At 49.2% G+C, this 57671-nt stretch carries 54 protein-coding genes, 1 tRNA gene, 1 pseudogene and 2 CRISPR repeat arrays (1 of these 58 running past the window's edge); of the genes and pseudogenes, 21 read left to right on the top strand and 35 right to left on the bottom strand.

What is annotated here, in order from left to right; all coding sequences use genetic code 11:
• Positions 1 to 159: 159 nt before the first annotated feature.
• Together BGX16_RS14910 and BGX16_RS14915 are read right to left on the bottom strand one after the other, a co-directional pair.
• Positions 160 to 807, bottom strand: coding sequence for an ATP-binding protein (locus tag BGX16_RS14910; protein ID WP_241899369.1), 648 nt, complete (start codon positions 805 to 807; stop codon positions 160 to 162).
• A gap of 28 nt (positions 808 to 835) precedes the next feature.
• Complete coding sequence (locus BGX16_RS14915) at positions 836 to 1174, bottom strand: hypothetical protein (RefSeq protein ID WP_241899370.1); 339 nt, start codon at positions 1172 to 1174, stop codon at positions 836 to 838.
• A gap of 436 nt (positions 1175 to 1610) precedes the next feature.
• Here BGX16_RS14915 and cas6 point away from each other — a divergent pair, with 436 nt between their 5' ends.
• The 5 genes from cas6 to BGX16_RS00030 all read left to right on the top strand — a co-directional run bounded on the left by cas6 (position 1611) and on the right by BGX16_RS00030 (position 9853).
• Positions 1611 to 2465, top strand: a complete 855-nt coding sequence (gene cas6, locus BGX16_RS00010) for a CRISPR system precrRNA processing endoribonuclease RAMP protein Cas6 (protein ID WP_100424224.1) — start codon at positions 1611 to 1613, stop codon at positions 2463 to 2465.
• Positions 2466 to 2719: 254 nt separating this feature from the next.
• Positions 2720 to 3411: a CRISPR direct-repeat array (repeat unit 37 nt; unit sequence CTCCGAAAGCACTCCACGATATACAGTGGATTAAGAC).
• 628 nt (positions 3412 to 4039) lie between these two features.
• A complete protein-coding gene (gene cas1, locus BGX16_RS00015; RefSeq protein WP_100424225.1) occupies positions 4040 to 5059 on the top strand; it encodes a CRISPR-associated endonuclease Cas1 in 1020 nt (339 codons plus the stop codon).
• Positions 5056 to 5331 (top strand): CRISPR-associated endonuclease Cas2, encoded by a 276-nt coding sequence (gene cas2 / locus BGX16_RS00020; protein WP_100424226.1) that lies wholly within the window; start codon positions 5056 to 5058, stop codon positions 5329 to 5331. Before cas1 ends, cas2 begins: the two co-directional genes overlap by 4 nt.
• A gap of 418 nt (positions 5332 to 5749) precedes the next feature.
• Positions 5750 to 6814 (top strand): AAA family ATPase, encoded by a 1065-nt coding sequence (locus BGX16_RS00025; RefSeq protein ID WP_198514819.1) that lies wholly within the window; start codon positions 5750 to 5752, stop codon positions 6812 to 6814.
• A 694-nt stretch (positions 6815 to 7508) separates the two neighbouring features.
• Positions 7509 to 7905: a CRISPR direct-repeat array (repeat unit 37 nt; unit sequence CTCCGAAAGCACTCCACGATATACAGTGGATTAAGAC).
• A 595-nt stretch (positions 7906 to 8500) separates the two neighbouring features.
• Positions 8501 to 9853: an IS5 family transposase gene (locus tag BGX16_RS00030; RefSeq protein WP_198514820.1), complete on the top strand. Its 1353-nt coding sequence runs from the start codon at positions 8501 to 8503 to the stop codon at positions 9851 to 9853.
• 113 nt (positions 9854 to 9966) lie between these two features.
• Here the strand turns inward: BGX16_RS00030 and csx20 are convergent, their stop codons facing one another.
• The 9 genes from csx20 to BGX16_RS00075 form a co-directional block, all read right to left on the bottom strand.
• The gene (gene csx20, locus BGX16_RS00035; RefSeq protein ID WP_100424227.1) at positions 9967 to 10353 is read right to left on the bottom strand and encodes a CRISPR-associated protein Csx20; all 387 of its coding nucleotides are present in this window, start codon (positions 10351 to 10353) and stop codon (positions 9967 to 9969) included.
• Entirely contained in the window at positions 10353 to 11456 is a 1104-nt protein-coding gene (locus tag BGX16_RS00040) for a sigma-54-dependent transcriptional regulator (RefSeq protein WP_157797785.1), read from the bottom strand. The genes csx20 and BGX16_RS00040 overlap by 1 nt, the downstream gene beginning before the upstream one ends.
• Positions 11457 to 11468: 12 nt before the next feature.
• Positions 11469 to 12038 (bottom strand): NUDIX domain-containing protein, encoded by a 570-nt coding sequence (locus tag BGX16_RS00045; RefSeq protein WP_100424229.1) that lies wholly within the window; start codon positions 12036 to 12038, stop codon positions 11469 to 11471.
• Complete coding sequence (locus BGX16_RS00050) at positions 12028 to 14298, bottom strand: CRISPR-associated ring nuclease (protein ID WP_100424230.1); 2271 nt, start codon at positions 14296 to 14298, stop codon at positions 12028 to 12030. The genes BGX16_RS00045 and BGX16_RS00050 overlap by 11 nt, the downstream gene beginning before the upstream one ends.
• Positions 14299 to 14315: 17 nt before the next feature.
• Positions 14316 to 15413 carry a putative CRISPR-associated protein gene (locus BGX16_RS00055; protein WP_100424231.1) on the bottom strand — a complete coding sequence of 366 codons (1098 nt, stop codon included), beginning with the start codon at positions 15411 to 15413 and terminating at the stop codon, positions 14316 to 14318.
• 75 nt (positions 15414 to 15488) lie between these two features.
• The gene (locus tag BGX16_RS00060) at positions 15489 to 17750 is read right to left on the bottom strand and encodes a hypothetical protein (protein WP_100424232.1); all 2262 of its coding nucleotides are present in this window, start codon (positions 17748 to 17750) and stop codon (positions 15489 to 15491) included.
• Positions 17751 to 17752: 2 nt separating this feature from the next.
• Positions 17753 to 19015 (bottom strand): RAMP superfamily CRISPR-associated protein, encoded by a 1263-nt coding sequence (locus BGX16_RS00065; protein WP_100424233.1) that lies wholly within the window; start codon positions 19013 to 19015, stop codon positions 17753 to 17755.
• 3 nt (positions 19016 to 19018) lie between these two features.
• Positions 19019 to 21016 carry an RAMP superfamily CRISPR-associated protein gene (locus BGX16_RS00070; protein ID WP_100424234.1) on the bottom strand — a complete coding sequence of 666 codons (1998 nt, stop codon included), beginning with the start codon at positions 21014 to 21016 and terminating at the stop codon, positions 19019 to 19021.
• Entirely contained in the window at positions 21016 to 22566 is a 1551-nt protein-coding gene (locus BGX16_RS00075) for a Cas10/Cmr2 second palm domain-containing protein (protein WP_100424235.1), read from the bottom strand. The genes BGX16_RS00070 and BGX16_RS00075 overlap by 1 nt, the downstream gene beginning before the upstream one ends.
• A gap of 688 nt (positions 22567 to 23254) precedes the next feature.
• On the opposite strand from BGX16_RS00075, the gene BGX16_RS00085 reads away from it, so the two are divergent.
• Genes BGX16_RS00085 through BGX16_RS00095 form a run of 3 tightly spaced genes read left to right on the top strand, consistent with a single transcriptional unit; the run spans position 23255 to position 24603 of the window.
• Positions 23255 to 23782, top strand: coding sequence for a helix-turn-helix domain-containing protein (locus BGX16_RS00085; protein ID WP_100424741.1), 528 nt, complete (start codon positions 23255 to 23257; stop codon positions 23780 to 23782).
• Between the two features lie 26 nt (positions 23783 to 23808).
• Complete coding sequence (locus BGX16_RS00090; protein WP_241899569.1) at positions 23809 to 24321, top strand: IS3 family transposase; 513 nt, start codon at positions 23809 to 23811, stop codon at positions 24319 to 24321.
• A gap of 54 nt (positions 24322 to 24375) precedes the next feature.
• Complete coding sequence (locus tag BGX16_RS00095; protein WP_277352377.1) at positions 24376 to 24603, top strand: IS3 family transposase; 228 nt, start codon at positions 24376 to 24378, stop codon at positions 24601 to 24603.
• 66 nt (positions 24604 to 24669) lie between these two features.
• On the opposite strand, the gene BGX16_RS00100 is transcribed toward BGX16_RS00095, so the two are convergent.
• Positions 24670 to 24948 (bottom strand): hypothetical protein, encoded by a 279-nt coding sequence (locus tag BGX16_RS00100; RefSeq protein ID WP_100424240.1) that lies wholly within the window; start codon positions 24946 to 24948, stop codon positions 24670 to 24672.
• Between the two features lie 207 nt (positions 24949 to 25155).
• On the opposite strand from BGX16_RS00100, the gene BGX16_RS00105 reads away from it, so the two are divergent.
• Together BGX16_RS00105 and BGX16_RS00110 are read left to right on the top strand one after the other, a co-directional pair.
• The gene (locus BGX16_RS00105; RefSeq protein ID WP_198514821.1) at positions 25156 to 27156 is read left to right on the top strand and encodes an OmpA family protein; all 2001 of its coding nucleotides are present in this window, start codon (positions 25156 to 25158) and stop codon (positions 27154 to 27156) included.
• A gap of 87 nt (positions 27157 to 27243) precedes the next feature.
• Complete coding sequence (locus BGX16_RS00110) at positions 27244 to 27795, top strand: deoxycytidylate deaminase (protein ID WP_100424242.1); 552 nt, start codon at positions 27244 to 27246, stop codon at positions 27793 to 27795.
• A gap of 158 nt (positions 27796 to 27953) precedes the next feature.
• Here BGX16_RS00110 and BGX16_RS00115 read toward each other — a convergent pair.
• The 9 genes from BGX16_RS00115 to BGX16_RS00155 all read right to left on the bottom strand — a co-directional run bounded on the left by BGX16_RS00115 (position 27954) and on the right by BGX16_RS00155 (position 34728).
• A tRNA-Pro gene (locus tag BGX16_RS00115) sits at positions 27954 to 28027 on the bottom strand.
• A 151-nt stretch (positions 28028 to 28178) separates the two neighbouring features.
• Complete coding sequence (pgk, locus tag BGX16_RS00120; protein WP_100424243.1) at positions 28179 to 29435, bottom strand: phosphoglycerate kinase; 1257 nt, start codon at positions 29433 to 29435, stop codon at positions 28179 to 28181.
• Positions 29436 to 29537: 102 nt separating this feature from the next.
• Positions 29538 to 30311, bottom strand: a complete 774-nt coding sequence (locus BGX16_RS00125; protein ID WP_100424244.1) for an SDR family NAD(P)-dependent oxidoreductase — start codon at positions 30309 to 30311, stop codon at positions 29538 to 29540.
• 124 nt (positions 30312 to 30435) lie between these two features.
• Entirely contained in the window at positions 30436 to 30867 is a 432-nt protein-coding gene (locus tag BGX16_RS00130; protein WP_100424245.1) for an acyl-CoA thioesterase, read from the bottom strand.
• 17 nt (positions 30868 to 30884) lie between these two features.
• Complete coding sequence (locus tag BGX16_RS00135; RefSeq protein ID WP_100424246.1) at positions 30885 to 31673, bottom strand: amino acid ABC transporter ATP-binding protein; 789 nt, start codon at positions 31671 to 31673, stop codon at positions 30885 to 30887.
• A 4-nt stretch (positions 31674 to 31677) separates the two neighbouring features.
• The gene (locus tag BGX16_RS00140) at positions 31678 to 32340 is read right to left on the bottom strand and encodes an amino acid ABC transporter permease (RefSeq protein WP_241899371.1); all 663 of its coding nucleotides are present in this window, start codon (positions 32338 to 32340) and stop codon (positions 31678 to 31680) included.
• A complete protein-coding gene (locus tag BGX16_RS00145) occupies positions 32337 to 33113 on the bottom strand; it encodes an amino acid ABC transporter substrate-binding protein (protein WP_100424247.1) in 777 nt (258 codons plus the stop codon). Before BGX16_RS00145 ends, BGX16_RS00140 begins: the two co-directional genes overlap by 4 nt.
• 131 nt (positions 33114 to 33244) lie before the next feature.
• On the bottom strand, positions 33245 to 33892 hold the full coding sequence (locus BGX16_RS00150) for an ABC transporter permease (RefSeq protein ID WP_100424248.1): 648 nt from the start codon (positions 33890 to 33892) through the stop codon (positions 33245 to 33247).
• Positions 33889 to 34728, bottom strand: a complete 840-nt coding sequence (locus BGX16_RS00155; RefSeq protein WP_100424249.1) for an ABC transporter ATP-binding protein — start codon at positions 34726 to 34728, stop codon at positions 33889 to 33891. The genes BGX16_RS00150 and BGX16_RS00155 overlap by 4 nt, the downstream gene beginning before the upstream one ends.
• Positions 34729 to 34765: 37 nt before the next feature.
• On the opposite strand from BGX16_RS00155, the gene greA reads away from it, so the two are divergent.
• The 4 genes from greA (at position 34766) to leuB (ending at position 39891) form a co-directional block, all read left to right on the top strand.
• Positions 34766 to 35236, top strand: a complete 471-nt coding sequence (greA, locus tag BGX16_RS00160; protein WP_100424250.1) for a transcription elongation factor GreA — start codon at positions 34766 to 34768, stop codon at positions 35234 to 35236.
• A complete protein-coding gene (locus BGX16_RS00165) occupies positions 35233 to 36009 on the top strand; it encodes a TatD family hydrolase (protein ID WP_100424251.1) in 777 nt (258 codons plus the stop codon). The genes greA and BGX16_RS00165 overlap by 4 nt, the downstream gene beginning before the upstream one ends.
• 238 nt (positions 36010 to 36247) lie before the next feature.
• Positions 36248 to 38713, top strand: coding sequence for a pectate lyase family protein (locus tag BGX16_RS00170; protein ID WP_100424252.1), 2466 nt, complete (start codon positions 36248 to 36250; stop codon positions 38711 to 38713).
• Positions 38714 to 38802: 89 nt separating this feature from the next.
• On the top strand, positions 38803 to 39891 hold the full coding sequence (leuB, locus tag BGX16_RS00175) for a 3-isopropylmalate dehydrogenase (RefSeq protein ID WP_100424253.1): 1089 nt from the start codon (positions 38803 to 38805) through the stop codon (positions 39889 to 39891).
• Positions 39892 to 39990: 99 nt separating this feature from the next.
• Here leuB and BGX16_RS00180 read toward each other — a convergent pair whose 3' ends face one another.
• From BGX16_RS00180 to BGX16_RS00215, 8 genes are all read right to left on the bottom strand, one after another.
• Positions 39991 to 41067, bottom strand: coding sequence for a hypothetical protein (locus BGX16_RS00180; RefSeq protein ID WP_100424254.1), 1077 nt, complete (start codon positions 41065 to 41067; stop codon positions 39991 to 39993).
• Positions 41068 to 42045, bottom strand: coding sequence for a tetratricopeptide repeat protein (locus BGX16_RS00185; RefSeq protein WP_100424255.1), 978 nt, complete (start codon positions 42043 to 42045; stop codon positions 41068 to 41070).
• Positions 42046 to 42061: 16 nt separating this feature from the next.
• A complete protein-coding gene (locus BGX16_RS00190; protein WP_241899372.1) occupies positions 42062 to 42721 on the bottom strand; it encodes an energy transducer TonB in 660 nt (219 codons plus the stop codon).
• Positions 42722 to 42724: 3 nt separating this feature from the next.
• Positions 42725 to 43126: an ExbD/TolR family protein gene (locus BGX16_RS00195; RefSeq protein ID WP_100424256.1), complete on the bottom strand. Its 402-nt coding sequence runs from the start codon at positions 43124 to 43126 to the stop codon at positions 42725 to 42727.
• Complete coding sequence (locus BGX16_RS00200; protein ID WP_100424257.1) at positions 43123 to 43686, bottom strand: MotA/TolQ/ExbB proton channel family protein; 564 nt, start codon at positions 43684 to 43686, stop codon at positions 43123 to 43125. Before BGX16_RS00200 ends, BGX16_RS00195 begins: the two co-directional genes overlap by 4 nt.
• 1 nt (position 43687) lies before the next feature.
• Positions 43688 to 45166, bottom strand: coding sequence for a MotA/TolQ/ExbB proton channel family protein (locus BGX16_RS00205; RefSeq protein WP_198514822.1), 1479 nt, complete (start codon positions 45164 to 45166; stop codon positions 43688 to 43690).
• Positions 45166 to 46014: a DUF3450 family protein gene (locus BGX16_RS00210; protein ID WP_241899373.1), complete on the bottom strand. Its 849-nt coding sequence runs from the start codon at positions 46012 to 46014 to the stop codon at positions 45166 to 45168. The genes BGX16_RS00205 and BGX16_RS00210 overlap by 1 nt, the downstream gene beginning before the upstream one ends.
• A gap of 64 nt (positions 46015 to 46078) precedes the next feature.
• A complete protein-coding gene (locus tag BGX16_RS00215; protein WP_100424258.1) occupies positions 46079 to 46816 on the bottom strand; it encodes an ankyrin repeat domain-containing protein in 738 nt (245 codons plus the stop codon).
• Positions 46817 to 46956: 140 nt separating this feature from the next.
• Here BGX16_RS00215 and BGX16_RS00220 point away from each other — a divergent pair, with 140 nt between their 5' ends.
• Genes BGX16_RS00220 through BGX16_RS00240 form a run of 5 tightly spaced genes read left to right on the top strand, consistent with a single transcriptional unit; the run spans position 46957 to position 51390 of the window.
• Positions 46957 to 47676 (top strand): hypothetical protein, encoded by a 720-nt coding sequence (locus BGX16_RS00220; RefSeq protein ID WP_100424259.1) that lies wholly within the window; start codon positions 46957 to 46959, stop codon positions 47674 to 47676.
• A gap of 2 nt (positions 47677 to 47678) precedes the next feature.
• On the top strand, positions 47679 to 48644 hold the full coding sequence (locus BGX16_RS00225) for an NAD-dependent epimerase/dehydratase family protein (RefSeq protein WP_100424260.1): 966 nt from the start codon (positions 47679 to 47681) through the stop codon (positions 48642 to 48644).
• Positions 48645 to 48669: 25 nt separating this feature from the next.
• Positions 48670 to 49557, top strand: coding sequence for an Hsp33 family molecular chaperone HslO (gene hslO, locus BGX16_RS00230; RefSeq protein WP_100424261.1), 888 nt, complete (start codon positions 48670 to 48672; stop codon positions 49555 to 49557).
• A 7-nt stretch (positions 49558 to 49564) separates the two neighbouring features.
• A complete protein-coding gene (thrH, locus tag BGX16_RS00235) occupies positions 49565 to 50182 on the top strand; it encodes a bifunctional phosphoserine phosphatase/homoserine phosphotransferase ThrH (protein ID WP_100424262.1) in 618 nt (205 codons plus the stop codon).
• Positions 50182 to 51390 (top strand): class I SAM-dependent rRNA methyltransferase, encoded by a 1209-nt coding sequence (locus BGX16_RS00240; protein ID WP_100424263.1) that lies wholly within the window; start codon positions 50182 to 50184, stop codon positions 51388 to 51390. Before thrH ends, BGX16_RS00240 begins: the two co-directional genes overlap by 1 nt.
• Before the next feature lie 24 nt (positions 51391 to 51414).
• Here BGX16_RS00240 and BGX16_RS00245 read toward each other — a convergent pair whose 3' ends face one another.
• Positions 51415 to 52650 carry a tetratricopeptide repeat protein gene (locus BGX16_RS00245; RefSeq protein ID WP_100424264.1) on the bottom strand — a complete coding sequence of 412 codons (1236 nt, stop codon included), beginning with the start codon at positions 52648 to 52650 and terminating at the stop codon, positions 51415 to 51417.
• A 45-nt stretch (positions 52651 to 52695) separates the two neighbouring features.
• On the opposite strand from BGX16_RS00245, the gene BGX16_RS00250 reads away from it, so the two are divergent.
• Positions 52696 to 53538 carry an undecaprenyl-diphosphate phosphatase gene (locus BGX16_RS00250; protein ID WP_100424265.1) on the top strand — a complete coding sequence of 281 codons (843 nt, stop codon included), beginning with the start codon at positions 52696 to 52698 and terminating at the stop codon, positions 53536 to 53538.
• On the opposite strand, the gene BGX16_RS15150 is transcribed toward BGX16_RS00250, so the two are convergent.
• The 4 genes and pseudogenes from BGX16_RS15150 to BGX16_RS00270 all read right to left on the bottom strand — a co-directional run bounded on the left by BGX16_RS15150 (position 53535) and on the right by BGX16_RS00270 (position 55918).
• Positions 53535 to 53744 (bottom strand): hypothetical protein, encoded by a 210-nt coding sequence (locus BGX16_RS15150; protein WP_420866597.1) that lies wholly within the window; start codon positions 53742 to 53744, stop codon positions 53535 to 53537. The two genes, BGX16_RS00250 and BGX16_RS15150, sit on opposite strands and share 4 nt — an antisense overlap.
• A 112-nt stretch (positions 53745 to 53856) precedes the next feature.
• Positions 53857 to 54227 (bottom strand): annotated as a pseudogene (locus BGX16_RS15155) (hypothetical protein); the annotation flags it as partial.
• 177 nt (positions 54228 to 54404) lie between these two features.
• Positions 54405 to 55448, bottom strand: a complete 1044-nt coding sequence (locus BGX16_RS00265) for an IS3 family transposase (protein ID WP_157798085.1) — start codon at positions 55446 to 55448, stop codon at positions 54405 to 54407.
• Complete coding sequence (locus BGX16_RS00270; RefSeq protein ID WP_095879140.1) at positions 55430 to 55918, bottom strand: terminase gpP N-terminus-related DNA-binding protein; 489 nt, start codon at positions 55916 to 55918, stop codon at positions 55430 to 55432. Before BGX16_RS00270 ends, BGX16_RS00265 begins: the two co-directional genes overlap by 19 nt.
• Positions 55919 to 56240: 322 nt before the next feature.
• Between BGX16_RS00270 and BGX16_RS00275 the strand changes: the two genes are divergently transcribed.
• Complete coding sequence (locus BGX16_RS00275) at positions 56241 to 56987, top strand: SAP domain-containing protein (protein ID WP_100424269.1); 747 nt, start codon at positions 56241 to 56243, stop codon at positions 56985 to 56987.
• Here the strand turns inward: BGX16_RS00275 and BGX16_RS00280 are convergent.
• Positions 56971 to 57671, bottom strand: partial view of an ISL3 family transposase gene (locus BGX16_RS00280; protein WP_100425318.1) — the 3' portion only. 616 nt of this gene lie beyond the right edge of the window; the window shows 701 of its 1317 coding nt (coding positions 617–1317); its start codon lies beyond the right edge, outside the window — the gene reads right to left on this strand; it ends in the stop codon at positions 56971 to 56973. The two genes, BGX16_RS00275 and BGX16_RS00280, sit on opposite strands and share 17 nt — an antisense overlap.

The following is a 57671-nucleotide window of genomic DNA, read 5'->3' on the forward strand; positions in this document are numbered from 1 at the left end:
GTGACGTCTACAACCACGGGAAATAGGAAGCCTAACACTCCTCGCTAGTACGCTGGAGCGCAGCCCGCTAGAACAGCATGAAAAAGCCCCTTCGAGAGTGTAGAACGGAATTTAACATCTTGTATACTATAAAATGTTAAACAGATTCAAGCCAGCGACTCAAGAAAACATTATAAACGCAGTAGTTTTTGCCTTTAGCGAGAGAGTTTCAAGCAAAAGTTCCTTTTCCACAAGCGACGTGACAATCCGCTTGACGGCTGCAGCGGTTCCCAGTTTATATTTATTCAAGAAACTACCCGCCGTGGGTTGTGCAACGGAGCCTTCCTTGGCAACCGCTTTCAAGAACTGCCACTGTTTATCCGTCAGCAAGTTACGACGTTCCAAGAAGCCATTCATTCCCTCGCGCAAGATTTCGGCGCAAGACAGACGCACATCGGACAAAGTAATTTTCTTGCCAGCATCACGGAACAAGCGGTGGCAAAGATACTGCATATAAAACGTATGGCAACGGGTCCACTCCAAGATAAACTCAAGAGCATCGTCATCAATGCGGCGACTCCCCATGCCAAACAGTTTCTTGATAAACGCGCCATAGATATCCGGCTGGATTTTGTCGAGATAAACAACATGCGTACTTTCGTAGAACGGGCTTTTTTCGTTCACAAACATATCCGTCATGATATGCTTTTGGCTTCCACAAAACACGAAGCGTACATTTTTTAGCGGCTGGATATAGGTGCGCAACAGCGCCTCCATATTCACTCCCTTAAAATTGCGGATAATTTGGAATTCATCAAATGCAATCACAAACGTCTTTTTTTGGGAACCCAGAAAATCAAAAAATACTTTTGAGCGTAGAAAGCTTCTGCCCATCGTTCTGGTACGCAATGCTCACCTGTGGCGAACCCGAAACAGGGTCGTACGACACCAATGGACGAATCCCAGGAAAAAATGAGAAGAACTTCTTCAAAGTAGGCTCGGCCTTCACAGCTGAGACAATGGATTCCGAAAGGAGCTTGACAAAATCCTCCAGATTGTCTGCCGAGTAAATGTCGCAATAGCAGAGCGTCATGGAGCGGCGTTTTTTGGCAAGTTCATCAAAAACGTGGTAGACCAATCCCGTTTTGCCATAACGACGCGGAGAAATCAGCGTCACATGGATGCCGTTTTGCAATCGTCTATAATATCCCGTGTTTCTTTTTCGCGATCGCAAAAAAAGTTTCAGCGCTTTCGTAAGGGCGTAAAACAAAAGGATTTTCCATAGATACCTCCATTTAACATTTTGTAATATACAAAATGTTAAACAAAAAAAAATCAACAGGAAATATGAGCTTAACAAAAACAAGGTGACCCATAGTCCTGGAGCCCCATCTTCTAACCACAACACAATTGAATGTTTAGAGAGTATGCCTTATTCCGCATCCTTGATCAGACGGACAGAAGCGTATTCTGGATAATCTTCGTCGTCAATTTCATCAACACCATCTTCGAAACGCACACACGTGTAGAATTTTTCGCGACTAATCGCATGGCTTATCGGGTCAACCGTTTTTTCGACACACCAAAATCGTCAAAATTGTTTATCTTTTCATCACCCAAAACAGAGACCTATGTTCGCAATTCCGCACCTCCAAATTACACGTATCTATTACAGGCTTGTTATCGAAAACTACAAGCGTTTTTTCAGGTTTCCAGAAGCGGGCATACGCGGAGCACTTGGTTATTACCTGTACGATGAAATCACCAAGGATTTTGCAAGCCCCGCCCACCGTGAAAACTGCACGCACCTTTACAGCGCACTCCTTGACCCCTTGCCGGGCACACCCGCACCGCCCGAAGGTCCGCAACCCCGTTCCATAAACCTGCGATTTTTCGCCTTGCCGCAGGAACACGACAAGGCCGGACTCGAAGTCACCTTCTTTGGACTGTCCAGCACACTTTCCGATACACTCGAAAAATGCCTGACCGCTCTTGGCGAAGAAGGTATCGGACACGATGCGACACGTTTCTACATTGACGGGATGCGCCCACCAACCGTCACAGACATTGCAGATGTTCAGGTCTCCAATAGCGATTCGCTCAAGCTCGTTTTTTTTACGCCGACAACCTTTAGACACTACCGCAAGGAGTCCACAGACTGGAACCTTGAAATGTTCTCGTGGAACCTTCTGCAAAGAATAGAGCTGCTTTGCAAGGCCTACGGCAGTATAGACGGCGCAGACTGGAACTTCGACGAACTCTTGCACGATTTACTCGCCATGGAATCCCAGGCAGCAACCACCAAGACAACAAGGTCTCGACTGAGTTCTCGCCAGAACAAGCGCATCTACTACTCCGGTTTTACGGGCACGGTAATCCTAAAGAACATTTCCGAAACAGCGAGAGTGCTCCTTTCGATAGGGGAAATGGTCGGAGTCGGCAAGAACACCACCTTTGGCGGCGGGCGATACGCGATTACCGTATAGAAAAAAGTTTACAGCTGATTTTTTGCGTTTTTTCGCGAAAAATGATGTATATTTAGGGTATTGGGGCCCAGACCCGCGAGTTTGAGCAGTATATTCTAAGCACCGGCAAAAACGCAATCAGGCTACTTCGTTGAATATCAACGAGTTAGAGAAAAATCCTTCGGAAAAAGTCGATTCGAAGGTAGTGCTCAAAAAGTCTGGCAGAAAAACGCCCTCTGGAACCCTTGATTTATAAGGCCTCGGCGATGCCACCCCTCCGAAAGCACTCCACGATATACAGTGGATTAAGACCCATAATCGTCTGTAAGTGCGAAGCAGTCAATGGCACTCCGAAAGCACTCCACGATATACAGTGGATTAAGACTGCGATTACCCGACGCAAAAACATAAGACGCTTGTTCCTCCGAAAGCACTCCACGATATACAGTGGATTAAGACTCCACGCGGTGTGGGTACGTGAAGAGCGTTGCGTGGCTCCGAAAGCACTCCACGATATACAGTGGATTAAGACAACTTGGACAAGTCGCGAGCCTTCTTGACCATATAGGCTCCAAAAGCACTCCACGACATACAGTGGATTAAGACTGCACAACCACGGAACCATCGTCGCAAGTCTTGGCTCCAAAAGCACTCCACGATATACAGTGGATTAAGACCCCTCTTAAGGGCTTCTGTCAGCTTCCGTTCGATCTCCGAAAGCACTCCACGATATACAGTGGATTAAGACTTGAGTCTTGAAAGGATAGCCTCCGTGATTTGCTCTCCGAAAGCACTCCACGATATACAGTGGATTAAGACTCCCGAACCCACGCACTGAACGGCGTCATCGCTCGGTGCTCCGAAAGCACTCCACGATATACAGTGGATTAAGACGCAAGTCTACGATTACTTCTGTAGTGACAACACTGACTCCGAAAGCACTCCACGATATACAGTGGATTAAGACTTTTAATTCTTCTCTATTGTTTATTGTTTTGAGCTCCAAAAGCACTCCACGATAAACCACGAACCCCATTTGCGTTTTTGCTGACAAATTTTAGGCTCCGCTTCGGCGGGGCCTTTTGTGTTTTGTACTACATATAAAAACGTATTTCTGTATACGATTTTGTATATACATCCATCAACGCATATAGTCCTAATTCTCCACCCTGCGATTTTTGCCTGAAAATCGCATTTTCCTTTTGGCACGGGTTTTGCAAATAGCTGTATGTCCGGGAAACTCCCGGACAAAACAACAACCCTCAACAAAGGAGAACAACCATGATTCCAATACTCCCCATCCTCGCCGGAATCGCATCCGCAACAACCATCATCAAAAACATCCGCGACATATAAAAAAGGAGGCCATCTATGGCAATCGCCTTCCTCGCCACAATCATCGGATTCCTCGTCATCGCCCACCAATCCTAACCCATCCCCTAACCCAAAGGAGGCTCGCCATGTCCTTCATCCCCGAATATAACGACACCGTCTTCAGCGAAATCTAATCGCCCAACCTCCATCAACCATACATAAAATCTTTCGCGGTAGCCCCGCCCGCAAAAGATTTTCTTTACCATAAGGGACTTTCAACTATGAACCTCTACATCACAGAACAAGGAACAAGCATCCGCAAACAAGGCAACCACCTCCGCCTCACAAAAGCAGACAAACTCGTCGGAGACTACCTGATTTCAGAAATATCCTCGGTAAACATCATGGGCGCAGCATCCATCAGCAGCGACGCAATGGCATCGCTCAACGACGCCGGAGCAAGCGTAGCCTTCCTTGACCGCGGCGGACGATTCAAAGGCAAATACACCTCGCAATCCGCCAAGAACGTTTATCTAAGACTCGCCCAATACGACGCTTTCCGTAATCGTCACGAATCCTTCGAAATTGCAAGGGGCTTCGTCGTATCAAAAATAGAAAGCGGAATCGCGCTGCTGAACGCCTGCGACAAGAATCCGCACAACCCCTTCCGCTTTGACGCACGCCCCGCAATGCAAAAGTCGCTCCAGTCTGCAATGGACTGCTCCGGCACCGACAAAAATACGCTCCGCGGAATCGAAGGCAACGCCGCCAAAATCTATTTTTCAAGTTACGCACAATGCCTTATGAATGGCATCCGCTTCCCCGGACGAAAATTTCACCCCTGCACCGATCCCGTAAACGCACTGTTATCACTCGGCTACGCATTTACCGCAAAACGCATCGAAGCCTTGCTCGAGACCTATGGATTCGACCCCGCCATCGGATTCCTGCATGAACCCGAATACGGCAGGGCATCTCTTGCCTGCGACATGCTCGAAGAGTTCCGCCACCCGCTTGTCGATAGACTCGTCCTTAAAATACTCAATAGAAAATTCATTGGCACAACAGACTTTGTACGCAAGGGCGACTCGGACGACAGCCCGCTACAACTGACCCGCGAGGGAATGGCCGCGTTCATCCGCCACTACGAGGAATTCTGCGATTCGCCGAACCGCGTGGTACCAGACAACGAAGGCGCATCCTGGAACAGCCTAATGCGTTTGCGCGTAGAAGCTTTGCGCCGCCGCCTACTCAAGAAAAAACAAAACACAGTGGGCATCACAACTCAGGAGGCCGCATGAAATACGTGGTGGCATTTGACATTTCTAACGGCAAGAAACGGAAAGCCGCTGCCAAAGCCTGTGCAAAATGGGGATTCCGCGTGCAAAGATCAGTCTTTGAAATCTTTATGGATTCTTCAAAAGTGGAGGATTTTTCAGAGCAGCTTCTCGGGATAATCAACCCTGATCATGACACGGTTCGTTTGTATCCTCTCGACAGTGACAACGACCAAAACATCGTGATTATCGGCACGGGCAAGCCGGTTCGGAAACTTTCTTACGCAATTATATAGATCAAGCCGTTTTTGGTGGTTTTTCGCGGAAAATGATGTATATTTGGGGTATTGGGCCCAAACCCGCGAGTTTGAGCAGTATATTTGAGACACCGGCATCATCGGCTACTCCATCATCCAAAAAAATCCGCGACATCTAACCCTTACCCAAAGGAGGCTTGCCATGTCCATCATCCCCGAATACTCCGACACCGCTATCATCGACTAAACGCCATCCCGCCAACCCACAGCCTTCATTTTTACCTCCTGAACACAAATCCCCGGTGCAACGCGCGTCGGGGATTTTTTCGTTGTTTTGGGTGGGACGGCGCGACTTTTTACTTATTCGCGAATCCATATTGCAAAAAAGGGGCAATTATACTATATTGATTTAGAATGCGAAATTTTTCGCATTGATTTTTTTCGCACAGGGAGCATCATGAACCCGTTCAAATTCGGAACCATCGTAGAAGACGAATATTTCACGGATCGCGTGAACGAACTTGCGCAGATTAAGGAATTACTGAACAGCGAGAACCATCTCGTGCTAATATCCCCGCGCAGATTCGGCAAGAGCAGCCTGGTAGCAAGGGCGCTTCGGCAGATTGGCCGTCCGTCCATAACTATTGACTTCATGAAAGTCCTGAATGTGGAAGATTTGGCTTCCCAAATTTTACGCCAGGTGTTCCAGATACACAAATTCGAAAAGATCAAGCACCTTATGAAGCTTTTCCGCGTCGTGCCCACGCTCTCCTTCAATCCGGTGACCGAAGGTATGGATGTGAGCTTCGTTCCCTCGGTAGGAAAACCGTCCGCCATGTTGGAAGATTCCCTGGACTTATTGGAAAAGGTGTCTTCTGCAAAGAACCGACTTATCGTGGTGTTCGATGAATTCCAGGAAGTGAATTCCATAGACAAAACCCTGGCGAAGCAGCTGCGGGCCATCATGCAACGGCAGAAGGGATTGAATTACGTGTTTATGGGTAGCCAGGAATCCATGATGGAGGAAATATTCGAAAAGAAAAAGTCCCCATTTTTCCATTTTGGCGAACGCATGAACCTGAAGAAAATTCCTTACGAGGATTTCTATTCCTATATAGAAAGCCGCCTGCCAAATATGCCAGCAGAGCGAAAGGCTGCCATCACAGAAGAAATTTTGAAATTCACAGATGTGCACCCTTATTACACGCAACAGCTTTCGGCCGCAGTCTATAACGCAATCGAGTACAGCAAGGTCAAGGAGAATCCTGTGGCCCACGCCATAAAGAGGCAGGTGGAAGAGCATTCCCTAGATTACGAGCGACTCTGGGCGAACATGAACCGCACCGACCGCAAGGTGATGCTCGCGCTAGCCAATAGGCGCAACCCCATGACCGATAGATCGATGGCCCCCAGTACTTTGTTCAGCGCCATCAAACGTCTGCTGAAACAGGGGTACGTCATCAAGACCACCGGTTATGAGCTCGAAGACCCATTCTTTGGTGAATGGATTTTAGGGAACTAAAAAATGGGGGCTCCGCTTCGGCGGGGCCTTTTGTGTTTTGTACGGCATATAAAAATGTATTTCTGTATACATTTTCGTATACGCATTCATCAACATTTTCAGCCCTGTTTTTCCACCCTGCGATTTTTGCTTAAAAAACAGCATTTTCCTTTTGGCACGGGTTTTGCATATAGCTGTATGTTCGAGAAAATCTCGGACAACAAACCCTTAACCAAGGAGAATCACTATGCTCCCACTACAACTCCTCATCACCAGCGTCACCACCATCTACAACATCGTCGAATACATCAACAGCAACAAATAACCCACCACACCCTAACCAAAAGAAACCTCGCTATATGCGAAACCGAACTCGAATTCCTCGCCAAATACTGCTAAACCCACAGCTTTCATATTTACCTCCTGAAAACAAATCCCCGGCGCCACGCGTATCGGGGATTTTTCGTTGTTTCGGGTGAAATTATGTGATTTTTCGCGAAAAATGATGTATATTTGGGGTATTAGGGCCCAGACCCGCGAGTTTGAGCAGTATATTCTAAGCACCGGCAAAAAGGCAATCAGGCTACTTCGTTGAATATCAACGAGTTATAAGAAAATCCTCCGAAAAAAAGTCGATTCGAAGGTAGTGCTCAAAAAGTCTGGCAGAAAAACGCCCTCTGGAACCCTTGATTTATAAGGCCCCGGCGATGCCACCCTCCGAAAGCACTCCACGATATACAGTGGATTAAGACTTCTGAAAGTTGTTTAAGTAGTCTTAACCTGTATCTCCGAAAGCACTCCACGATATACAGTGGATTAAGACCATACTTCACAGCAAAAGTATTGTACTTGTCTTTGCTCCGAAAGCACTCCACGATATACAGTGGATTAAGACCCAAAAGCCTATAGTATGCCTTGTCCGTATTTCGTACCTCCGAAAGCACTCCACGATATACAGTGGATTAAGACTTTTTTGCTCATATGAGAAAGGATTTTGAGAGTCTCTCCGAAAGCACTCCACGATATACAGTGGATTAAGACATCTCTGCGAAGATCTCTGATAACGGAGTTTCTCCTCCGAAAGCACTCCACGATATACAGTGGATTAAGACGGAACTAAACGTTCCTTAGCATCCCTCTTCGCCTCCGAAAGCATTCCACGATAAACCACGAACCCCATTTGCGTTTTTGCTGACAAATTTTAGGCTCCGCTTCGGCGGGGCCTTTTGTGTTTTTGTACTACATATAAAAATGTATTTCTGTATACGATTTTGTATATACATCCATCAACGCATATAGTCCTACTTCTCTACCCTGCGATTTTCGCTTAAAAAGCACATTTTCCTTTTGGCACGGGTTTTGCATATAGCTGTATGTCCGGGAAACTCCCTGGCAAAACAACAACCCTCAATAAAGGAGACTCACTATGATCCCATTACCACTCATCATCAGCGGCGTCACCACCATCTACAACATCGTCGAATACATCAACAGCAACAAATAACCCTCCATCCCTAACCCAAAGGAGGCCCGCCATGCCCATCATCCCCGAATACTCCGACACCGCCGTCATCGACTAACTGCCATCTAGCTAGTCGTCCCTTAAAATCCCGCCCAGCCCGCATAACTATTGGGAAAAACTGATTTCTACCCTGTGAAAATATTGCAAGGTTTTCTAAAATATGATTGAAAACCTTGCAATTTTTTATGTACAGACCGCCAAAATCCCACGCACAGACAAGCCTTTTCTGTTCCCTTGAGGAGCAGTTGAACCACAAGCATTCCCTCTACGTTCTCGCGAACAAGATTGACTGGAACAAGTTCGAGACCGAGTTTTCGAAACGGTTTGACGACAAAATGGGTGCGCCGAACAAGCCGATCCGTCTCATGACCGGGCTCATCATCCTGAAGCACATCCGCAACGTATCGGACGAGTCCGTCGTGGAGCAGTTTCAGGAAAACGCCTATTACCAGTATTTTTGCGGAGAACGGTTCTTCTCGACGGAGCAACCCTGCGACCCGAGCGAACTTGTTCACTTCCGGCACATGATTGGCGAAGCGGGCATGGACATGATCCTCAAGGAAAGTATCCTCGTCAACGATGACCACGATAAACAAGGACCGACAGGATGCGGCACGGTCTTTCTTGACACGACCGTGCAGGAAAAGAACATCACGTTCCCTACAGACGCCAAACTTGCGAACAAGATAATAGAACAGGTACAGAGGATCGTGGAAGAGCATGATCTTCCGCAAAGACAGTCCTACAAGAGAACCTTGAAGAAGGTCCATCGTGACCAGCGTTTCCGCAATCACCCGAAGAACGGCAAGAAGGCTCACAAGGCAGATCGCAGGCTGAAGACAATCGCGGGACGGCTCGTCCGTGAATTAGAGCGAAATCTCGCCAGCAAGAACTTGTTGAACACGTACAAAGAAAAAATCGAGCTTTTCAAAAAAGTTCTGGCACAGAAGAAATGCGACAAGGACAAGGTCTATTCGCTTCACGAACCCGAAGTAAAATGCATCGGCAAGGGCAAGGAACACAAGAAATACGAGTTCGGCAACAAGGTGTCAATCGCCCGGAGCTACAGCGGCATCATTGTCGGCGCGGTCTCGTTCCGGGACGAGTATGACGGACATACGATAGACGATACGCTTGACCATGTTGAACAAATGCTTGGATTCAGGCCGAGCCAGGCCGCATGCGACCGAGGCTACCGCGGACAAAAGGAATCCGGAACGACAAAGATCGTGATACCGGACGTCCCGAAGAAAAACGCGACTTACTACCAGAAGGAAAAGGCTCACAAGCTTTTTTGCAAGAGGGCAGGCATCGAGCCTATCAACGGCCACCTGAAAAGCGACCACCGTATGGGTAGAAATTTCTACAAGGGAATCTTTGGCGACATGCTCAATGCAAAGCTTGCAGCAGCGGCGTTCAACTTCAAGAGGGCCATGAGGCGCTTTTTTGTCCTGTTGGAATGGCTATACTGTTGCTTCCTTTGCCGGGAAGGGGTGAATAAAAACGGCGAACCTCCTTATCCTGCGCTCGCGAAGTGACTTTTTAAGGGTCAACTAGCTAGCCCCACAGCCTTCATATATACCTCCTGAACACAAATCCCCGGTGCAACGCGCATCGGGGATTTTTCGCAGATTCCACAAGGGTGTGTATTTTACGGAAAATCACGGAACCTTACATGCCTAAACTGGTGCGTCATCGCAACGCTTCCGTCTACAGCATGTCTTTCCGTTGCAATACGCTCCGTTGTGCTGTAAACGCACCGGACGCCATGGGCGCGGCACCACTGGAGTACGCCCACCGTTGCGCCCCATTCTCCTTGCGCCCAGACAACATCGTCCTTTGAAGCGACTTGCCCAAGCCAGTCCAAAACGGGTTGAACAAACGCTACCACAGAATCCGTTTCAGGAGGAACCTCGCCCCATCTTTTTTTTAGGGATTCCGGCAAATCGACACACTCTACAACGCCGAGCATCCGCTTGGCATCGTTTATCTGCATTTCGGTAGCAGTATGATTTGTCACATTGAAAATTTTTGCCATTACGCCTTGCTCCGGCGACGGTCCATTTTTTGGTAGTTGCTGTAACCGAGCAGCTTTGCCGCCTTGGTCTTTTCTCCGTTACATTGCGCAATTGCTTTGTCTATAAAGTTTGCGCGAATTTCGTCCAGTTTCGCCTCCAAATCAAAAGGCAGCAAAACAGGGCCTTTGGGTAAATCAAAATCTTGCGTTTCCGTATTTACGCGGTCGGGGCTATCGATAAAGCTCTCATCAAACAAGTCCGAAAACTTGATGCACGTTCCTCCGCAAGTAATTTTTGTAACTGCAGCGCGGTATATGCGGTTTTCGAGTTCACGGAAGTTGCCAGGCCAGCTATAACCGCTTTTGGCATTGTCGTTGTAAAAATTACTATCGATTTTCATTTTAGTAAGTTGTTCCGCAACGACTTCGCTGGAGTCCGCCTGCATTTCCTTAAACTTGTCCAAAAAATTGTTCGCATTTTGCAAGCAATCCTTTGGGCGGATTCTTAAAGGCGGAACATGTACATGAAACTTGTTGATTCGGTTGAACAAGTCTTCACGGAATCGACCTTCGTTAATTTCTTTGCGCAAGTCCTTGTTGGTCGCACAAATGACCTTAGGCGGATCCTGCAGCTTAATTGGTTCATCGGTTCCTAACGGTTGAATTTCGTTGTCCTGAAAGAAACGGAGCAGCAAGGCTTGAGCCGATAACGGGAGGTCCCCGATTTCATCCAAGAACAGGCAGCCCTTCTCGCCGGCAGCTTTAATTTTCCCTTCTCGGTTTGATTCCGCTCCAGAAAAAGCACCTCTTTTGTGTCCAAACAGTTCACTAGCTATCAGGTTTTCTGAAAATGCAGAGCAGTTCACGTTGAGCATTTCCTTGGAGCGATTTCTTTTGGTCCTGATTGAATTCACGCCCCACATCAACTGGGCATATCCGGTCTTGCCACAACCATTGTCTCCCGTAATCAGAACTGGCTGGCTTCCGCTCATCTTTGCAATGACATAAGCCTCCCTGAAACATTTCAATGAAGGTTCATCCAAGCAATCAAGCTTATTGTATTGCTGCGCCAACTCTTGGCAGCTCTCTTGCGATGCTATCGCAGGAAACAAATCGTATTTCACAGCACTAACCTCTTATAAAAGTTTCAGGGCCAAATAAGACCAAAGTTCTGCCGAAGTTTTGTCCAATGTATTTGGGTCGATCCATTGCGGCGAACCGATTTCGGAATCAAAAACTAGCACCGAATCGTCAACCAGCAGCGAGAACACGACTCCCGTATGCACATGGCCCACTTCGGTCTGTTCTTCGTTGATAAGCCCAAGCAGTTTCAGGGATTCAGGATCGATGTCGGCACCAATTTCTTCCTTGATTTCGCGACAAACCCCAGCAATTAACGTGTCGAACAAGGTATCTTTCCTGTCGCCGTCATTCACGTGGCCTCCGATGCCCAGCGAAAGTTTCTGAGCCAGACGCTTCTCGGAACCGCATCGGCGGTAACTCAACAATTTGCCTTCTGCATTTTGCACAAGCACATACGGAATCAGTTGCTTTTTCGTGGAGTCGTTTTCAGCTTCTGCACGGGGCACAAAATGGTATGGAAATTTGTTCAGCGTTGCAACCGACAACGGAAAAAATTCTTTGGTCAAGTCAAAGAAATTTTCCAAATCCGAACGACAGACATATACAATATTCTCATTCTTCATAAATGCACCCTTTTTCAATTTTCACGATGTTGTCGTCAAGCCAGTCTTTCACTTTCAGGTTCATTTCGTTCAGCAGCTTCATTTTTTCTCTATACGGCAAGAAAGCCATTTCGAACGAATTATATAAAAGCGAAAGAATGTCCCAAAGAGAAAGCCCTCCACGGGTCAGTCGCGCAGCCTTCAAAAGCTCATTGGTTATGTTGGTCCGCGACATACCGGGATCGTCCGTATTGACGGTCACTCGGATTTTTTCATCCATGTATTTGCGCAACGGGTAGTCGGGTAGATTCTGGTCTGGATAATAGTTGTCCTTAAAGCCTACAATCTGGTAGTTGCTCGATGGACACATTTCGACACCTATTCGACGGTCCCTGAATTTGGGCAACAAGTCACCGTCGCGTTCTACAAGCGTAAGCCCGTGTCCAATACGTTCCGCATTCAGGCAATAGACCGCTTCCCAGATATTTTCGGCAGGCATCGTTTCGCCGGCATGGACCGTTACATTTTTGCAGTCCATTAAAATCCGTTGGAATTTACCGCGTAATTTTTCAGGTCTTCTTTTGCTCTCGTTACCTGCAACGTCGAACCCACGGAAATATCTCTTGAATGCTTCGCCACAATCTATGTCTTGTTCCAGGTTTCGGTACAATTCTATCGCGGCATCTATATCTTTTAGCTTGCCATGCCTTGACGCAATAAAAATCATCGAAGACCTTATGCCCATTTTGATTTCGGCACGCGTCATCTCATCAAGAATGGTTCGTACAACATCTCTAGGAGCAAATATATCGGTCTTGTAATTGATGGGCGAACAGCGGATTTCTAGATATTTTAGGTTATTATCTTGCACATTCCTATAAAGAATCTGAAGGACTTTGCGTAAAGTCTTTTCGTGTTTCAGCAAGCCCGAACCCTGCAGGTCGCCCAAAGATTCATACGGCGTCAAATCCAAAACTGTTTCGCCATTTTTCACAGTTTGCGCAATTCCAACGAATTGCTGTTCAACGCGCAAATCCTTACCACCATTGCGTTCTTGACCGTAGATAATTTCGTCCAACTTTTCAGGAGCATTTTTGGACTGCAACACATAGGCGGCAACGACAGACAATTCTGACACGTTCAATTTTTTAGCAAGTCGGCGTCGCCAATTCTTCCAACTTTCGCCGGGGCCAGGGCCTTTCAAGTCCCAATTCTTGAATTTCGGATTTTGCCTTCGTTCGTCGCGAAGTTCATCTTCAATTGCACCTGCAACCTCGATGATTTCCTTTGGCGAAAGTACGCCGCCCAAGTGGCAATGCAAATCTGCCTTTGGCAAAGTCTTTAGCAGTTTAAGTTCCTTGCTTCGCAGGTCTTGATGAACGCCAATTTTAAAATCCTTGAGGCTTTGCTGCGCATTCGAGGACAGCGTATATACAATCGGGAAGTTGTCGTAAGAATATTGGTTACTGCTCCAGTAAGACGAATAGAAATGCCTGGCCGCTTCGCGCTTTTCTTCGACCTTTTTTAGGAACGGTTCGACGCCCTCCGGGTTTTCGAACAGGAATGTCGTTTCGTCCAGGGCTTCGCAACATCGATTCCCTGCAAACATGTCATATTGCTTTGCAGCTTCGCCACCATACCAATCGTTGAACAGGTCACTCGCCGGGAAAGGTTTCAATTCTACAGGGAAAATGGATTTCTTTTCAGCTTCGTTTAAACAAATCTTTGAACCATCTAAAGTAATCTTCGGATTAGCAGATGCCGTCACATGCATCATCATGTCACAGCCAAAACAGTAGGCCGCATCTTGGATATCGGCGCTCATCGTCTTGCGGCCGCAGGCAAGCGATACGACGCGCTTGCCGCCGTTCGCATATAGCTTAGAGGTAAAAAGCACCTGCAAGGCAAGATTGTGGAACTTATCTACTGATTCCTTGCTGTCGATGTCATTGACGCCTTTCAGCACAAATATGCGAATAGCCAGCTTGCTTGCAGGAGCGTATGAATTACACCATTCAGCAATACGCTCTCGCATTTCTGAAAGAGACATCGATCTAGGATCCTTAGGGTCTTTTTCCTGGTCTGTAGAAATTAGCCACAGTTCGTCTATCGTCTGGCCTTGCAGCACCTTTTTAGCACTTTCGCGAAAACCCTGCACCGATTCTTCTGGAACATTTCCATAAAAGTCCATGCCACCTTCTTCATAGAAGAAGGCTCCCACCGTTTCTGGAATAATTTCCCAACTTAAACCAAGCGTGCTAATGAGGATATTTTTGGGCATAATTTATCTTAATTCATTTAATGCAACGCATTTCCAAGACATTCAACAACTACGCCATTTCCTTTTTCATTACAGAACAGACGCATGGCGCTGCCGTCGGCCCAGGCATCGCATTCATTACTCCAAGGATGGTTACCCTTCACAAGCTTGTAATCAAGCCGGCGAATATTCTTTACCTTTCCGCTCAAAAAGAACGCACACAAATCATCAATACGTTCATTGACGATTTTTTTTCGGAATGCATCCAGCCCTTCTACTGACTTGCGAAACTTTTCACCCTCTCGGACTAAATCGCATACAAATGTATGAACTTTCTCCCCGTACAGTTCTTGCTTTGCGCTTTCCCAGGCGATTTGCCCCCACGGGGTAAACTGGCCGTTTCGCACCCACAAGGAATTGAGCCGTTCCGGATTCTTTGGCGGAATTCCCAGAGAAACGCGACGATAGTCATTGAAGTTCTGGCGGATCGTTTCGATTTCTTCCCAGCGCACGGGGAGGTGCGGCATCGAGAGGATTTCGCTGTGACCTTCGAACAGGTAAATCGTTTCGTCGGCAAGGAACTGTCCAAGAATTTGCATAAAACCGGAGACCGACTTGAATCCGCCCGCCACATTGAATACATACTTTTCGTTGGAACTTCTCTGTTCAGGAGAAGGAATGTTGGCAAACGCCCATTCCGCAAGCGAGGCAAGCCCCTTTTCGAAATTTTCGAGCGAAGATGTTGAAAGAGAATCGATCTTCTGAAGTTGCACACTCATGTAGCCGTGGTGCGTGAGCCATTCTTCGACAAGCGAAGCGGCATTTGCTCCAAGAACAGTGTCTGTGTGCAACAAGAAGCACAAGCATTCCGATGCGGGGATCTTGTTCTTTTCTTGCCAGCTGAGCAGGCTGTTCAGTTCTGCCGATTTCGCGCGGGCATCGGCAATAGAGTAATTCTGCCATTCTTCTATCAACGAATCGTAATGCGCATCGATTTTTTCTTTTGCTCCCGGCAAAAGTTCATCTTCGTTGCGGGCATTGCTATTCTTGATAATCAAGTCATTCAGTTCCGGATCCTTACGGGCAGGATTCGTAAACGTACTCGTACCACAGGTAGTATAGATAAAGTATTGCATAGTTGTCAGCAGCACTCCTTAACGACTCGCTCTGTTCAATACAGAAAAATTAAAACTAGGATGCGGGACATGGTGTTAATAACTGTATTTATCCTTACGAAGTTCTTTTGCTCGTTTTAGACTTTCAGCATTTGAACTGGTATTGGGGCCATGATTGTCAAAAACACGCCCTGTCAAATCAGACGGATGTGGAGGATCTTCATCCCCATCACTTTCTAAATCGTAGCAATACAACAGCTGATTATCTGCAGTAATATCAGGCAATTTCTGATACCATCGTCCTGCTTGCGTATGATTCATAAACCATTGAAGTCCACTACGCTGAACAGAATTTCTGCTACTGACCTTTATTGCACGAGGATACCGCATCATCGTCACAGGTTCCTGTGACTTTTTATACCATTCAACACGTCCTGTAATCGTTTCTATCGGAGCGATAGCATTCAAATCAATTGAATCACCATTTTCATCGAAGGCATCCATCTGAGTCACCTTGCAGTGTCCTAAACCAAGCGGTTTTCCACCGCCCAATTTCCAATCAACCTTGCATGCAGTCACTAGCAACGACAATTCTTTTTCAGACAAAGCACGGAAACTTATTTTCAATCGTCCCTTTTGTCCAGACTTCAGCAAATCAACAGTCTTGACAATAGACTGTTCACCAAATGGTTTCATACGTTTGCATTGTTCGTCAAAAACGCCCTGAATATCGTAGAGCCAAGGTTGTTCTCCATCAGCAGCATTTCGATAAACTTTGTAACCATTCAGCCCTTTTTCCGTTCTATAAAACGCAATGCATCCAGGATGAGGCTGTGCTAACGGAGCCAGTTGAATAGCTTCATCGAGGCCACCCACAGCAGCCCCTTCAAATACAAGATTATGGCAACGCACCCGTGACGCAAACGAAATGCCATCCTTATTTTCACTAACCATGCCGAACACGTCCGTAACCATATCAACTTTATTGTCAGAGTTCATTGAATCCGGCCACAAATACTTCGGTAAAATAGAATCCATTCTATGACTTGAATCACCACCTCGACCCCAACGAGCCCACTGAAGTGATTTCGCCGAAGCATCGTCACCTAGCTCAAGCCACACCAAGTCACCACCAAACAGATTTGGGTGAACCCCATTGCGATTCTGCCCTAGATAATCCCCCCACTTTTTAGCAACAACAGTTTCGGGATCGGAATCGTTTTTGAGGAACATGGCTTCCATTCCTCTTGTTTTCAAATCAAAACGATTTTTGTACCAATTACATTCAACATAATATCGAGAATGCTTTCTATCACACTGCTTACTGACAGAAGTGATATTCATCGGCGAATCAATCCAAATTTCTCTATTATTCCTATCATTCAAGTTAATACCAGCTTGCATCGCCAATTTTCGCAAAGCGTCACCATTCACCTTGGGAAATAAAGGTTCGCCCTCAGCATTTTTCACCTTTGTCAAGTTCGCCGCAACACGTGGACCACTTAATTTCAATTTCCACGGAGTTTCCGAAGACCTTTTCTGCGCCAATTTGGTCAAATCTTCATTAACATACAAATACTTGACCTCTTTATCTTTTTGAGGTCTGAAATCATCTATTTCCAAATTGTTATCCCGAAACAACTCACTCAGAGCCCCCAGTGAAACCATTTTCGTTATTCCACGCTGGATTTTTCCATCGTGAGAAGAATCTCCCGATTCCACCACTTCAGCAAGTTCCGTTTTCTTGGCGCCATTTTTGCCCAAAACATTCATCGACAAGTCTCGTCTCTGGCATAGCCACATATCCTTGTCCATATAGCCAAGCGTTCCACCACTCAGAATGGTCATCAACGTCCGCAGACTACCGCGAACAGAAGTTGCAGGGACAACGACATCATTACCTATCTTTAACGCCTTATACTTAAAGTGTTTTCCTTCTTCTTTCTTGTTTTCGGAATCCATTGAAAGAAGTGGCGAAGCAGTTTCAACAGTCAGGTTCAAAACACCCGTATAACGCTTTTCGGTCGTGTTTTCATCCACCGTCAAAAACGAAGGATTATGGCGCTCTGGAGATTTATCCGGGAATGGGATAAATGTGTATGGATTATAAAACTCACTACCATAAGTCCTTACAGACTCATCTGTTTGCTTAAATTTTTCCTCTCGAGGGCGACGTTCTTGCGGGCGAGCATTCCAGCCCGAACCACGTTGGTCATTATTCCGAAAACCTCCTAAGCGATCATACTGAGAACGACGTTCATTTCTATCTCTAGGCGGATTATTAGCTTTAGATGTTTCGGCATTTTTTCCAGCACGATTCATTATCTTGTTCATGTTCAGCTTTGATAAATCACGCATAATTACACCTCCGCCTTTTGCACACCGAGTTCTGCAATATCAGACTCGATTTTATTTTTCAGTTCATCCCAGTTTTCAATTTCAAGCAAGCCACTTGCCTTGCTACTGCCGATAGAGATAATGCCCAAATGGATTGCAAGTAGCGTTTTTTTGAGCCATTCAAGTTCCTTAGCATTCGGAGCAACCACTGAAACATTCATTTCAAAAGCACAATTTCCGACTAGCACCTTACTAAAAAACAATGCCCCCTGCACTGTGCCACCCGAGAAACGGTCAACCGCAACGTGTGCGCGACTTTGCTCGCAATTTTCCTTCGGATTGGACAAGCAGTAAGCATCAGTGAAGTGAATTCGTCCACGTTTTTTTAGTGTACCGAACAAATCCAGAATCGGTTCTTCACCGGCACCATCTTTTACAGCAAGGCGGGTCATCCACGAACGGATTACACCCCTAAAGGACGAACCCGGAATTCGCCATTTCTTTGTGCCGTTGGCTTCGTAGACATATTGCGGAGCACAGGTATCGCCATCCAGGTTTTTACCATAGCCCACAGAAATGTCTTCACCACGAGGGATTTTGAACATTACTTTATAGTTCTTTACGAACTGCGTTGATTCGGCGCCAAAAGAAACAGGAGCGCATCCAGAAAGATTTGGTTCCAAACCACTTCGGTCTGCATAGCGGACATCCTGCCACTTGGCAAAGCCATCTACCGTGGAACAATCAAACGCATAACATTTAACATCGCTTGCATCCATACGGCCAATACCACGATTACGGTTACCGCCTAACAGCAGTGTTGTCGCAAAGACACCTTCCAACGCACGCAAAATATTTTCAGCAGGTTGTTCATCTCGGGGAATTACATATATCAGCAACTGACCTTTCGTCTGTGGTGGCAACATTTCAACACCAAACAAAGCAGTATCAGCAACCGAGCCTGTCTTGCGATCCACCTGATTGTGCATTCTTGTTTCCGGAGTCTGTTCTCCCGCATTGAGAACCACATCCGCCACAACAATCTGCGAAACCTTAAAATCATTCTTGCCTTCAAGTTTGTCGCCAAACCAGAAACAAATTGATTTATCAGGCACACCTGCTTCTCGTAAACCATTACGCAATACGCCTGCAAGCGAGGTTCCGCGAAGTACCGGCAAGCCCTCACCATTACGAGCAATCTCTATCGCATTTGCCCCACGACTTTCACCAGCCGCAAGGCCCTCGGGAAATTTAACGACACCAGAAATCCTATAATACTTGCCCATATTCTATTCCTCCGCGACTCTGAGATCATGCCAAACATTCAAAGCTGCCTTGACATAGGCCGAATCCTTTTCCAGAAGCGTTTCAATATCTTCCATCACAAACTTCCAACGGTCCCAAATGTTATCAGGTCGATGCAACTGCTTGTCGAAATACGCTTTTACCTCGACTTTATCAGCAGTTTTGTCTGCCGCAATTCGGCAAATCAATTGCGAAATCTGGCTTGCACTCAGCGGATTGCCGCTTCGCTGCGATGTTTTCCACAAGAGCCAGCCTTCCTTAGCAGCATCATTCGCTGATGCAACCGTTTTCTTTTCCGGATTCGGAATGTAACGGCTCTTCGCAATACTGGGGTGCGGAAGAACAGCACCAAAGCCGCGTTCCTTGCCGCCACCGATTCCCTTCAAAAATTTTTCACACAGGTTGTCAGGAATTTGCCTTAGGCTAAACACGGAACCCGGAGCAATCACCCTTTCAGCCTTTTGCAGACCGTTTTTATGACGGTTCCAACCGAAAAGGATACGAATAGAAGCAGAAGCCTTTTCAACCTCGCCCCAACCGGCACGTTCCACCATAGTTTTCAAAATTTCATCAGCAGATTCTGCGGTAATGTCAGAATCCACAAGAATAGGAGACTGCACGATAAATGCAGGGACTATCTTGTTATCCTTACTGGTCCTCGGCAATTCAACTGGCAAGGAGTCAACTTTTTCAACAAAGAGCTTACCTGTTCCACGAACCGTTCTTGCCTTGCCTATGGACACAACAGGATCCGTTCCAGGATTCTTTTCGTTGCCAAGCACATTTTCAAGCAAGCGGAACGCTTTTTCGGGCATCGCGGCAAAACCGACAAAACGCTTTTCGGCTAAGGATTCTATCGTGTAAAAAGCCCTTTCGTCATCAGAGGCGCCACCGTTTACAACACCATGGGCCGACAAATGGCGGGCCATATCGCCCGAACGCCAAAGAGTGACCTTGTCCGTTCCACAAGCAATCAACACGCCATCTGCCGATTTAATCGGTGCATTCTTGGGACACTTTTCCCATTGAAAAGGTTCTATCATCTCGTCACAGAAATTGTAGGTATCGTTCGCATTGGCGAGCTTACTTATCTTGTGCGAGGCAGACGCCCATACAGAATAGCAACCATCAAATCCAGGAACATTCGGAATAGGAAGCATCGGCCACGTCCTAAAATTTTCAGATTCAAACGCGGCCGTCGCTACAGCCGGATTCAGCGAATTGATCTTGGTCAAAATACAACCCTGTACCGCGCTTGCGGGAATCGCAAAACCAGAAACAATCGTGTTGTTACCTACAATGGGAAGTTCCGGTACGCAAATAGACGAATCGGCAACAAAGGACAGCTTGACAAAAACCGTTTCGTCGTTACCGACCGTGCAGCATTCCGATGAAGACGATTCTTGAACAGCAAAATCGTTCAGTGCGAGTAGTTCACGAAGGACCATTCCCGGAGTTCTCTTTTCGTCCGCAATCGAAACTACACAGGCTCCCGCCCCACGATTGCGTGAGCCGCCCACTTCGAACACGGAAAGCAGAGAATAACGAACAAGCAAATCGACGAATTTCGAATCCACATTCAGATGGACATGCCCGCTGAACTTGCTACCCGCCGAAATAGCCTCGTTGGTACGCAGCGAAGAATCCTTCGCCACGCCGTTCTCGTCTATCGCGGTTCGCGATATCAGCCTAGTGGCAGCTTCGCCGTCCACGCACGCATCGGTCACCGAGAAGAGCGCACCGTTTTCGCGCAGGGCCCCCGGCACACCAAATGCGTCCAGAATTTTTTTCTTCTTGTCATCAGAAACGAACCCGGGCAAATCTTTCACGACTTGACGCATCAGTCCCTTTATGTGCGAAGCCGGAATCACGGGATTTCCGTCGACATTTCTTGCAACGAGACCATCTATCAAATCGGAGCCAAGTCCACTTGAAGTTTCCGCATCAGAAACCAACCGAATCGTATAACTTAAATTCAGCATTATGCAGTCTCCTTTTTCATTCGCACATTTTCTTCGCACAGCTGAATGGCGTCAATCACCGGTGTCGAACGGGTGTCGCCCTCGTCTTTCCAGCACGACCGCCCGCCCAGTTCATAACCCGATTCGGCAAGGTCCTGCGCCAGGTTATGCCTCTTTGCAATGGACGCGACAAACGCCAGACGGTCATAAAAGCCCTTGCGCATTGCTGGCAGCACCTTATGCAACTGAGAACGAGCAATTCCAGCGGCATCGCCTTCCGACTTAGCAGCATACCTGCTCACCAGCGGCTCCACAACGGTTTCATAATCCTTCAGGGTATAGGGCCTTTGAGTCAGCTTAATCGTCATATTCAAATCCTTGTCATGGAACATCAGTTCGCGCTGACGCCTTGCAGCAGGACTATCAATAACGGAGTCTGTTACAAATTCCCAGTCAAGGCAAGGTTCGGCCGGTTTTCCATCAACAGTCGTCTTTCTGCCTCGACTTTTCGCACTCGCCAAAAGCGATTCGGCAAAGTCAATCGCCGTATGCAACGGGAGCGAGACCGGGCAGAACAGGACTCCCGCCGAGATCGTAATTTCGCCACCTGTCGCAGGCCAAGCCTCAGGCGTTTTCTTTGAAAATTCGTTAAACTTCGCAATAACGGTCTTTACAAAAAGCATCGCATACGACACATGGCAAATCACCGAAATATCGTCGCCACCAACAATAATTGGGCGAATCGGCAGAACGACATCCTCGCCCACCAGCGAACCGTCATCGTCCTTTGTTCCTGACCATGCATCAATTACAGCAAGAATACCGGCCTTGGTCGCTTCGCGGGAGCAACAGTCAATCGCCTGACTCATAGTCCGCAACAATGCTGTCATTTTTTCGGGAGCTTCGCCCTTGAGCGATTCCGATTTCTTGCGCAATTGTGACCCCATGTCATTGCCATCCATGCAAATGACCGCCCAACGATTCCTGTTCCCCAAAGCCTTCGCGCCCTTGCGACCATCCTCGTCGTTGGCACCATTCTCAGCAAGAGCACTTACATTATGGAAAAACTGGCCGTCCTTGTAGCGTTCCAAATTCGCCGGCCATTGCATGCTCTTGAGTAAGTCGTTTTCGTACCAGCGGAAAGTCTTTTCTCCGCGCTTATACAGTCGTTTTTTCACAACCCAATGCGTATCGCCATTCGTTACCGGATAAAGGCCGCTCGTCGGGCAGGGCTGCCCCTCCAAGGATTCAGGAATAAACGGATAGACCTCCGTGGCGTTACGGCTTGCCTCCAGATAATCTTCATCTAGCCCAAATCGGATGTCCAGCCCAATCTTGTGAGCTTCTTCCATAATCATCTTTTTCAAGCTATCGCTCACCGCATCGCCATCGCAGGTAAATGTGCCCTTGCCGCCACCGGCATACAACAATTCACAGCCCGCACATTTCAGCGACGGGATCGTCACTCTATCAAACTGGTCGATCAGAGCGCTTCCGCCAATGATATATTTCAGTTTGGGAATCCTGAAAATGAAGGACTGAATTCCTCGGATATCGTAACAAAGGTACATACCATTTCCTTTTTTAATTTACATTCAAAAACATATACTAAAAATACAGAAATGTATACAAACACCTTATTTTTTTCAGAGCTCCACGTTATTCCAACCTGGGATATTCACACAAATGAACATTGAACCCAAAAAGTTCCACTTTCTGAAACCCTGAAAATTTCAATCTGTAGAGAACTTACTGCCAAGAGTATATTTGCTTAAAAAGAATACCCTATGGCAAAATCTGAAACTTTCACATTCGTTTGCGACAAATGCCAAATTGAGACTGAACTGCCTAAATTTCTCGTAAACACAATGCAGACTGTCCTTTCTGTGGGGTCCGGCAGAATCCACCCATTGACGAGGTTCAGAAGAATATCAAATTTTCCATCTACACATTCATCGATGATTACGGCATGGATTTTGTCATCGACACCATTCGAAACATTAAAATTGAAGAAGGCTTTAACCATTCCCCACTCCCCTTTGTGTGCGGCGATTTTGCGATAGAGTCGTACCTTGTCAACTCGGCGTATCCATTTAACATTTAGTAATATACAAAATGTTAAACAAAAAAAATCAACAGGAAATATGAACATAACAAAAACAGTGACCCCACCAGCCTAGCCGGCGGTTTTGAATACATACAAAAAAGACCCGCAGTTGATGTGAACCCCGAAAGTTGGACACAACTTTCGGGGTTTTCATGTACCAGAAACACACAAAAGAAGAATGGGCCAAGGCCTATGAACTTCACAAGGATGGTTACGACTCTCCGTCAATCTCAAGGTTGACAGGTCTGGAACTGTCCGAAATTAAGCGCCATATCCGGCTTTACCGACAGACCGGCTGTTGGCAGACTGAAAGGAAAACGAATGTTCGGTCAACTCCTGCCTTGAGGAGGACTGTCATCGACGCGGTCGTCAAGAAATCTCTATCTTATGCGGAAGTTATCGCCAAGTACAGCATAAGTTTTACCAGCCTGAGTTCCTGGCTGCGGAAATACCGTCATGGCGGATACGAAGAACTGCTAGCTACCAAGCCGAGAGGGAGACCACCCAAGATGAACAAGGCCAAGCCGAAATGGACAACGGGAATGAGCGAGATTGAACGCCTCAGGGAAGAAAATGAGTATCTAAAAGCGGAGAACGCCTACCTAAAAAAATTAAAGGCCCTAGACCAGGAAGAAAGTGCCGAGATGTTCGGTATAGGGCCCAAGTCGTCCGCGAACTGAGCGCCGAGTACGCCCTGAGACATCTCCTGAAGGCTAGCGGGCTGTCCCGCTCCACGTACTACTACAACCTCAAGGATGGCCCCGACCGCTACGCCGTCGTGCGCAAGCGAATCAAGGCCATACACGCCCAGAACAAGGGCCGCTATGGCTACCGCCGCATCGTGGCCCAGCTCCGGAACGAGGGCTATGCCATAAACCACAAGACGGTCTATCGGCTCATGAAGGAAGAAGGCCTGAAGAACGTGCGCAGGCGCTGCAAGTACCGCTCGTACAAGGGCGAGGTCGGCAAGACCGCCCCGAACAGGCTCAAGCGGAACTTCAACACAAAGGCCCCCAACAGGAAATGGACTACCGACGTGACTCAGATAAACATCGGCATGGACAAGTGCTACCTGTCGCCGATACTCGACATGTATAACGGCGAGATAGTCAGCTACGCAATCTCGGACCATCCGGACCTGAAGATGGTAATGGACATGCTGGACAGGGCATATGCGAAGAAGCGTACCTGGAAGCGACTGGTTCTGCACTCGGATTAGGGGTGGCACTACCAGCATGCGATTTACCAGAAATCGCTGAAAGATCATAAAATCATCCAGAGCATGAGCCGTAAGGGCAACTGCCTGGACAATGCCATGATGGAGAACTTCTTTGGAATAATGAAGTCAGAGCTTCTCTACCCGAACACGTTCAGAAACATGGACCACTTCAAACAGGAGCTGAGGAAGTATATCGAATACTACAACAACGACCGGATAAAGCTGCGCCTAAACGGAATGAGTCCGGTACAATACCGGACTCATAACGCTGTTTTATCCTAACTTTAAACTGTCCAACTTTTTGGGTTCAGTTCAAGTGCGGGTCTTTTTCATAATCCTAACCGAGAATTACTTCGCGAACTTTTCGCTGGCCTTCTGCACCTTCGGGTCTGCCTGAGCAGCCTTGATCTTGCGCTTGATGTCTTCTTCAATGCCACGCTTGAGCTTGTTGGCGAGAGCGTCACCAAAACGGTCAGCGAGGGAATCGGAGAACGGTGCCGCTTTCTTCGGAGCCTGGTTAAACTTTCCAGCCGGACGACGACGAGGCTTTCTTGCAGCGGGTTTCTTGCTTTCAGCGGCGGTTGCGGTCTTAATTTCGGTGGTTTCTTTCTGTTCGTTCTCAGCCATTTTTTACCTCGGAAGAAGATGTGTATATAAATTTTCAGCGCCCAATTTAGAAAAAAAAAGTTCATTTTGGGATTATTTGACGTAAAACTGTAGTATAATTCACAAAACGCCCTCCAAAACTTATATTTTACGGACTTTTATACAGACAATCACGTAAGGGATTTTTAGTTTTGCGAAGTGTATAAATCTCTACCAAAGAGGATGAGAATGATGAATAAAAAACTTTTGGCCGCAACGCTTGCCCTTTCATGTGGAATGGCATTTGCGGAAACCGGATTGGAAGGTGGCGCCGATGGTTTGCACCAGCAAAGTGCTAAAACTTTAGGCCAGGGCACGATTTCTGCCGGAATCGGTGCACAGGGCGTTGTCGATTCCAAGGCCTCCGCCTACAATTACACCTACACAACTGACGGTGAGCAAACAGTCGTTGGAAACTTGATTCCATCCATGTCCTTTAACGTCCACGCCGCCATCGGTATTTTGGACTGGTTGGACTTCGGCATCGTACTCCCGGTTCACTATGATGACGTATATCCGGATAACGATGGCGATTTGTACGGCTGGGGTATCGGCGACTTGCAGACCTGGTTAAAAGTGCGTCTGCCGGTGTTTGATACCACCGACATCGTGAATGTCGCTTTTCTCGGCCAGATGTATATTCCTACCGGTGATGACATTTCCGGCATGCGTCCCCGTCACGCTTGGTACGCAAACCCTTATGGCGGAACCAACGCTTACTCTGCAGACGACTGGGCTTTGGAAGCGAGCCTGCTCTTGACTTTGGATTTCAACAAGATGGGCATTCCATTGCGTTGGAATAACAACATCGGTTACGTTGGAACAATTGGTGAAGGTTCTAACACAATGCTCTACGGCACGGGCTTGAACTTTACCGCCATCAAGGCCGCAGACCTGTTCCTCGAATACTGGGGCGAAATGCGCATTGAAAAAACAACCGAAGTCCACTCTCGCGACCCGCTCCGCGACCCGATGTGGATTACTCCGGGTGTGCGTTTCCACCTCGCTCAGGGGGTGGATCTCGCCTTGGGCTTCGATCTGGGTGTAACAGCTTTGATTCCAGAAGAAAAGCTTAAGAATAAATATGTTGTTGTTGAAAAACGTGACAACGGCAAAAGTACCAAGTACGCCGTCGGGGCTCCGATGTACGGCATGTCCGCACTCCTTACCTGGAAGGGCAATCCGTTTAAGGGCGCCAAGGATCAAGATGGTGATGGCGTCGAAGACAACAAGGACCAGTGCGCTCACACTCCGGAAGGCGTGAAAGTTGACGAAAAGGGCTGCCCGCTCGATGAAGACGGCGACAAAATCCCGGACTACCTCGACCAGTGCAAGGGCACTCCGGCTGGTACCGAAGTCGATAGCATCGGCTGTCCGGTCAAGAAGGATACCGCAGCTGCTGATACAGCAAAGCCTGCCGCAGACACCGCCAAGCCTGCTCCGATTGACACCGCAGCTATCTGCGCCGCAATCTCTGACAGCGATAAGGATAACGTCGCAGACGCTCAGGATAAATGCCCGAATACGCCGGCAAGAGCCATCGTCGACAGCACCGGTTGCCCGATCGATAGCGATAAGGACGGCGTTGTAGACGGCCTTGACCAATGTCCAAACAATCCAGCAGGAGCCCTTGTAGACAGCACCGGTTGTCCGGTCGACTCCGATAAGGACGGTGTTCAGGACTATAAGGACAAGTGCCCTAATACTCCGGTAGGTACCAAGGTGGATTCCGTCGGCTGCACTCTCGATAGTGACTTGGACGGTGTGATCGACGCAATTGATCAGTGCCCGAACACGCTCCAGGGCGTGGAAGTGAACGAAGTCGGCTGCCCGATTCGCAAAAAGGAAGACTTGAGCAAGCTCCGCAAGGGCATTCAGTTCAAGCTCAACTCCGCAATCCTCACCAAGAAGAGCTACGGAACCTTGGACGATATCGTCGGACTGATGAATAAGTACGAACAGGCTAAGATCGAAGTTCAGGGTCACACCGATAACAGCGGTAAAGAATCCTACAACCAGAATCTTTCTGAACGCCGCGCTAAGACCGTTGCCGACTACATCATCAAGAAGGGTGTCGCTACAGACCGCGTCCGTGCTGCTGGCTACGGTTCATCCCACCCGGTCGCTGACAACAAGACGAAGGCTGGCCGCGAAGCGAATCGCCGCGTGGAACTCATCCCGTTTCACTAATCCGTCTCGTTCTGTAGAATTTGCAAAAGCCCCATCCCGTGGGGCTTTTGTTGTATATATTTTGAGAGAAAATCCTACGAGGAATTTATGAACGAAGAACGTCGAAAGTTGAGAGATGATGTTTACACACAAATGATGCTCGCCCAGGCGCGCCTGTCGAAAGACGCCAACACGCAGATGGGCGCCGTGCTCGTATCGGGCGATGGTCGCGTTCTCAGCACGGGCTATAACGGTGCCCCGGCAAGCTTTGACGACGCCACCATCCCGTACACCCGTGAAAAGCAAAAGCTTGCCTACGATCTTTTAGACGCCGACTCAGGCGCCCTCATTTCGCACCACGAGTTCGAAGCGAACAAGTACCCGTTCATGGTCCACGCCGAAATCAATGCGCTGCATTACGCCCGCGGAAAGGTTCCCCCAGGTTCCAAGCTCTACGTTATCGGCTTCCCCTGCGAACGTTGCGCTCTCGAAGTTTCCCTGTCCGGCGTCTCGGAAGTTTTCGTCACCAAGGACGATTACGACCCCAAGTCCACGCTCAACAACAGCCGCGACACAGCCTACTACATGTTCGCTCAAGCAGGCATCATCGTCACGATCTGCGGCAAGCGCATGCGCCCCGTCATTTCTAAGGTTCAGTGAGCTGCCGAACCCCGTGTCTTTGCGATCGAAGCTTTACAAGACTCTGCAACTTGTTGCAGTAGTCGAGTTATCCTCTCCGAGGAGAACTTATCTAATCGCCACCTACTGCATCTCGCTATGACAGCAAAAAAGGACTTCGCTTTGCGAAGTCCTTTTTCTCGGGGTAGCCAGATTCGAACTGACGACATTCTGCTCCCAAAGCAGACGCTCTACCAGACTGAGCTACACCCCGTCGGTGTGCAACAAATATAATAAAAACTCGTCCCTTGCGTAAAGTTTTTTCTCAAAGACTCTTCGCCAGTGTCATTGCGAAAGGCGCAGTCTTGAAGCATACAAAAAGGGCATCGCATGCGACGCCCTTCTCTTTTCAAAAGATTTGAAAATTACTTGTCGGTGAGGAATGCAACACCCGGAAGGACCTTGCCTTCGAGGAGTTCGAGAGAAGCGCCACCACCGGTAGAGGTGTGGGTCACCTTCTTATCTGCACCGAACTTCTTAGCAGCCGTAGCCGTATCGCCACCACCGATCACGGTGATTGCGCCAGCTGCAGTCGCTTCGACAATAGCGTCAGCCATCGCCTTCGTAGCCTTTGCGAATGCATCGAATTCGAACACGCCAGCCGGACCGTTCCAGACGATCGTCTTAGCGGACTTGATCGCGTCGCAGAAAATTTCCGTAGACTTCGGACCCACATCGAGACCCATCCAGCCTGCCGGAATGCCTTCGGCATCGGTCACAACCTTGTTAGCGGCAGCGGCGTCGAACTTTTCAGCAGCAACGTAGTCGACCGGAAGAATAATCTTCTTGCCAGCCTTCTTAGCCTTTTCGAGGAGTTCCGGAACGAGCTTTGCTCCTTCTTCGTCGAAGAGGGAGTTGCCGATTTCGATACCGTCAATCACCTTCTTGAAGGTGAAAGCCATGCCGCCGCCGATGATGATTTCGTCAGCCTTGTCGAGGAGGTTGTTGATGAGGAGAATCTTGTCAGCAACCTTGGAACCACCGAGAATAGCGAGGAACGGACGCGGAGGATTGTTCAAAACCTTGTCGAAAGCCTTGAGTTCCTTGTTCATGAGGAAGCCGGCAGCCTTCTGCGGAAGGTTCACACCAACCATGGAGGAGTGTGCACGGTGAGCGGTGCCGAATGCGTCGTTCACATACACGTCTGCGAGCTTGGAGAGAGAAGCGCGGAAAGCTTCGACTGCAGCCGGATCAGCCTTGATCTTGGTTTCGGTGCCGTCTTCGTTCTTGACCTTTGCCTTGCCTTCTTCTTCGATGTGGAAGCGGAGGTTTTCGAGAAGGATGATTTCACCCGGCTGAGCCTTGGCACATTCTGCTTCGACTTCTGCACCGCAGCAATCGTTCAAGAACTTCACCGGCTTCTTGATGAGTTCTTCGAGCTTCTTTGCGACCGGAGCGAGCGAGAACTTAGCGTTCACCTTGCCGTTCGGACGTCCGAGGTGGGAAGCGAGAATCACAGCAGCACCCTTGTCGAGAGCATACTGGATGGTCGGGAGAGCGGCTTCGATACGCTTCGTGTTGGTGATTTCACCAGTCACCTTGTCCTGCGGAACGTTGAAGTCAACGCGAATGAAAACGCGCTTGCCAGCGAGTTCAAGATCTTCAATGGAAAGTTTGGCCATCGTAGTACCTTCTGTTAGGTTAGAGTTAAAATTTACCAACTGAAATATAAAAAAATCGCCAGTTTTAAGCGAGCGATTTCAGAGCTTTAAGCGCTTACTGCATTACATGCAAGTGTAACCGCCGTCGACCGGCACCATAATACCGTTTACATAGCTCGATGCCGGAGAAGAAAGGAAAATGGCTGCGGTATCCAGTTCGCCTTCGTTGCCATAGCGTTCCGCCGGAATCATCGTTTTGGCGTTCTGCTGGAAGAAGTCCGAATCCAAGGTTTCCTGGGTGAGCGGGGTGTAAAAATACCCCGGGCAAATGGCGTTTACGGTAATGCCCTTACTGCCCCATTCCGCGGCGAGCGCGCGGGTGAGGTTCACCACGCCACCCTTGGCAGCATGATACGGCGCGGAACCGCAGATTTTATTGCCGACGAGGCCGTACATGGAAGCGATATTGATGATGCGTCCGTACTTCGCCGGGAGCATTGCCTTTTTAGCGACCGCGCGAGCGACCTTAAAGGTTCCGCCAAGATCCACGTTCAATTCACCGTTGAACTGATCGTCCGTAATATCTTCTGCCGGAGCGACTGCGCCCGTGCCAGCGTTATTCACGAGAACGTCGATGCGGCCAAACTTAACGAGGATTTCATCGACCGCCGCATTCACGCGGTCGGTGTCCGTAATATCGCACTGAACAGCCATGGTTTCGACGCCGTAGGTTTCCGCGATTTCTTTTGCAACCGCTTCAATCTTTTCTTTGCGACGAGCGAGCGCGACAATCTTTGCACCCTGATTCGCCAAGGCCTTGGCCATCTGAACTCCAAGCCCCGTGGAGCAACCCGTTACAAGAGCCACACGACCAGTCAAATCAAAATAGTTCTTCATTCTAAATCCTCCGTTGAATGGACTTTTTCAACATAGATAAAAAAGGAAGAAAAAAGTCTTTTTTTATAAAAAAAATCCGCCTTGATCCAAAAGTGACCGGCGGGATTTCTACAAACAAAAAAATTTACCGACTACGGAAATAATCTTTCAAATCTTCCGGAATGGCGATCGGGCGTCCGCGCTTTACGTCGACCAGAACCCATGTCGTGACCGCCGAAAAAATTTCCTTGCCGTCCGATTTGCGAACAAATTTCGAATGGCGGTTCGTGGAAACCTTGGAATACTCTGGGACCCATGTCGTGCCGACAATTTCATCGCCCAAAAACGCTTGTGCCTTATATTCCACATGCTGCGTTCGAATCATCCAGGCGCATCCAAGTTCACGCATCCGAGTAGTTCCACCGGTCACATCGGAGTGTTCGACGGCAATATCTTGAATCCATTCAACACACACAACGTTGTTCAAATGGTTGTTCTGGTCGATCATCGAATCGTCTACGCGAAATTCCTTGGTATATTCCACAAAATTCGGAATCTGTTCCATGGCTAAATGCATTTATGCACCTCTACAAATTATGGATTGTGCGCAAAACGAGAAAGGAAGGATTGCAAGCGTTCGTTCTTGGACTGTCCAAAAACATATTCCGGAGTTCCCTGTTCCACCACGACGCCGTCATCCATAAACAGCACCTGGTTCGCCACATCACGGGCAAAGGCCATTTCGTGCGTTACAATGACCATCGTCATTTCTTCTTTGGCAAGAGCCTTGATGACCTTCAAAATTTCGCCGGTGAGTTCCGGGTCAAGGGCACTCGTCGGTTCGTCAAAGAAAAGAACCTTTGGATTCATCGCGAGCGCGCGTGCAATGGAAACGCGTTGCTGCTGACCGCCCGAAAGTTCACACGGAAATGCACGAGCCTTGTCTTCAAGGCCCATTCCTTTGAGCAGGCGCATAGCGCGAATACGGGCGCTGTGCGGTTCGAGTTTTAAAACGCGGATCGGGGCAAGCGTTATATTCTGCAACACGGTCAGGTGCGGGAACAGATTAAAGTTCTGGAATACGAGACCCGTAGAAAGTCGAATTTCGTTAAGATCCGCCTTGGGAGCGTAACGGATCGGATCTGAACCGGGGACGACCAAGTTCTTGTTGCAAACGCGAACTTCCCCACCGTCCAAGGTTTCGAGCTGCGCAATGCAGCGCAGAAGCGTCGACTTTCCCGAACCCGAAGGGCCAATGATCGAGAGCACGTCGCCGCGCTTCATGTCAAACGAAATATCCTTCAGAATCTGAACTTTCTTTTTCTTCTTGGAATCAAAAAAGGACTTTCTGAGATGTCTAACTTCTAGAATGTGATCTTCCATAGCTCTACCGGTAATAATTCAACTTGCGTTCCAAATAACTGAAGAACACCGAAAGGATCAAGTTTGCCACGTAATAAAAGATGCCCGCGACGAACAGCGGAAAGATACTTGCGTAAGCGGCCTGTTGCTTTTTGGCGAGGGCAAAAAGTTCGGTCACTGCTATCACCTGCGCAAGGGAAGTGTCCTTTACAAGGGTGATCACTTCGTTTGCACTGGCCGGAACGACACGTTTTAAAACCTGCGGCAAAATAATGCGGAAAAAGGTTTGCACCTTGGTAAGTCCAAGCATCGTTGCCGCTTCGTACTGACCCTTCGGAATGGCTTCAATTCCACCGCGGAAGATTTCCGCAAAGTAAGCGGCATAGTTCACCGAGAATGCAAAGATGACCGCCGGAAAACGGTCAAAAGAAAGGTCTGCATTCATCGAGCGCGAAAGGTAATACGTTCCAAAGTAAATCGCAACAATCTGCAGCAAAAGAGGCGTACCGCGCATCACGGAAATGTAGAAGGTGACCGGATAACGAATCACCTTGTACTTCGACATTTTGAGGACTGCGACAAGCAGACCGAGCGGAATCGAGAAAAAAAGAGTAAGTCCAAAAATCGCAAGGGTCGTTCCAAAACCCTGTGCGAGAATCGGAAGCAGATTTTGTATTTCGGAAATCACTTGCCAAACCACTTTGTAGAAATTTCAGCAAACTTGCCGTCTGCCTTCATGGCCGAAAGAAGACTGTCAACCGTGTCGCGAAGCTTTTGGTCCTTTTTGCGGAAGGCGACTGCGTAAACTTCATCGGAAAGTCCTTCGCTCAGAACCTTAAAGCTCTTGGAGTTCGAAGTAATCCAGTACTTCGCTACGATTTCATCGAGGAAGACCGCGTCCACGCCGCCCTTGTCCAAGTCGAGAAGAGCGGTCTGGTTGTCGTCAAACGAAAGGATTTTCGCGGCGGCTTTGCCGACGTTCGATGCGTCGAGGATTTTTTGAGCGGTCGATCCGTTCTGGACTGCAATCTTTTTGCCGGCGAGAGAAGCGAGCGTCGAAAGAGAGGCGTCCTTGACGGTAAAGATCATGCGATTGTTGAGGTAAGCACCGGTGAGGTTCATCGCCTTTGCACGGGAGCTGTCCACCGAAAGACCGTTCCAGATACAGTCGATTTTACCCGTGTTCAGTTCCTGTTCCTTGGCGTCCCAGGAGATCGGCTGCGCGCGCAGCTTAACACCCAAGCGGGCTGCAACTTCCGTGGCGAGGTCTATGTCGAAACCTACAATCTGGTTGTCCTTGCTGCGGAATCCCATCGGCGGAAAAGAATCGTCCAGGCCGAGCACAAATTCACCTGCCTGCTTGACCTTTTCAAGAGACTGATCGCCTTGTTCTTTTTTAGAATCTTCGCCGTTGCAGGCGAAAAGGACGAACGCAGACAAAAGAATCAACATTTTTTTCATATTTGATGTCCTAGTGGAATGTATGTTCAACGGGAATTTAGAAAAAGACTCCGCCCATGCGCACGACGGCCCCGGTAAATACCACGCTAAACATGAACGTTCAGAGTGTCATTGCGAGCGGAACAAAGCAATCACTTCAGCCGGAACTTTTTGAACGAGAGCGCGGAAGCCACGGCAAACGTCATCGCCACCGCCACGGTCAAAATAACCGGCGCAAGGGAAATCGTGTAATAGGCGCGGGCAAAAACGTTCCCTAAAATCAAAAGCAAAAAGACGAACATATGCGCAATCTGATTCGTAGCACGGGCTGTTTTCACTCGGAGCGAAATAAAGAGCGCAATTCCCGTAAATACAAAGCTCGTTAAAATACCGAGCAAGATAGACTTTGCATAAACGCCAAAATCCCAGAATCCCGTCGCAAGCACATACGCCGTTTCCGCAACCACCACGAACACGAGCGGCAGCGGAATCAGCGCGAGCAGTTTTCCGTAAAAAATCGACGCGGGCTTCACCGGCAAAAGCATCAACAGTTCCAAAGATCCGCGTTCACGTTCGCCCGCAAAACTGTCGGACGCAAGCGGCACGACCATCGGGGCAATCAAAAGGGCGCAGATCAGCATCATCCGCGTAAAGACCATCGGATCGTTTTCTCCCGGGAGCAGCACAAGTTGAGACACAATCAAAAGAATCGGCGGCAAAACAAAAGGGATCAAGAACTTCGGTTCGCGCAAAATCATGCCCAGTTCGTGGCGCGCTATTTTCCAAGTCGCATTCTTCATTTGCCAAAATTTCCTTCCGCTGTCTGGATCGCTCCACGGTAAACCGATTCGAGCGAAGCCTTGCCCGATTCCACATGTGCAATCTTTGCGTTTGGCGGAAATCCGTTCTTAAAAGCATCCGTCGATGTGCCTTCCGGCAACTGCACGTGCAGGATGAATTCATCGGTGCAAAGTTCACTCATCTTTTCGGAGCGCAAAATCTTACCCTTGTAAAGAATCGCGTAAGACGTTGCCACATGTTCCATTTCCGAAAGGATATGCGAACTCACGAGGAGCGTTCCGCCGTCTTGCTTTTTCCAATCGGATAAAAGTTCCCAGACCGCTTCACGGGCGCCCGGATCCAAATTTGCCACGGGTTCATCGAGCAGCAAGAGCCTTGGACGGTGAATCAGGGCGCGTGCGATTTGAACCTTTTGACGCGTTCCTTGCGAAAGCGTTCCCATTGCCGTAAAGACGCTCGGCAGTTCTAACTTTTGAGCGAGAGTTTCGATTCGCGAATCCACATCCTTTACGTTGTAAAAAGACGCAAAAAATTTCAGGTATTCCGCAATCGAAAGTTTGGGATACGTTCCCGGATTTTCTAACAGAATTCCGCACTTCGAAAGGTCCAGACCGCCATCTGAATTTTTGAATTCTTCTGCAATCGAAAGAGCGTTCGAATTTGCCGCAAGGCGTCCGCACAAAATACGAAGGAGCGTCGTTTTCCCAGCCCCGTTCGGGCCGAGAAGCGCTAAGGATTCCCCTGTTTCCAGGGAAAGATTTACACAATCCAGCGCCAAAAAATCGGACTTGGGATAGGTATAGGAAAGGCCGGAAAATTGAAAGACGGTCCGCATACGTTTCTGCAATTTAGAAATTTCTATATTGCAAGCTATGTCTGATCCAATTTCTAAAGAAGGTTTCGATAAACTGATGGAGGAATGGAAACGCCTCAAATTTGTCGAACGCCCAGAAATGCAACGCCAGGTCGGCGCTGCCGCCGCCGAAGGAGACCGTTCCGAAAACGCGGCCTACACCTACGGCAAAATGCGCCTGCGCGACATCGACCGCCGTCTGCGAGAGCTCGATAAAATTCTTGATCATGCGAAAGTCGTCTCCACCGAAGCCCCGGCCGACGGTTCTATCCGTTTTGGAGCAACGGTAACGCTCGAAGACCGCAAAACGCGCAAAAAACGCGTTTACACCCTCGTCGGCGTCCAAGAAATCGATCCGCTCCAGGGTAGAATCAGTGTAAGTTCCCCGGTGGGTCAAGCTTTGATCGGCAAAAAGAAAGGCGAGATTGTTCCTATCACGGTTCCCCGCGGTGCCATCGAATACAGCATCATCGAGATTGAATACAAATGAACTTCGTCGATTCCCACTGTCACATGGACGCCTATACGGAAAAATCCGGCGTTGAATTTGATACCTGGTGGAACTCGGTCGACCCCAAGCCCGATGCGCTCGTTCACGTTTCGTGCGAAGAGCCGACGTTTGAATACGCCAAGAAGATTTCCGATCAATATCCGAACGTTTACGCGTCTTTCGGCGTGCATCCGCTCAATGCGGATTTTTACAATGAACGCGTGGAACAGGAACTTTTAAAACTCTGGGCTCGGCCAAAAACGGTCGGCATCGGAGAAATCGGTTTCGAATACCATTACGAATGCGCAAGTCACAAAAAGCAGCGTGCAGTTTTTGAGCGCCAGCTCGAAATCGGTTTGCCGTTCCAGAAGGTTTTTGTTTTGCACTTGCGTGAAGCGGAAGAAGATTCGCTGTCCGTGTTGCGGAATGCGAACCTAAAGGGCGCGACTTTGCACGTGCACAGTTGCACGACCAGCGCCCACTTCGTCGACGAAGTTCTGAAACTTCCCTGCCGCGTTTACGTTGGGTTCACCGGAATCCTTACATTCAAAAGTGCGGCAGACGTACGCGAAGCGGCAAGCCACGTTCCACTCGACAGGCTTTTGCTCGAAACGGATTCGCCGTATCTTGCACCGGTTCCGCATCGGGGTAAGGTCAGCCACGCAGGAATGATCCCGGATACGGGAAAGGTTCTTGCCGAAGTCCAGGGGGTTCCCTTCGAAGAGCTGATGATGACCGTTCGACAGAACACGCGTGACTGCTACGGAATTTAAGCGTTTTTTGTTTTCCAATAGAAGCTCCTCAGTGACGAGGAGCTTTTTTTGATACATTTCGTTTCTCAATCAAATGATTTTGAGAACATATTACATACTATTTAGAATTCAATAATCTTTAATTTTAATCTATTTTACGCAATTTCTAAACATAAGTAATTTTCCTATTGACTTTCAGTCCGCTTTTGTTTACCTTTATTTTTGAGAACATTCTCAAACTGATAAAGGATTGGTGATTATGCTTAAAAAATTCGCTATCTTCTCCTCAGTCGCCTTTGGGCTTGCCACTTCTGCCCAGGCTCTCATAATTAGCAAGTCCGGCGGCTGGTTCGAAACCGTTTACGCCCAATGGGCTCCGGTCAGCGGGGCGACCCGCTACAACGTTTATTGCGACGGCACCCTGATCGACGATGCGCTCGTCCGCACCTATTCTTCTTATGTACGCGCCGATATTCCGGGCGTGACCGCAGGTTCTCACACGATTCAGGTTGCGGCAGTGACCTCTGGATCGGAAACAGAATCCGCCTCCGTGACCGCAACCGCCATTGCTCACGACCGCGCGGGTTTTGCCTTTAACAACGGTCACGTTCCGGGCGCTTACAACACCGATGGTACGCTCAAGAGCGGCGCAGTCGTCATCTACGTTTCTGAAAACACGAAAAATACGGTCACACTCGACGTTCAAACCAAAAGCAACGGCACAACGACCACGTGCAAAAGCTTCCAGGGCATTTTGAACTGCATGAAGAAAGGTTATGAAACCCGCCCGATCGACTTCCGCTTTATCGGAAACGTTACCGATTCCGATTCTCTCGTCGCAGGCGACATGGTAATCGATCTCGGATCTTCGGAAACTTCTTACCTCACCATCGAAGGCATTGGCGAAGACGCTACTGCAAACGGCTGGGGCATCCGTTTAAAGAACGCGCAAAACGTGGAAATTCGCAATCTCGGCATTATGAATGTGGATAGCGATGAAGGTGACGACATCGGTCTTCAGCAGAACAACGCTTACATTTGGGTGCACAACGTGGACTTCTTCTACGGCGATGCGGGTTCCGACGCCGACCAGGCAAAGGGAGACGGTTCTCTCGACTGCAAAAAATCTACGTACATCACCTTCAGCTACAACCACTTCTGGGACAACGGCAAAAGTAACCTTCTCGGCCTTTCCGAAGGTACCTACAGCTACAATTCCACCGACTACTACATCACCTATCACCACAACTGGTACGATCATTCCGATAGCCGTCACCCGCGCGTGCGCTACTACAACGCCCACGTTTACAACAACTACTACGATGGCAATGCAAAGTATGGCGCAGGCAGCACCGAAGGCTCTTCGATCTTCATGGAAGGCAACTACTTCCGTAACTGCAAATACCCGATGCTCACCTCGATGCAGGGTAGCGACCTTTACGCGGGTACGTCCACGGCAAGCAATGACAACGCCACATTCAGCAAAGAAGACGGCGGAACGATCAAAGCTTACAACAACTACATGACGGGCACTTATACCTTCATTCCTTACGGCGCAAGCTCTTATGTGAATAAGGGTTCCATGGAGACCGCATCTTCGATGGGAGTGGCCACGACGACGGACTTTGACGCCTACGTGGTGGCGAACAAGAGCACTACCGTTCCAAGCAGCATCACTTCAAAGCAAGGCGGACATTATTACAGCAACTTCGACACCGATTCCAAAATGTATGCGTATACGGCAGAATCTCCGGAAAACGCGAAGACGACGGTAGAATCCTATGCCGGACGTATGAACGGTGGCGATTTCGACTGGGCATTCACCGATGCAGATGACGAATCCTATGCGGTGAATACCGCTCTCAAGAGCGCATTGCAATCGTACACGGGCTCCGTCAAGAGCATCCAAGGCGATGGTGAAGTCGTGATTACGAGCTCTAACAGCACAGGCTCATCAAGTTCCGCTACATCTTCGAGTTCTTCCGTTTCTTCGAGCAGTTCTAAAACCTCTTCCAGTTCGACCGTTTCTTCGAGCTCTGTTGCGACTTCCGGAACCATTACCGGCGACATCGTCCACAACTTTACCGAAGACGGCGTGGAAAGCGACGTGTTTGAAATCATGGGAAGTCTCTCTACTACCAAGGGTTCCGTAACCTACGACGGCGAAACTCTGACCCGTTGCCTCAAAATGGAATCTTCGACTTCCATCACGTTCACCCTGAGCACTTCGGGAACGATGCGGCTCGTATTCCTCGAAAGCTTCACCGGAGCCGTGAAAGTGGACGACACCAAGTACACCGCTACTGCGGGCATCGCGACTGTGGACCTTGCCGCAGGATCTCACACGATTACCAAGGCTGACGTCTCCTTCCTCTTCCTAATCGTCATCGATCTCGACGAAAACGGTTCGAGTTCCGCATCTACAGAAAGCAGTTCAAGTTCCGCATCTGCAGAAAGCAGTTCGAGTTCCGAAGAATCGACCGCCATTCAGACGCAGCTTGCGAACATTCCTGCAGGTATTTCCTTTAACCGTCAGACGAGCCACCTCACCGTGGGCTGCGCTGCGGTCAGCCGCGTCGAAATCTTCTCCATCAGCGGTGAAAAGGTTCTCCATTCTGCAAACGGCACTCAGGTCTTCAACCTCGATATGCTGCCGAGCGGCATCTACCTTGTACGCGCCAAGACCGCGGAAGGCATGCAACAGATGAAGTTCTTCAAGGAATAAAAAGCATTCACCCCAAATCGAAGGCGGACGTCGTAAGGCGCCCGTCTTTTTACTAAATTTTTGCTGTCTTAAAATAAAGAGGTTCTCACATGAGCAAGAATTATAAAATCGCAGTTCTCCCGGGCGACGGTATCGGTCCGGAAGTGATGAAGGAAGCTGTCCGCGTTCTCGATGCCGTGGCAGAAAAGTTTGGTTTTAGCACCGAAAAGGAATGGGCTGACGTCGGCGGTATCGCTTACGATCATTTTAAGCATCCGCTTCCGGAAAGCACTCTCAAGACGGGTGAAGCTGCAGACGCAATTCTCTTCGGTTCTGTCGGCGGTCCGAAGTGGGAATCCCTGCCTCCTAACCTCCAGCCGGAACGCGGCGCTTTGCTCCCGCTCCGCAAGCACTTCAAGCTTTTCTGCAATCTCCGCCCGGCCAAGGTTTACAAGGAACTCGCCCCGGCTTGCCCGCTCCGCGCAGACATCGTCGGTGACGGCTTCAACATCCTCACGGTCCGCGAACTCACCGGTGACGTTTACTTCGGTCAGCCGAAGGGTCGCGAAGGCTCGGGCAAAGACGAAATCGGCTACGACACCATGAAGTACAGCCGTTACGAAGTCGAACGTATCGCTCGTTTCGCATTCGAAGCTGCGAAGGGCCGTCGCAACAAGGTTGCAAGCATCGACAAGGCAAACGTTCTTACCACGAGCGTCTTCTGGCGCGAAATCGTGAAGGAAATCCACGACAACGAATTCCCGGAAATTGAACTCGAAAACCTCTATGTGGACAACGCCGCTATGCAGCTCCTCCGCCGTCCGCGTGACTTCGACGTTCTTCTCTGCCCGAACCTCTTCGGCGATATTTTGACCGATGAATGCGCAATGCTCACCGGTTCCATGGGTCTTCTCCCGTCCGCTTCTATCGCTGAAGGATCCTTCGGTCTGTATGAACCGGCGGGTGGATCCGCTCCAGACATCGCCGGCAAGGGCATTGCAAACCCGCTCGCCCAGATCCTTTCCGTGGCCCTTATGCTCCGTTATTCCTTCAAGGAAGAAGAAGCCGCGAAGGCTATCGAAACCGCGGTAGAAAAGGCGATCAGCGCCGGTTACCGCACGGGTGAAATCTGGAAGGAAGGCGACAAGAAGGTCGGCACCACCGCTATGGGAGACGCAATCCTCTCCTTCTTGAAGTAATCCTTTAACGCTTCACAAAAAGCACTCGCCCATGCGAGTGCTTTTCTTTTTCCATAAAAAGCAGTAGGATTCCTTCTGCATTTTCAAAAAAAATGGAATTTAAATTCTGCGGAACTTCTTTGCCAAGTCCTTGCGGTTGAGCGATTCCAAACGATTTGCAAGTTCTTCACGCACCTGACCGTCCATCATGTGGATTTCATTCTTGTACGTGTCGAGATACTTTTCCAAGCGATCGAATTCACCGAGGGTGGCGAGCATGTTCACATAGTCCGGGCTCACGTAAACGGTCAAGCGGAACTTTTCGTGAGCATCCAAGAGCTCTTCCTTTCGCTTCGGAGAAACGACCTGGCAAAGGCTCATCAAGTGATATTCCTTCGGGAACTTTTCATAGAGCTTTTCGGCAAGATCCAAAGCTTCCTTCTGTTTTTCTTCCTTAAACAGAATGCCCACTTTCAAGTCCAAAAATTCTTCTTCGTCGCTGCCCGTCGGGTCCTTGACTTCGGCGAGAACACGGTTTGCATTCACCAGGTCATCGGTGACGTAATAAGCGTTTGCCACGTCGATGTGCGTCTTGTTCGAATGCTCCGGATCGGCGAGGTAGGCAAATTTTTCGTACTGCTGCGGATTCCCTGCACCGTCTGCAAAGTCCATAAGACCCGCGTAGATTTCGCCTTCATTTTCAAGATCGTGCGAAGTCACGGTCGAAACCACTTCCTGCATCACCTTTTCGAGCTCTTCTGCAGAAAGGAAGTCGTGAGTCGAAAGGAAGAGTTCCGTACGCGGTTCTTCTCCGACCGAGTTCACCACCAGGTCATGCATCAGGCTCATCACGTATTCGCGGTCTTCAAAGTCCTTCGCCTTTTCCACGAACTTGTCCACGGCGGCGGCAAAAAGTTCTTCCACCGCCATTTCGAGTTCTTCTTCGGATTCCGGAATTTCAAAGAATGCGCTGCAGTTCATAAACCAGCCGAGCATTTCCAAAACTTCACGGTCTTCCTTCAAGGCTTCGATTTTCTCAAACTGATCCGCAAGAACGTCATAAAGCTGACCTGCATCATCAATCGCATCGTGGTAACCCTTTGCGACTGTCAAAAGAACATCACGGATCTTGTCGGCAGCACTGCGGTTCGATTTTTCGAGTGCGACGGACTTCCAAACTTTTTTCTGCTTAGCCATTTATTTTTTCCCAATAATGCGTTGATAAATTTCTTGAGCCTTCGCTTCGTCGCCCGCATTGTAATAGGAATTCCCCACGTTCTCCGCTCCAATGCGGCCTTGGGAATTTCCCATTTTCCAAGCGCTCATGTAATTTTCAAGCGCTTCATCAAAACGATTCTGCGAAAAATAAATCTGTCCTAGGTCTACGTAGAGCTGATCGGAATCCTTCTTAAAGCGCAGACCTTCTTCGAGGGTAAAAATCGCCATCCACGGCGAAGCATCTTCCAGGTACATGTGGGCGAGGTAACGGCGCGCGGAGACGTTTTGCGGGTCGGTCAAAAGACCGTTTTCCATTTCGCGGATCGCCTTCTTGGATTGGCCCATTTTGGAGTAATAGTGCGAAAGCGTATAATGAACGTCTGCGCCCGCAGCCACAGAGTTATCCACAGCGCGCTTTAAGGTCTTGATTGCGTATTCGTAATCGCCGAGCTTTTCGTAAACTTCAGCAAGGCCATACCACGCATCAATGCGGTCCGGATTCAAACGGGTCGCCGCTTCAAAATGCTTTTGCGCAAGGGCAAGGCTGCGCGATTTAATAAAGCATTCGCCGAGCGCATAATGAATGTGATCGGTATCTTCACCGAGTTCCAGCGCTCTCTTGTACGCCACAATCGCAAGACCGTAATCCGAGCCGAGGTAATACAAGTCGCCGAGCAAGACCCAAGCCTTGGTAAAGTCCGGCATCAGCTCCACGGTACGCTTGTACGCAACCATTGCCACGTTATTCTTTCCCAGCTGCACGAGCGTGTTGCCCAGATTGAACCACGCAAAGGGTTCATAACGACCATCCTGAATCGCCGCGCGGTACATCTTGACCGCCTGCTTGTATTCGCCCTTGTCGTAAAGTTCGTTCGCCGCCTTAAAATAATCCTCTGCAAGGGCTTTCGGGCAAAGCGCAAAGACTGCAACCAGGCAAATTGCAAAACCGTTTACCATTCGAAGTATCCAGTGCTTACGGAACAAACTTGAACTCCTTTGTCGCCTTCTGCGCCACCGGATAATGCCCGAGTTTTGCCGGTTCAAACTTCCAACCGCGAATCGCCTTCAGCGCTTCCGTTTCAAAGCCGTATCCCGCAGGATCGACCGAAAGTACCTTCAAATTCGTGACGTTGCCGTACACGTCGATTACCATGTAAACCTTTACATAACCTGCAACGCCGAGCTTTTTCGCACGTTCAGGGTAAGAAGGATTCACCATCTTCAGCGCCTGGGCTTCTTCGTCCACATCGCCCGCTTCATACACCACATTCTGCATGCCGCCACCGGAACCGACTTCGACGCCATCGCCCGAGCCATCTCCACGGGCAAGCGAAAGATCCATGGCAAAGTTCGAAGTGGAGCGGGCGCTGTTCGAATGGCTCGTCACTTTGAACTTGTTCGGCTGAATGACCTTGTGAATCATTTTCTGCGGTTTCGTCTTCTGCTTTTCCTTCACCACGGTTTCGACTTCGGTAATCGCTTCGAGCGAAGGCTTTTTCGGTGCACTGTTATCCCGGAACAACAAGACGTTCAAAACCGGGACCGCCAAAAAAAAGAACGTATTCACGACAAGCGCAAAAACGACGGCAAAGAACCATCTGGAATGAAACAGAATTCCGGAAAGCTTCTTCAACCGCTACTCCTTCGATGCCGAAATGGAAACTTTACGCACATGCGCCAAATTGCATTCGTCGAGAACATCGACGATCTTTCCCGAAGGCGCATCCCGATCCGAAACAATAATCACCGGGCGATCAGGCGCCTCGTTCATCATCTGGCGCAAAATCGTTTGCAGCGAAGAAAGGTTCACCTGGGTTTCGTTAATATGCACAGTGCCCTGGCGTGTAATGCCAATCAGAATGCTTTCCTTGGAAAGCTCCTTGACCGTATTCGCCTTCGGCTTCGAAACGTCTATTCCCGTTTCACGTGTAAAGGTAGACGTCACAATAAAGAAGATGAGCAAGATGAACGTCATGTCCATCATCGGAGAAATATCGATACCGCCATAGTGACGGCGTCTGGGGCGGATAAAGCTCATTTTTCCTCCACAGAAAGCTGTTCGTTTTCAAACTGAAGCGCTTCTTTCCAGCACTTCGCCTTTAAATTGTTCAGGCGATTCAAAAGCTGATTGTTCGCAAGCACGATCGGGAACGATACGAGAAGCCCCGCCTGCGTCGTGAGCAGCGCTTCGGAAATACCGTCCGCAATCAGCACCGGATTTCCAAATCCAAAAAGCTGAATCGTGCGAAAAACATGGACCATGCCCGAAACGGTTCCCAAAAGTCCAAGCATCGGAGCAAGCGACGCACAAACGGAAATCGTCGGGAACGCCTTGTCAAATTCCACATCATACGCATGCGTCGCGAGCTTCAAGCTATTATCGACAGCGTTACGTCCAAGGCTCACCGCATCCGAAATGGATCGTCGGAGAGTGGCGAGCATTCCGTGTTCCCCACGGCTCTTGGCACGGCGATACACAAAGTAACGTTCGAACAAAAGAATCCACGCAAACAGCCCAATGAGGAAAATCGGGAACAACACCCAACCTCCCTGCACAAGCAAGGCGCGAATTTCTTCTAATGCCGAAAGTTTTGTCATCTTAGCCCTTGATCCAACGGGTATTCAAAACGGCAAGGCCCGCCTTTTCCATACGCGCACGAATCGTATCGGCACGGTTCGTTAAGAACGTCAGCAGGAACTGCAAAGGAATTGCGACAATTAGGCCCGCTTCCGTCGTCAAAAGCGCAACCGAAATGCCGCCGGCCAAAAGTTTCGGATCCGAAGTACCGTGCATCGTGATCACTTCAAACAACTGGATCATGCCCATCACCGTACCGAGAAGACCCGCAAGAGGCGCGGTCGTCGCCAAAACAGAAAGGGTCGAAAGTCCACGTTCAAGCGTCGGAACTTCACCGGCAAAGACTTCTTCGATCGCCTTTTCCGCAGCGGCACGGTCCGGATAATCCCGCAGAATTCCCGTCTTCACCACTTTACCGATCGAACCATGAAGCTTTTCTGCCAAAGCGCGGGCTTCGTCTATCTTGCCTTCCGCAGCGAGGTTCAAAACCTTGCGATAATGGAGCGAAGCACCCTTGATCGAAAGCACAACAATGCGTTCCAGTACAATCAAAAGGCCAAGGATCAAAAGAGCGGCGATTGGGTACATCAAAATACCGCCGTCATGGAACGCCTGCTTGATTTCATCCCACAGAGTCTTTTCTTCCGAATTGGCAAGTTCCGTCGAAAGGGTCGTGCTGAGAAGCACATCCACCGGCACCATCGCAAAAGCGGAATCCTTCGCCATGGCAAAAGCTTCATTCACTTCCGCACGCGGTTCCGCCGTATTCATATCGTGCCAGGTAAAAATCTGACCCTTATCGCCCGGAGCCGGAAGCATCATCGAAACGGAACTGTCCGCACCCGAAGAAGCGCGCATCGCATAGATGCCGCCAAGGCGCATTTCTTCGCCGAACACGACACGGCTACCAAAAACGAGTTCGCCCTTCTTCCATTCAATTTCACGGCTAAAGGCGAGTTCCCTCTTCGCAAGTTCTATCACGCTCTTCGCCACGCGCATCGGATCGTCGCGGTAAAGGAGCATGCTCTTTTCGGTACGGTTGAAATCATCAATCCGTTGCGGAATGTGATACGGAATTCCGCGGTCCTTCAGCTGGAACATCGGTTCGAGGATCCCCTTGTCCGCAGCAAGAGCCATGTATTCAGAGCGTTTCGTTTCCGTATTCGCCTTGACCTGGGCCAGGTCTTCACGGGCGATGCGTACGTTTTCTTCCAAGCGAACGCGCTCTTCCATTAAGCGGTCGAGTTCCTCTTTCGCTTCTTCGTACTTCTGGTTAAAAAGTTCGCGTTCCTGGTTCGCCTTTTCACGGTCATTCCAACGGGCCGCCACTTCCATGTCGCGCTTTTGACGTGCTTCTTCCAAATCGGCTTTCGCCTTGTTCAGTTCTGCACGCTGACGAACCAGATTGTCTCCGGCGACGTCTCCGCCGAGAGGCTGCTGAGCAAACAAGAGGCCCGTGCCGAGCACAACGGCCATCGAAATCTTTTTCAAGGAGAGCATTACTTTTTCACCTCCTTCTTTACAGGCGCCGTTTTTTCAGCGGCCGATTTTTCTGCCGAAACAGACTTTACCGCATCTCCTGTTGGAACAGGAATGCGCACGATATGCGGAGCGGCCTTCCCTTCCGCCACCCGAAGAGCATCCTTCACCTGAGCGCGTACTTCCAAAGAAGACGGGAGCTTTTTCCATTTATAAGCGCCATTCACATGATCGAGCCAGTAGTATTCCGTCTGGTCTGCACTTTCAAAGATAGCGGCGACGGCACCGTAGCGGAAATACTTTCCCTGCATCTGCTTGCCGGTTTCTGCATCGGTCAAATAGCCGTCCCAACTTTCCGTGGTGTAGCCCATACGGATGCGGTCCATAAAGACTTCGAGAATCCGTCCCAGAGCGTCATCCGGGGCGACGACTCCCTTGCGCAGTTCCGAAGCCATCTGCTTGAAGCTTTCCGCCGTTTCCGTGGCGCGGTAAGGAAAGTCCGCTTCAAAGTACGGAACCAGATCTTCGGCAACCTTTGCAAGTTCCTGCGCGTACTTCTGCTTACGAGCCTCGTACCAATGAGCGACTCCAGCAGACTTGTTGCGCGCTTCGTTCAAACGGGCAAGTTCCGCCTTCATCGTTTCGATTTCCGAACGGAGGGATTTCTTTTGGTTGTTCAGCGAAACGACTTTGTCACGTCCCGACTTAATAAAATCTTCGTGACGCTTCTTTTCGTCTGCATGCAGTTTCTTTTCACGGGAGGTTTCTTCGTTGACCGTTTTGATCTGTCTACGAACGCCGTCGACGGTTTCTGCTGCGTAGGCTACTCCCAAGCTTAAAATCAAGAATAAGGGAAGGATTCTCTTCATAGCTGCAAAGATACAAAAAACGCTTGACGTAAAGCCAAGCGTTGTAAAGGTTTTTAGGCAATCCTTAGCGGCCGAATTCCTTGATGTAAGCCGGCGTATTCTTTGCACCGTGCTTCTTCAAGTAAGAAATCAAACGGGTGTAGCCTTCATTCTTTGCCCAATCGAGAACCGAGTAACCCTGACCGCACTTGGCGTTCACATCTACACCCTTTTCAACGAGGTAAACCATTGCATCGTAATTACCGCCCTTCACAGCAAGGTGAATCGGGAAGTAAGTGTCTGCGCCACGGGTTTCGAGCGGAGCACCTGCGTCGCCGAGGATCTTCAAGATGTCTGCAGCACCGATCTTGGCCGCCAAAGCGACGGCAGCAGCGGTATTTGCAATTTCACCGGATTCCTTCATCTTGCTCACGAGGAATGCCACAACTTCCTTGTTCTGGCGTTCGATCGCATCTTCGAGATAGGTCTTGCCGGCGCTGTTCGTGCCGTCAAGCTTTGCCCCGTGATTTACAAGGTACTGGAGAATGTCGATTTTGCCCTTGTTCACAGCGATGGCGACAGCGGAGTTGCCATTGTCATCGGTCGAGTTGATATCGTAAGAAGCCTGGAGGAAGAGAGTCATGCTCGCGGTATCGCCCGGTGTCACGTAAGAAATAAACTTATTCGGAGTAAACGGAATCTTCTGCTTGGTGAGGTACTTGCGGACAGAAGCCGGATCATTCGGATCCATTTTGTCATCACAAGCGGTGAACATCAGCGAAAGCGCGCAGGCGCCGAGCACAAGAAGGGATTTCTTTTTCATTCGAAAGACTCCAGTAAAATTTAGTCCCCTTGAAAATACACAAAATTTCGCGCTTCGAATCCAAAAATATTGATTTTTTTCACTTGTTTATGCGTTTTTTTTGCGCTCCGAATGCTAAAAAATTGTAAACTTAGGATGCAATGACGAACAAGAGCCTCCCAATCCGTTCTATTTTGCTTGCGTTTGCTTTATTCGCAAGCGTCGGCACCGCTTTTGCCCAAAACGATTCGACTGTCCAAACTCCGGTCGTTTCCGATACGGCAAAATCCTCGCTTTCCAAGCCAAAACACCCCTTGAGCATCGCTCTTGTCTACGAATTCAGCGATTTAAGTTCCCGAAATCTCGAAACGAACATGTCCCGGAACGGCAAGCGTTACAACGTGGACATGGAGGTTTCGCACATGTTCGGCGTGAACGGCCAGTACAGCTACAACGACTGGATCTCGTTCTTTGGGCTTCTAGGCTACCGTCAAGCGAGCATCGACTACACACCGCGCAATCGAGCCGAAAAAGAAGAAACGATGACTTCCCACAACATCTTCTTGCAGCTCGGCGCCGAAATCGGATTTAGGATCCTGACCGCCAAAAATTACCAGTTCCGCGCTCTCGGGTTTGCGGGTCTTGTGGGCGGCTTGAACCTGATCGACGATTATTATATGAGTTCCCCGCTGTTCGGCTACGTCCGCGGCATTGGAGTTCAGCTGAACATCCGCCACATCTTCATTCTCGGCGGATTCCGTTCAACACACGTTTATTGGCACACCTACCATTCGGACCATTGGGGTGAAGACGACTATGAATTCATGGCGGATTTCGACCTGATGTCTTCTCCGTTTGTCTCTATCGGTATAGGATTCTGAAAATGAAAATTCTTGTTACAGGGGCTGCTGGTTTTATCGGTTGTGAAACCTCTCTGGCTTTTTTGAAAGACGGCCATGAAGTTGTCGGCATCGACAATTTGAACGACTATTACACGCCTCAGCTCAAGCGAGATCGTTTAGCCCGCATTCCGCAGAATCACTTCCGCTTTGTGGAATGTTCCTTGGCCGACAAAGACGCTCTCCTTGCGCTATTCAAAGAAAATTCCTTTGATATCGTGGTGAACCTTGCCGCCCAGGCAGGCGTGCGTTACAGCTTGATCAATCCACAGAGCTATGTGGATTCGAACATTACGGGCTTTTTGAACATTCTCGAATGCGCAAGGGCTTACCCGCCAAAGCATTTGGTGTACGCCTCTTCTTCGAGCGTGTACGGTCGAAATACCGAAACGCCGTTCCGCACCACGGACCGCGTGGAAAAGCCTTCGAGCCTTTACGCCGCCACCAAGCGCTCAAACGAACTGATGGCAGAAACCTACCATCACCTGTTCCAGCTGAACCTGACCGGACTTCGCTTCTTTACCGTGTACGGACCGTGGGGCCGCCCCGACATGTCGCCGTGGCTCTTTGCGAACGCGATTACGCACGACAAGCCGATCAAGGTCTTCAACAACGGCAAGATGATGCGTGATTTCACCTACATCGACGATATCGTGGAAGGCATTCGCCGCATCGCTTACAACGGAACCGAAAAGAGCGAACCGCTGAACCGCCTGTACAACATCGGACGCGGAGAACCAATCAAACTGATGGACTTTATCGCGACACTCGAAAAGAACTTTGGAAAAATCGCCGAAAAGATCATGATGCCGATGCAGCCGGGCGATGTGGAAATCACCTGGGCCGACACGGAAGCCTTGGAAAAGGATATCGGTTACAAACCTTCGATTGACCTCGACACGGGCATCGCTCGTTTCGCCGAATGGTTCAAATCCTACAACAAGGACTAGGCCAAGAATTTCTATATTTGGCGGTATGGAAAACGTTCAGAAAGACCGCTTAATTCGAGCCACCGGCTCTCATGTTCCATTCCGACTCGTCCTCGCCGACATCACCCGCACTGCGGAAGAAATCGGCCTGATGCACAACGCCTCTTCGGAAGCCCTCAAGCTCCTTGCCGAAACCTCCATCGCTTCGCTCTTCCTTTCTTCGAGCCTCAAGTTCATGGGCACGGTCTGCGTCAAGGTGACCTTTGACGGCGACATCACCTACGCGGAAGCGGATTCCACCCCGCAGGGTCTTGTCCGCGCCATGATTCCGCAGGATGAAATTCAGAACAACAAACAGTTTGAACCGGCGCTTTCCCCGCAGCGTTTTGAAGCGGTGACGCTTGACGAACGCGGCAAGCGCGTGAACCAGAGCATTATCGAAGCCGTTTCCGAAAGCATGGGCCGCAACCTTTCCGTGTTCATGCTGCAGTCGGCGCAGACCCGTTCCGCCGTCGGCATCGAAGCCCGTTTGAACAAGAATAATCCGAAAAAGCTCGACTACGCTGTAGGTTTTTATTTGGAACCGTTTGCCGATATCGCTCCAGACGAGCTCACGCTCCTCGAAGCCCAGGTGGCAAAGCTTCCTGCCTTCTCGGAATTCTTCGACGGCAAGAACTTTAACCTAAACGCCCTGATGGACGCCATCTCCGGCGACTATCCAACTACCATCGTCCGCGAAATCGCCCCGCACGCCTATTGCCCGTGCAGCAAGGTCCGAACCCTTTCGACCCTCGCCACGATTCCGGCGGAAGATCTCGAAGATTTAATCAAGGAAGGCAAGGATCTCGAGCTCGTGTGCGAATTCTGCCGCAACAAATACATCATTACCCCGGACGAAATTCAAGACATCTTGAACGACCGTCTGAAGAAGTAGTAGCGCTATGTTCACAAAACAATGCATTGTCACTCTCGACATGGAAGGGGTTCTGACCCCAGAAATTTGGATCGCCGTCGCAGAAAAGACGGGCATCCCAGAACTTCGCCTGACCACGCGTGACATTCAGGATTACGACGAACTGATGCGCGGCCGTCTGAAGATTCTCGAAAGAGAAAACCTGAAGCTTTCCGACATCCAGGAAGTGATCGGGACACTTCCGCTGCTCGACGGTGCCATGGACTTTTTGAACACCCTCCGCGATGAAGCCCAAGTGATCATTTTAAGCGATACGTTCCAGGAATTCGCCTACCCGCTCATCAAAAGGATGAACATGCCTTCGATCTTCTGCCACAACCTAATCGTAAAAGACGACAAAATCGTGGACTACCACCTGCGCTTGCAGGACCAGAAGAGAAAGACCGTGGAAATGCTCAAGACCTTGAACTTTAAGGTTTTCTCTGCAGGCGACTCCTTCAACGATACCGGCATGCTTCTCGCCGCAGACAAGGGTTCCTTCCTTTTCGCTCCGCAGAACGTGACCGACAAATTCCCGCAACTCGCCCATGCGAACTCCTACAAGGAACTTCTCGATAGTTTCCATCAGTTCCAGGAATCTCTTTAATGGCCAAGTCCGAAGTCCCTGTTGTCGTTTTGAACGCGGGCAAAGAAAAGTCCGCCAGCCGAAATCATCCGTGGATTTTTAGCGGAGCCATTCACCATGTTGTCGGCGAACCGAAAGCCGGCGATACGGTAGAAGTCCGTTCAGCACACGGGGAATTTTTGGGACTTGCCGCATACTCTTCGGAGTCTCAGATTCGCTGCCGTCTGTGGACCTTTCAGGAACGCACGCCGATCGACCGAGACTTTTTTTCAAAGATCATCGACCGAGCGATCAACAACCGTCTTTGCCGAGGCTTTGACGTACACGATCCGAAGTCCGCGTTCCGCCTGATCAATGCGGAAAACGACGGCATTCCGGGTTGCATCGTCGACAAGTATGCGGACATCCTTTCGATTGAAATCCTTTCCGTCGGCGCGGAACGTTTCCGTCAGACGCTCTACGAACTGCTCGTAGAAAAGATTCACCCGCGCGGCATCCTGGAGCGTTGCGATTCCGACGTACGCGTCAAAGAAGGACTTCCCCTTCGCAAGCAAACCGTCTATGGCGACGTACCGAAAATTCCAGTCGAAATGATCGAAAACGGAATCAAGTTCGACGTGGATGTATGGAACGGTCACAAGACCGGTTACTACTTGGACCAGCGCGACGCCCGTTTCAACGTGGGCAAATATGCAAAAGCCAAGCACGTTCTGAACTGCTTCTCTTATACGGGAGGCTTTGGACTTTTTGCCCTGCAGAACGGAGCAAAGCTTGTGACCGAAGTCGACGTTTCGAAAGACGCGCTCGCCATCGCCGACAGTCTCATTCAAAAGAACGGCTTTGACAAAGCAAACGTAGAACTCGTGGAAGCGGACGTTTTCGCTTACCTGCGCAAGTGCCGCGACAGCCGCAAGACCTTCGACCTGATCGTCCTCGATCCACCGAAGTTCATCGAAAGCAAATCTCACTTGGAAAAAGGCGCCCGCGGTTACAAGGACATTAACCTTCTTGCATTAAAGCTTCTGGCTCCGCACGGCATGCTCGCTACGTTCAGCTGCTCCGGACTCATGGAAATGAATCTGTTCCAAAAGATCGTCGCCGATGCAGCCCTCGATGCGCACCGAAACGTTCAGATCATCGAACGCTTTGGACAGCCTTCGGATCACCCGGTGAAGACGAGCTTCCCGGAAGGTCAATACTTAAAAGGACTTTTGCTTCAAGCGGATTAAAGCGCTACGTTTTAAGCGTTTTGATTAGTGACGCGGTAATGCGTCTGCGTTCTTTTCCTGCCAAACGGCGTCTTCCCAAGCGCGCTGTGCTTCGTTCGCCCATTCGGAGTTCGGATAATATTCCACGGCTTCGCGGTACTTGGCGACTGCCGAACGGTAGTCTCTACGGCAACGGTAAACGTTACCTATCTGGAACAAAAGGTACGCCCTGGTATCTTCATCGCGAAACTTTTTCTGCAATGCCTGGTACTGAGAAAGTGCCGAGACATAATCGCCCTGAACGTAGGCGTCATTCGCCTGTTCGATCGACGGGTCGGCGAGCTTGCGCTGTTTGTCAGGCTTCGGAGCTTCGAGAGGCTTGGATTCTACGGTTTCCACCGGTTTTTCTTCGACAGTTTTTACTTCGACAGGCTTAACTTCTGCGGGCTTTACTTCCGCGATTTTTGCTTCGGGAGCCTTCGGTTCCGCCCCAGAAAGTTCGGCGATTCGATTCTTTGCACTGGCAATCGCCGTTTCATTTTTCGAAAGCCGGACATAGGCTTCCAGTTCCGCAAGTTCTTCCTTTTTCTTTCCCTGCTTCCGGTAAATCAGCGAAAGATAATAGTGCGCATTGTAGCCGAGTTCCGGATAATCGAACGCACGCTTCAAATTGTATTCCGCCTTGTCCATTTCGCCGAGTTCGTAACGGCCCACGCCTGCGTAGTAGTAAGCGCCCGGGTTTCCCGGTTCCTGCAAAAGAACTTCACGGGCGGCCGTGCAAGTGGTCTTGTATTCCTTCGCGTTAAAGGCTTGTTTTGCCTTGAGGAGTGCGGCGGAGTTATAAGAATACCTCGAGTCCGATTTCGCAGCCTTTTCCGTTTTCACTTCGGCTTTGGCTTCTGCCTTAGCTTCTGACTTCGGAGCCTTGTAAGACGGATTCTTTGCACGTTCTGCGGCGGCGGACTTTTGATCGCCGAGTTTTTCGTAAGCGGTCGCCGAACCTTCGTAGGCTTCCTGCATCTTGGGAGCGTACTTGTAAGCGAGCTGGAAGTTCGCGATGGCTCCCTTGTAATCTTTCATTTTGAGGCGAACGGCACCTGCTGCGTAAAAAGCATTTGCATTGTGCGGATCGGAAGCCAGAATCGAGCGATATTCGCCGAGCGCATTTTCATACTTACCAGCCGCTTCAAAACGGGCACCCTGTTCAAAACGCGGATCTTCTGCAGCAAAGGCAATCGAAGAAGCGCAAAGAAGAAGCAAAATTCCACGGAGATTTTTCATACGGCAACAAAATAGTAAAATCAAATTATTTAACTTTGTTCCGTTATGATAGAATCCATTATTTTAGGTCTTCTTCAAGGCCTTGCAGAATTTCTTCCTATTTCGAGTTCGGGACATCTCGTTCTCGGTCATGAACTCTTGAACATGAAAGAAGCGGGAATGTTCTTTGATGTGATGCTTCACGCCGGAACTCTCCTTTCGATCTTTGTCGTCTTTCATAAAAAGATTGTCGACATTCTCGTCGGCTGTCTCCGCAGAAATCCGGAACAGCTCCACGAAGCGGGATACATTATTCTTGCAAGCATTCCGACAGCCCTGATCGGCCTCGGCTTCAAGGATGCTCTCGAAGGCCTCTTCGAAAATCCGCGCGCCGTCTGCGCTGCCGAACTCTTCACCGGTCTTCTGCTCTTTGCTTCCCAGTGGGGAAAGACTGGCGCCAAGCATCCGGAAAACGAAGGCGTCAAAATGAACTGGTGGCGCGCCCTGCTCACAGGTACGGTGCAGGGCATCGCCTGCATTCCGGGAATTAGCCGCAGCGGTTCCACGATCAGCACCATGATATTCATGGGCGTGAACCGCAAATACGCGGGCGAATTCAGTTTCCTCATGAGCATTCCTGCCGTGGGCGGTGCCGCCCTCCTCGATGCGATCAAATGGTTCAAGTGCCAGAGCCTCACTCCGGAAGCCGCACTCCTCGACCCGGAAAAAGCTTTGAAGTGTGCAGACGCAGGCAGCTTTACGCCGGAACTTCTGGTGGGTATGCTCGTCTCGTTCGTCTTTGGCGTGATTGCCCTCAAGTGGCTCATGAGCTTCTTGCAGAAGGGTAAATTCCAGCACTTTGCCTGGTATGTTTGGGCGGTCGGCATCCTCGGATTGATTTTCATCTAATCCAGCTTTTTGACAAAATCTGTCAAGTCAAAAGCATGTCCCGCGGGCTTCTTCACGAGATAGTCGGCGAATTCGTCGCGGAGGCTGACGGATGCTTCGTCGGTCGCACCGGCGAGGGCTGCCTTCAGGGCGGCGACGTTTTCACGCTGGGCCTTTGTGAGCTGGAGGCGACAACTATTGAGTTGTCGTCGTAAGCGAGAGCTCAAGTCTATCGGAGTTTTTCTTTTGCATTTGACTTGTGCGGTCATTTAGGCCGGCTTCGTCGTCCGGCTCCTGGGTCGTGAGCTTTTCCTTGAGTTCGGCAGGAACGTTCACGACTTCGAACAGGCTGTTGTCCCATGCCGGACCGCGGCCTTCCTTGTTCTTTGCCCACGGAGTGGTCGGGAGGTTACCGCCGTAAATGGAGAAGCTGCCCGTAGTGTTCGCGACAACCATGCGGTCACACAATGGAGACCGTTCGCGCTAGACTCTAGTAAGGCCTTCTGGTTGGCGCTCACTCTCGCCTCCGACGACTCGTTATGACGAGTCGCCTACGGCTCACAGAGCTGAGAAACGAGACGCACGTAAGTGGTTTCGCCGCAGCCTGCACAGGAGCCAGAGAATTCGAACAGCGGTTCGAGGAGCATAGCCTGCTTGACGAGGTTCTTGTTGACCTTGGTGCGGTCGAATTCCGGGAGATCGACGAAGAAGTCAAAGCACTTGCCTTCCTGAACCTTGATGGGTTCCTACGGCACCATGTTGATGGCCTTCTTGGTCTCGTCGGCCTTGTCCTTACCGATATTTCTTATTTGGGCGTTCCCCGGCTCGGTGGCCGGCAATTTTCAGGCAATATGTCCGCTCGGTTAGTTTAGTTTAAAGTTAGTATGTCATACTGCTTTTTGCAAGTGGATTCGATGTTTTAGGCTGACGGTTTCATCAATTTTGTAGAACTTTCTCCTTCCCCCAAAGCGTTCAGGATGCAGTTCCCTGGACCTTTCCAGCAACGCATTTCTGCGGTCGAGAATCTCCTGGTGGTAGCCAAAATGAACGGCGCACGGCGCCAGCAAATCCAGTCCGGAGTGCAGATGTTCGTTGTTGTACCAGTCCACAAATTCCACGACAAATCGTTCTGCGTCCTCGATAGTCATGAAGTATTCCGGATATACCACACGACTTTTCATCGTAGCAAAAATGCTCTCGGCAAAGGCGTTGTCGTTACTCGTATGCGGCCGGCTATGGCTTGACATCACGTGCAGCTTTTCAAACAAAGATTTAAGATCCTTGCTGCGCATGGGTTTCCCGTTGTCCGCATGGACCAACAGAGATACGTTTTCGCCGGGGCAATATTTTTGTAGAGTCTCCGCAAAGAGCATCTCCGCCAGTTTTCCATCTTCTTTTGTATGCAGACTCCATCCGACGATGTACCTCGAATACATGTCGATAATCAAGTAGAGGTAATAGTACTTCCCGGTCACTTCGGAATGGAGCCAGGTAATGTCCCAACACCAGACCTGGTTCGGTCCTTTCGCTGAATATTCAGGCCGTTTACGCCGCACAATATTGCGGTCGGCGACTCTGCCTATGCCTTGATAATAAGCTTTCATAACGCGTTCGCAAGTCGACGGCGAAGCAATGTAGATTCCTTGATCCATAAGCTTTGCATGGGCGATATTCAACGGGAGGTTACGGTATTCTTCCCTCGTAAAGTTTTCGATAATCGAGGCTGTTTCTTCCAGGGAAAGCCGTTGTGAATTGTTTTCACGATAGCCACCTCGGTTGTCCGCAACATTCCTTCGCCAGCGCCTGTAACGACGTTCGCAAAGACCGATTACATCGCACGCCTTGGAAAGCCTTGCGCCATTTTGGATAGCCTCCTCGATGGCCGCAAGGATTTTCCGTTTCTTTTCCTCTTCTACTTTTCCGGTCCCAATATTGCCGAAGTTTTTTTTTGAAGAATCAGGAGTGCGGCTGCTTCGGCAAGTGCTTTTTCCTTGCGTGCAAGTTCCGCCTTGAGCTTGGCAACTTCATCCTCATGCTGTTTTACGGACATCACGTTTCCGTCACCAGAGTTCTCCATTGCGGAAAGAGAAAGGTCTCTCCAGGACTGGAGTTCTGCAAAAGAAACCCCGTTTTCGGCACAGAACTTTTCGAGTTCCTCTGGTGTCATGCCCTCAGATTTTGCGACGAGGCTGAACTTGGTGAGTGCGGATCTTTTTGCCGATTTCTTGCTCATGGAGACTCCCTGACGTTTGCGTTGCCGTTCCGCAGCAATCCATGAGTACAATGTAGCTTTTGGCAGGTTCATTTCTTCGGCGATGGTCTTGACAGACGGGCATCCCGGCTTCTTTATTCGCTCAAGAAATGAATCCCTGAGTGTTGTATCGGTAGTTTTTCTGGACATAAAAGTCCCCTTTCCGCCCCGGATTTAGGAGATGAAAGCGGACATTTTGACCTGAGGAAGGGGGGTGGCCCTCGCCGGGTCGGGCTATATTTTAACGCGTTGCGGTCGGCTCTTGCGAATCGCCTGCAACGCTGTTAAAATAGAGCCTCGCTTCGCGAGTCTTGTCCCCAAGGGGTCACTATCCCTAACGCGAATGCTCAAAATGAGATGCAGTTTTTTCCTGTTTTTGACATTTTGTGCCATTTTATTTATGTATTTTAAAACGTGCGAAAAAATATCAGGAATTAAAGAACTAGAAAAGTTTTAAATCAGGGAGGTAAAAATGCTGTATGTAGTTCTATTTTTCGTCATTTTAGTGATTTATCTCTTTATTAATAGGAAGAATAAAACTGATGAAGAACCTCCGGATTTTGATCAAGTTTTATCGACATCACAAAATGTCTTAGTCCCAGAGAAAAATCAGCAACCAGTCCAGGTTGCTAAACAGGAGCCTAAAAAGCAATTTGAAGGTGTTCCTAACAAACAGGGATTGTATCCGTCGGAATTGCTTTTGTTGTATTATGCTCCTAAGTATTATGTTAATTCAGATTCTTTCCCCAGTTTTTGGAATTATCAATACGGTATTGAAAATGTTAAGTCTTGTTTGGAAAATCTTGTCAATAAAGGGTTCTTGAAAAAAGAAATGAATCTTCAAATGAATTTAAATGATTTGAAAGTTGTTGATTTAAAGAATCTTCTAAAAAATAATTCTCTACCTGTAACGGGTAAAAAAGATGATTTAGTCAAAAGAATTATTGAGCAAATATCTCTAGATTCTTTAAATGCAAATTTGAAAAAATTGAGATTTTTGAGGACAGAGTCTGGAGAACAGGCTTTATGCGATGCTGCATATTTAGAGTATCTTGATAAGAATAACTTGAATGAAGTTTCTATTTTTGAAATGAGCAAATTTGTTCAACTAATGCCTCAGGTTGATTTTAGAAAAGGCATTGTTGAAATATTGGCAGAAAAGATAAAGAAATTTGAGGCATCATCAATATGTGTGGTAGCATTTAGGCAGCCTTGCTAGATGATTCTCTCGATTCCGATTCCCATTCGTAGGCTATCTTTACATCGACATAGGAACAGCTCAACATTATCAGCGACAGCATGTTGTTCATGTTCCTGAAGCCATAGGCAGTCCGTATCAGTAGCTTTATCTTGTTGTTCGTCGCCTCGATCCTTGCGTTTGACACGCCCAGCCTGATTGTGTTGAGGATTCCGTCGTAGTTACGCTTGATCTTTGCGTACAGATCCTTGACTGAGCCGATGCGTGAGTGGCTTGCACGCCACAGCCACCTGTCCAGATTTTCCCTGGCATCGTCATAGCCCATCTTCAGGATGATGCGCAGTTCCTCCTTGAGCTGGTATGCCCTGTAGAGACGCGGATAGCGGCTTGCTATGAGTTCTATTTTTCTCTGCTGGCTTTCGTTAAGGTTCTCTGGAGCCTTGCCCAGAGCGTACCTGGAGTTCTTTATCCCCTCCGCGGTGCGGTCCTTCGGGACGCTATCCTTCGTGGGCCTGCCTCGGCCCCGTTTCTGATTGCGGTTTTCCTTGCGGGCCTCCTTCCAGGCTTCCACACGGACCTTGTCCAGGGCTTCTGTCGCCCACTGTACGACATGGAAGCTGTCCACGCACCGTTCGGCATTGGGCAGGAACTCCTCGATGCTTGACCTTATCCACTTGGCTCCGTCACAAGTCACAAGCTCCACGC

The sequence above is a fragment of the Hallerella succinigenes genome (genome assembly GCF_002797675.1).
Classification (GTDB): domain Bacteria; phylum Fibrobacterota; class Fibrobacteria; order Fibrobacterales; family Fibrobacteraceae; genus Hallerella; species Hallerella succinigenes.

Bases quoted from the DNA above. Each gene is read 5' to 3' on its own strand.
- BGX16_RS00240 (WP_100424263.1), top strand. From the start codon at position 50,182: ATGGCCAAGTCCGAAGTCCCTGTTGTCGTTTTGAACGCGGGCAAAGAA.
- BGX16_RS00195 (WP_100424256.1), bottom strand. From the start codon at position 43,126: ATGAGCTTTATCCGCCCCAGACGCCGTCACTATGGCGGTATCGATATT.
- BGX16_RS00205 (WP_198514822.1), bottom strand. From the start codon at position 45,166: ATGCTCTCCTTGAAAAAGATTTCGATGGCCGTTGTGCTCGGCACGGGC.
- leuB (WP_100424253.1), top strand. From the start codon at position 38,803: ATGAGCAAGAATTATAAAATCGCAGTTCTCCCGGGCGACGGTATCGGT.
- BGX16_RS00215 (WP_100424258.1), bottom strand. From the start codon at position 46,816: ATGAAAAAGAAATCCCTTCTTGTGCTCGGCGCCTGCGCGCTTTCGCTG.
- BGX16_RS00125 (WP_100424244.1), bottom strand. From the start codon at position 30,311: ATGAAGAACTATTTTGATTTGACTGGTCGTGTGGCTCTTGTAACGGGT.
- BGX16_RS00105 (WP_198514821.1), top strand. From the start codon at position 25,156: ATGATGAATAAAAAACTTTTGGCCGCAACGCTTGCCCTTTCATGTGGA.
- BGX16_RS00060 (WP_100424232.1), bottom strand. From the start codon at position 17,750: ATGCGTGATTTATCAAAGCTGAACATGAACAAGATAATGAATCGTGCT.
- cas1 (WP_100424225.1), top strand. From the start codon at position 4,040: ATGAACCTCTACATCACAGAACAAGGAACAAGCATCCGCAAACAAGGC.
- BGX16_RS00050 (WP_100424230.1), bottom strand. From the start codon at position 14,298: ATGCCCAAAAATATCCTCATTAGCACGCTTGGTTTAAGTTGGGAAATT.
- cas2 (WP_100424226.1), top strand. From the start codon at position 5,056: ATGAAATACGTGGTGGCATTTGACATTTCTAACGGCAAGAAACGGAAA.
- BGX16_RS00185 (WP_100424255.1), bottom strand. From the start codon at position 42,045: ATGGTAAACGGTTTTGCAATTTGCCTGGTTGCAGTCTTTGCGCTTTGC.
- BGX16_RS00180 (WP_100424254.1), bottom strand. From the start codon at position 41,067: ATGGCTAAGCAGAAAAAAGTTTGGAAGTCCGTCGCACTCGAAAAATCG.
- BGX16_RS00045 (WP_100424229.1), bottom strand. From the start codon at position 12,038: ATGAAGAATGAGAATATTGTATATGTCTGTCGTTCGGATTTGGAAAAT.
- BGX16_RS00275 (WP_100424269.1), top strand. From the start codon at position 56,241: ATGCTGTATGTAGTTCTATTTTTCGTCATTTTAGTGATTTATCTCTTT.
- BGX16_RS00245 (WP_100424264.1), bottom strand. From the start codon at position 52,650: ATGAAAAATCTCCGTGGAATTTTGCTTCTTCTTTGCGCTTCTTCGATT.
- BGX16_RS00200 (WP_100424257.1), bottom strand. From the start codon at position 43,686: ATGACAAAACTTTCGGCATTAGAAGAAATTCGCGCCTTGCTTGTGCAG.
- BGX16_RS00220 (WP_100424259.1), top strand. From the start codon at position 46,957: ATGACGAACAAGAGCCTCCCAATCCGTTCTATTTTGCTTGCGTTTGCT.
- BGX16_RS00170 (WP_100424252.1), top strand. From the start codon at position 36,248: ATGCTTAAAAAATTCGCTATCTTCTCCTCAGTCGCCTTTGGGCTTGCC.
- BGX16_RS00135 (WP_100424246.1), bottom strand. From the start codon at position 31,673: ATGGAAGATCACATTCTAGAAGTTAGACATCTCAGAAAGTCCTTTTTT.
- BGX16_RS00070 (WP_100424234.1), bottom strand. From the start codon at position 21,016: ATGCTGAATTTAAGTTATACGATTCGGTTGGTTTCTGATGCGGAAACT.
- BGX16_RS00165 (WP_100424251.1), top strand. From the start codon at position 35,233: ATGAACTTCGTCGATTCCCACTGTCACATGGACGCCTATACGGAAAAA.
- BGX16_RS00130 (WP_100424245.1), bottom strand. From the start codon at position 30,867: ATGCATTTAGCCATGGAACAGATTCCGAATTTTGTGGAATATACCAAG.
- BGX16_RS00210 (WP_241899373.1), bottom strand. From the start codon at position 46,014: ATGAAGAGAATCCTTCCCTTATTCTTGATTTTAAGCTTGGGAGTAGCC.
- thrH (WP_100424262.1), top strand. From the start codon at position 49,565: ATGTTCACAAAACAATGCATTGTCACTCTCGACATGGAAGGGGTTCTG.
- BGX16_RS00025 (WP_198514819.1), top strand. From the start codon at position 5,750: ATGAACCCGTTCAAATTCGGAACCATCGTAGAAGACGAATATTTCACG.
- BGX16_RS00145 (WP_100424247.1), bottom strand. From the start codon at position 33,113: ATGAAAAAAATGTTGATTCTTTTGTCTGCGTTCGTCCTTTTCGCCTGC.
- BGX16_RS00065 (WP_100424233.1), bottom strand. From the start codon at position 19,015: ATGGGCAAGTATTATAGGATTTCTGGTGTCGTTAAATTTCCCGAGGGC.
- BGX16_RS00270 (WP_095879140.1), bottom strand. From the start codon at position 55,918: ATGTCCAGAAAAACTACCGATACAACACTCAGGGATTCATTTCTTGAG.
- pgk (WP_100424243.1), bottom strand. From the start codon at position 29,435: ATGGCCAAACTTTCCATTGAAGATCTTGAACTCGCTGGCAAGCGCGTT.
- BGX16_RS00225 (WP_100424260.1), top strand. From the start codon at position 47,679: ATGAAAATTCTTGTTACAGGGGCTGCTGGTTTTATCGGTTGTGAAACC.
- BGX16_RS00150 (WP_100424248.1), bottom strand. From the start codon at position 33,892: ATGAAGAATGCGACTTGGAAAATAGCGCGCCACGAACTGGGCATGATT.
- hslO (WP_100424261.1), top strand. From the start codon at position 48,670: ATGGAAAACGTTCAGAAAGACCGCTTAATTCGAGCCACCGGCTCTCAT.
- cas6 (WP_100424224.1), top strand. From the start codon at position 1,611: ATGTTCGCAATTCCGCACCTCCAAATTACACGTATCTATTACAGGCTT.
- BGX16_RS00055 (WP_100424231.1), bottom strand. From the start codon at position 15,413: ATGCAATACTTTATCTATACTACCTGTGGTACGAGTACGTTTACGAAT.
- BGX16_RS00110 (WP_100424242.1), top strand. From the start codon at position 27,244: ATGAACGAAGAACGTCGAAAGTTGAGAGATGATGTTTACACACAAATG.
- BGX16_RS00100 (WP_100424240.1), bottom strand. From the start codon at position 24,948: ATGGCTGAGAACGAACAGAAAGAAACCACCGAAATTAAGACCGCAACC.
- BGX16_RS00075 (WP_100424235.1), bottom strand. From the start codon at position 22,566: ATGTACCTTTGTTACGATATCCGAGGAATTCAGTCCTTCATTTTCAGG.
- BGX16_RS00250 (WP_100424265.1), top strand. From the start codon at position 52,696: ATGATAGAATCCATTATTTTAGGTCTTCTTCAAGGCCTTGCAGAATTT.
- BGX16_RS00030 (WP_198514820.1), top strand. From the start codon at position 8,501: ATGTACAGACCGCCAAAATCCCACGCACAGACAAGCCTTTTCTGTTCC.
- BGX16_RS00085 (WP_100424741.1), top strand. From the start codon at position 23,255: ATGTACCAGAAACACACAAAAGAAGAATGGGCCAAGGCCTATGAACTT.
- greA (WP_100424250.1), top strand. From the start codon at position 34,766: ATGTCTGATCCAATTTCTAAAGAAGGTTTCGATAAACTGATGGAGGAA.
- csx20 (WP_100424227.1), bottom strand. From the start codon at position 10,353: ATGGCAAAAATTTTCAATGTGACAAATCATACTGCTACCGAAATGCAG.
- BGX16_RS00155 (WP_100424249.1), bottom strand. From the start codon at position 34,728: ATGCGGACCGTCTTTCAATTTTCCGGCCTTTCCTATACCTATCCCAAG.